Genomic DNA, 56,035 nt, shown 5'->3' with positions numbered 1-56,035 from the left:
TGACGAAAGTAATTTCATGGGTCCGGTGATTAGCGAGGCGCAAGCTAGTAAATTACTTCAAGCGCAAAGATCTTTAGCGACCAAGGGTGCAAAGGTTTTGCTAGAAATGAAACATATTGGCGGAGCTTTTGTTAGTCCAGGGATCGTTGATTGTACAGGGCTAATAGTGGCAGATGAAGAAAATTTTGGACCGCTGTTGAAAGTCTACAGAGTCAAAACCTGGGATGAAGCCATTGAGAAAGCCAATGACACAGAATATGGACTTAGCTCTGGTTTAATTAGCGACAGCCAAGAGCTCTATGATGACTTCCGTCATCGAATCAGAGCGGGACTTTGTAATTGGAATACGCAAATCACAGGAGCCACTAGTGCTGCGCCTTTTGGGGGTATAGGTTTAAGTGGAAACCATAGACCGAGCGCTTACTATGCTGCTGATTATTGCGCTTATCCAGTTTCTTCAATGGAGGTAGGTGAGCTTACATTGCCAGAGAAATTGAGTCCTGGAATTGTTTTGTGAAGCTATTTGTTCAGGATGACAGTTTTTTGAGTATTGCAAGACTCAAACTAACTCTCTCCTCAATAGAATCTAAACAAACAAACTCCTCTGCTGAGTGGATCTTGCCGCCTCGCACTCCAAGAGTGTCGATATTGACTAATCCATGTTCAAAGAGATTATTACCGTCACAGCAGCCGCCAGTGTCTTTTTTAGAAATGGAGATATTAAGTTCTTTGGCACAACTGGCTATTAAATCATAAAGCGCTTCGAGCTTGGCGTTGGGGATTTTGGGTTTGCGGTTGAATTTACCGTGCAGTTCTAGTTTGATATTTTCTGTTTGGTTGATTTTGTCGATGATTTTATTTAACTGATTCTCAACTATGATCATGTCTTCGTTGTTTTCGATTCTAATATTGATGCCAAGGCTCGCCAGCTCAGGGACTACGTTTAGAGGTCCTCCACCCTCTATTTTGCCAAAGTTGATGATGATGGATTCAGAGTTGAGCTTATTGGCTGCTTGAATAAAATCAGAAATTGCAAGAATAGCACTTGCTCCCTCGTTGAAGGCTCTGCCGACATGAGCTGCTTTACCATGAGCAATGAGAGTGAAGTTGCCCGCGCCTTTGCGGCGATAGGCTATAGATCCGTCTTCAAGTCCTGGTTCATAAATCAAACCAAGCTCATTGTTTTTTGCCAGCTCGGGAAATAGAGTTTGCGAACCTGGTGAACCAATCTCTTCGTCTGAGTTCAAGAATACTTGCCAAGCTATTTTGCCAGCATCTGCGCTTGCTTCAAACAACTCAAGTGCTTGCATCATTACTACCAAACCGCCTTTTAAGTCAGCCACCCCAGGCCCGTTTAAAATAGAGCCTGTCCGCAAAGTCCCACCTGCTGCGTTACGCTCGTGCTCGTCTCCGGGGGCATCAGTTCCAACTTGTTCACTTTTGCGTATGTAGTTACCCCTAAACAATTCCGGCTCAGTCAACTCAGCCTCCCCACTCTTCGCAAGCCTTGCATCTGGAAGCTTTTCGGATAGGCTCTGGATTTCAGTACAAGTCTGGAACTTGGAATCAACAGGATAGACCGTGTCCATATGCCCCATCAGCAAAATTGGTTTTGCGCCGGCATTGGCATTAATTCGTTTGATACTGAGAGCTTTGCCAAGTGGGATTTTGAGTTCTTGACCTTTGTTATCGACACTGATTTGATTAGGAAGCTCGATCTCCTCGATTTTTATATTTTTAAATCGTTTTTGATACTCAGCTTGGATTCTATTGGAGACCTGGGCGATGCCGTCTAAGTTATAAGAATGCGAGTTGATATTGGCTAGAGCCTTAATTAACTCAATTGCTTCTTGATAATGATTGCTCTTGTCTTGTTTATTGCTCAATCCTTATATTGTACGGTATTTTTGCTAGAATATTGCCAATGAAACTTTCTTACAACTGGTTAAACGATTTTGTTGATTTGAGCGATATTAGCTTAGAGAAATTAGCCGAGGAGCTTACCATGTCAGCTTTTGAGGTTGAAGGAATTGAGACTACTGGTAATGCACTTGCTGATGATGTGGTTCTTGGGCAAATCAAGGAAATTATTAAGCATCCAGAAGCGGATAAATTACAAATTACTCAAACACATGTTGGTTTTAATGAAGACGGAACAGAAAATATCCTGCAAATAGTTTGCGGCGCGTCTAATATTGCTGTTGGGCAATTGGTGCCAGTAGCTACGGTTGGCTCCAAGGTCATCAATAGACATGACGGGACTGAGTTTCAAATTAAAAAATCCAAGATCAGAGGAGTTGAGAGTCTGGGTATGCTTTGCTCGCCTGATGAGCTAGGACTTTCTGAGGCTACTGTTACCAAGATCAAAAAAAAACAAGGCGATGGAATTTATATCCTAGATACTAGCGAGAAGATAGCTACGCCGATCGCCAAAGTATTAAACCAAAAACAAGACTATGTGCTTGATGTTGGCGCAAGAAGCAATCGCGGTGATGCTCTCTCTGTCTACGGACAGGCGCGTGAGATAGCAGCCATCTTTAAAAAAGACTTGAAAACTACTAGGCTTGGTAAAAATCAATTTGACACTTCAGTAAAATCAATCAAGCCAGAAATCACCGACACCAAGGATTGTCAGCTTTTTTATACTATCGCTATTGAAGGTATCGAGATCAAAGAATCGCCACAATGGTTGCAAGATCGTATTAATGCAATGGGCATCAACTCAATTAATAATGTAGTTGATATTAGTAACTATGTTTTGCTTGAGCTCGGTCAACCAATGCATTTCTATGATAGAGCCAAGATCGTTGGAGATAGTTTGACAGTAAGGCGCGCTCAAGCAGGCGAGAAGATATTGACTCTCGATGAGAACGAAGAGGAGCTAAGTGAAATTAATTTAGTGATCGCAGATGCCAAGGGACCAAGTTCTCTTGCTGGTGTCATGGGTGGTATGGACTCTTCTATTAGTGATACGACTAGAGATATTGTGATTGAAGTTGCTGTCTTTGATCCAGCGACAGTGCGCAAAAGCTCAAGAGCTGCTGGTATTGAATCAGAGTCTAAGCGCAGGTTTGAGCGTGGTGTTGATAAAGAGATGAGCAAGACGGCTTTGCTTAGAGCCGTAGATCTATTGAAAGAATTAGCATCTCCAGCGGGAGCCAAGTTGAAGATCGGAGAGATTTTAGTTGCTGGTTCTGAGAAGATATTGGAGCAGTCAGTGACTTTGAGAATTACAGAAATTAAGCGACATCTTGGAATTGAGATTGAATCTAAACAGGTAATTGATTTACTTGCTAGGCTCGGTCTTAAATTTCAAGGTGGTTCAGACTCCAAACTCAAATTTGCTATTCCTAGTTTTAGGCAAATGGATATAACAAGAGAAGCAGACCTGATTGAAGAATTGGGTAGACTCTACGGCTTTAGTAATATTCCGGCTCAAAAACCTGCATCAAGTGTTTCTGCGCTGCAAGAGCAAGATCAAAAACAAAAAATAATGGCGAGATTACGCCAGGCTTTTGTCGCTTCTGGTTTTGCTGAAGCCTGCTTGAGTAGCTTGATTGGTGATAGTTTGACGGATTTGGATGCAATCCCTGCCAAACTCACTCAAGTCAATCGTGGTAACTCAATAGCGATGGATAATCCATTGTCGCGTGAGCATCGTGTTTTGAGACAATCGATGTTGCCTGCTTTGATTCAAGCAGCAAGTCGCAATTATGCTTATGACAAAACCATAGATATTAAATTATTCGAGCTTGGCAAGATCTACCATTTTGTCGGTGATGCCGCTACGACAAGTGACTGTGATGCTCGGGAAGAAAATAAAGTCGGAGCCATTATGGTTAAGACTGAAGCCGATTGGACTCAAAGCAAGTCTAAGACTTTGGCTGAGAACTTCTTTTATTTCAAGACTATAATTGAGAATCTTTATCCAAGAGCGAAGTTTCAAGCGATTGGTCCGGTTGAAGATTTAGAGCTAGGATCATTTGTACACCCGGGAATATCTGCAACAGTGTTTCAGGATAATCGTTGTATCGGACTGATTGCAAAATTGCATCCGAGTCTTGCTGCTGAGTGGGATTTGCCTGATGAGACTTATGTCTTAGAAATGGATCACCCCAAATTGGTACAAGTTAAGTTTAAGCCTATTGCTTCAACTCCAATTACAGAAAGAGATATAACTGTTGACAGTGATGATGAGACTAATTGCGAAGTGATTTTGTCCATGATTGAACGATCTAAATTAACTAACCTTAAAGCTATTAAATTATTGAGTCTTTATCGAAGAACAGACGAAGATGTAATTTCGAAGAGTTCTACTTTTAGACTGAAGTTTCAGTCAGAGACTGAAACATTGAGTGGCGAAGTGATTGATCAGGAGATTGCAAAATTGAAGAACAAGCTTGAAGCTGAATTGGGTGTTGCTTTTAGGGCTTAGTTGTTAATACATCATTGTGAGTATTGTGCCAAAATCAGGCTTCGGTGTTAAGATATGAACATGCTGCGTAATAAAGAAGTAAGGTTTGGTTTCTTAGCTCAGGCTCTTTTGCTCACGGTTTTGTTTACAGCACCAATGCCATTTTTGTTGCAATGGACGAAAGCCATTCCACTAATTAGTTTAGTACTTGGTGAAGTTAGTTTAATATTTTTGTTTCTTCTTGCAACCATGCCTAAGTCAAGTATGCGCAAGATTACCAAGGTTGGAGTTTACTATCTATCTTTTATTGGTACAAGTTTTGCAGTTTTGAGTTTTGTACCTTTTGATATTAATCACAAACTTTTTGCTTTTAATGAAGCTAGTCTGGGACTACCTAGTTCTGTCTCTGTGAATATACTTGGGATTATTGTTTTGAATCTCGTTGCCTCACTGGCTTTTGGCTTGGAGCTTAATCGCCATGGACCAGAGGCTCAAGTTGAAGTAGCATCCAGTACGGGCTCGCTTTACGAACTCTATCTAGAGGATTATGAACAAAGCAATAATAAAGAAGAAACCAAACTTGGTAGTATTGAAAGAGCTTTATTAGAGAATTTGCATCCTGATATTACTAGTGCAATTTGTGTTGACAAAGATGGTAATAGTTTGACTAGTACTTTTTTTCAGTGGAATGGAATGCCGCAAGAAACTCTAATTTCTGCTTTTGCGGATCATAATACGATCGGTAGAGATATTAATGGTTCTTCTTTATGTCAGTTGCTACTGAAGGATAATCAACATTGGTATATGGTTTCAAAATATCGTGGTAAGTATTTACTCCTACAAGCTGCTAATAAAAATACTGCGCCTTTGATGGATACAGGTTATAAGGTGTTCAAAAGTTGTGAAGCGGGTATAAAATAGATATATGATCAAGAAATTTCTACAGTTAGTTTTAGATACAGGGGCTAGTGATTTACATATTTCTGCTGGTGAACCGCCGATGCTTAGAATCAATGGTGTTTTGCAGAGAACCGATTTTGCTATTTTTGATAAAGAGCAAGTCAAAAAAGTTTGCTATAGCTTTCTTACTGAAAAACAAGCCAAGACACTTGATGAAACTAATGAGCTTGATCTTTCTCATGGTATCGATGGCATGGGTAGATTCAGGATCAATGTTTATAAAGATAGGCTTGGCTATGCTGCAGCTTTCAGAATTATTACTGAGAATATTCCTTCACTTGAGCAGTTGGGTTTGCCGGCTACCACTAAGGATGTCGCCAAATTGCCAAGAGGTTTAGTTTTGGTTACTGGACCAACTGGTTCTGGTAAGTCAACTACATTAGCTGCAATTATGGATTGGATTAATACTCACAGAGCTGAGCATATACTAACTATTGAAGATCCAATTGAGTTTGTTCACAAATCCAAGAAAAGTCTGATTAACCAAAGAGAGGTTGGAGCAGATACTTATAGCTTTAGTGCTGCTCTCAAATCAGCTCTACGTGAGGATCCTGATGTGATCTTGATTGGTGAGATGCGTGACCTTGAAACTATTTCACTGGCAGTTACTGCAGCTGAAACAGGACACTTGGTTTTTGGTACTTTGCACACTAGCTCCGCTGCTACAACTATTGATAGATTGGTTGATGTTTTCCCGCATGAGCAACAAGCACAAATTAGAATTCAATTAAGTGGCTCACTCAAGGCTGTGCTGTCTCAAACTCTACTTCCAAAGAAAGATGGTAGCGGTAGATGCATGGCTATGGAGATCATGACTGTGACTCCTGCTATTTCCAACTTGATTCGTGAAGGCAAGACTTCACAAATATATTCTGCAATTCAAACTGGCCGTAAGGAAGGTATGCAAACACTAGAATCTTCACTTGCTGATCTTTATAAACAAGGACTTGTTAGAATTGAGGATATTATTGCTAAGAGCTCCAAGGCCGATGAGTTGCGCAATTTACTTGGTTCTGATGTGATTACTCAAGAGTTGCTGGCAGCTGGTTAGAGCATAACTAGATTTAAGATATTATGTGCAAGCTGAGGTTCTCCTTGTATTTACTAGTGATTCCAGGTATGGGGTTTTTGTGATACCCGGGGTGGGGTTTGATTATTGATTTTTAATAGACTGGAGGGCATTAACTCGGTAAAATAATAATCAATGGTTCTTCCTGGTTTGATTTTATTTACTCTTTATTTATTGCACATGATTTTTTATGCGCCTGGTAATTTAGTGGATTGGCAAATTCGTTTGTATATGACACTCGGTTTATTGCGCATTGATAATTATCGCAAGGAAGCTGTCCAGCCTAATAGTCTTGATGTGCATATGGCTAGAGACTTTGCTAGGCAAATGGCAGATGGAAGTTTTGAAACTTTTGAAGCGGATTTTATTATGCTTAATCCTGGTGAGTTTGTACTTGCAACTACTGAGGAGTATTTTTATTTTCCTAGTTATATTCATGGAGTGCTGCAAGGCAAAAGCTCTTGGGCAAGGCTTGGACTCTATGTTGAGTCTGCTGGTTTGTTTGATAGCGGTTTTCAGGGTGAGGCGGTTGTTGAATTAACTAATCAAGGCAAGACACCTTTGGTCTTACAATCTGGCAAAGCAATTGCACAAATGATTTTTGCTAAGAATTTGTTTGTTGCTAATCCTTACGGTAAGAAAAAACATGGTGCGAGTAATTACCAAGGACAACGAGGTGCAAGGCAAAGTGCACTTGATAGAGTTATTGCCAAGGATCGTAATAAGCAAGATGAGCTGAGTGTTGCCAGCAAGGCTGAGCTTAACTAAATGTCCATCAAACCCTTAACTGCATTTGCTTTGAGTCTTGGGCTTGGAGTAAGTCTTGCTGCAGAGGAAACGCCTAGGGCAGAGACCACTAAGCCAGCAGCTCCGATTCATGAGCTTCATCAAGCTCCGGACCTAGCTGATTTGGCTTTACTTAAAGACAAGGTTATTGGATTGAGAAAACATCTTGAGACTTTTGCTGCTAAAGATTTACGTGAGGAGCTGAGTCTTTTAGTTGACCTATTTCAAGCAGAATCTATAATTTCTGCTGATGAATCTAGAGATATTAAAACTGTTTTAATTGCGAGGACTAGTGATGGTGAATTAGTAGATCTTGCTTCTAATCTTTGTGATACCTTTGATTTTAGTTTAGGAAAGGCTATTCAAGAATACAAAGCAACTAAGACTCATGAGATCACTCTCAAAAGAGAAAGATTGGAAAAAATTAATAGCAAGTATATTTTATTAGATAGTATTGCTGCTTTGAATTTATATTTTACACTTTTTGATCCAGCTAAGTACCATCAATTCAAGTATGAAGTTGAAAATAGTTTTAGGTCTAGAGAGGATCATAGCAATGTCGATAATGACCTGAAGCGATTGGAATGGCTGCAATTCAGGATGTTTGCGGCAAAGAAAGGCGCTCAAGTTGCTCAAGGTAGTTCTGTTGAAACTCATCAGTTTGAATATCAGAGGTCCAAAGTATAAGAGCTGATTCACCATCGCTCTCGTAATAATTCTTTCTAATCCCTTGTTGCTGAAAATCATAACGAGCGTAGAGCTTTTGGGCAGCGGCGTTACTTAACCTAACCTCAAGACTAATAGATTTGATTTTGGCAGCTATGGCATCAGCAATAAGTGCGATGATAATTGATTCAGCGATTTTGTTACGGCGATAATCTGGATCAGTGCCAAGAGTCATGATGTGCATCTCGTCGAGCACGTGCCAGGCGCCGCCGTAACCTAAGACCTCACTAGTGTCTTCACCTGCTTCATCAAGTCTGGAAGCCACAAAGTAAACTGCATTAGGGTTAGCTAGCTCATTCGTAAAAATATTGCGGGTCCAATGCATCTCACCAAATACAATTGGGTCAAGTTCTGTAACTCTGTCTACGTCACTAAGATACATCTTGCGGATGCAGTAGCGAGGGTTGGCTGCAAGGCTTGCTTTAGCTTGATCTACAACTTTGTTCATCTTGCACCACCTTGCGAGGCTGACAGATCCAAAAGCTCATTCAGCGGCTTCATCACAAAATCACGCTCCTGCATTCTTGGATGCGGCAATATCAATCTCTCTTCGTCCATCTCAAGATCACCAAAGCGAAGAATATCGATATCAAGTTGGCGCGATAATTTGCGACCTCTTGAATTGCGATCTGGGTCAATATGAATTTCAAGGTCTAATACAAAATCAAGTAATTGAATTGGATTGAGACTAGTTTGGATTTCGATAACTGAATTAAGGAAGTCTTGAGGACCAGCACCCTCAATTGCGGGGTTGTCGTAATGACTGGACTGAGCAATTACTGAAATAGCAGTGTGATTATCAAGTAATTCGATTGCTCTATTAAGATGATCTGCTCTATCGCCAAGATTAGACCCTAAGCCAAGGTAGGCTGTAGTAAAATTGTTTTTGACATGATGTTGAATTTGGTCCAAAGTTTTAGCCCTGCGTTAGCAATTATAGCTTTTTTCTTTGGTAGTTTTGCCAATGTTTTGATTTATAGAGTGCCACTTGGCCATTCGATACTCACGCCACGCTCATACTGCCCAAGTTGCGGTCATCAACTTCTTTGGTATGAGAACATTCCACTAGTAAGTTATGTTTTTCTCAAGGGTGCTTGTAGCCAATGCAAAACAATCATTCCAATTACTTATCCCATTGTTGAAGCAATAGTTGGGATGCTCGGTATTTTTATGCTTGAGCATGTTGCAAGTCTGCAAGAATATTTTTTCACTTTGATTTTAATTACCATTGCTGTTGCACTTGGTTTTATTGATGTCAAGCATCATCGCTTACCCCATGCCCTTACTTATACTGGAACTATTTTTGTGGTTTTGTATATTTCACTATTCTCTAGCCCTTTTTATGATTCGGTTCCAGCCTATACCAAACTACCAGATGCATTGGGGGAATTAGCAACTGGGATTGGTTATTATGGCTTAAGTATTTTGGTGATTGATGCTTTGACTCATACTGCTAATTTATTTTATTTTAAAGAGAAAGCTCTACATATTGCAAGTTCTGGAATTTGTTTTAGGAATGAATTTTTGGCTAAGTATGTGACTTGGCTCTATTTGATTTTGACAGCGATTGAATTATTTTTGGCTTATAAATATCCACTAACTATCTTTTTCTGGTTCAATCTTGCACTCGGCTTGTCTTATTTGGTTAATGAAATTTGTATCGATTATGTTTTTGCAAATCAGGGCGCAGAAGAAACAGATGAACAGACTTTGACTGTTTTTGGTGGAGGCGATGCTAGTTTTCTTGCTTTGATGGCTTTAGCCTTGGGGCCGGTAATTGCGCTGATGGTTTTTATTGTGGCTTGCTATATTGCTTTGTTTCAAGTGATCCTCGGTAAGATAAAATCGTTTTTCTCCAAGGATTCAGTTAAGCTCACATCGAAATACACCCCATTAGGAGGTGCATTGGCTTTTGCATTTATTGCTGCTATGATGATTTTGGAAACTCGTTTCTGATATGAGCAAAGATAACCTAATACTAGACTTCAGTGAAGAATATATAACTATGCAATGTCGCGGCATTGAGTTTAGTTCTGATATCAGTTGCGAATATTTTTGGAATAATACAGACGATGCAGTTGAGCACCTTAAATCAGAAATAAGTTCTAAGGGATTTATTAGTTCTGACTTGATTATCAGTTTGCCTATTACTTGTATTAATTATCAAATAGTTACTTTGCCTGACAATGTTTCTGACAAAGAGAAGTTGGTTTTTCTTGGTCTTGAGTTGAATCATAAACTCATTGGTAAGAGATTTGGTATTCGTAGGCTAGATGTTACTGGAAGAGTAGAAGCTGATCAAGAGCTTTGCGATTATATTGTACTTGCTCCAAAGGCAGAAGCATATGCCAAAGTTGCACAACTTGCAAAAGCACTTGAGCGCAATATTGCAATGATAGTACCGAGTTTCACTTTACTTGGTGCTGAGCGCCACAATGAACTTCGTGCTACAGCTTGGCTTGGTGATGATCGAACTGAGATAGTTATTTGGGGTAAAGACAACCCATTAGCTCTTGCTTATATTCCTAATACTGGAAATCAAATCGGTGACGTCAATAGATTTATTGTTGAATATTTTGATCACGTTGATGATTTAAGTCTTTCTATGGTTTATCTCTTTGGACCGAAGATGAGAGATGAATCTCTTGGCTTTGCTTTGAGTTACCCTCATGCAATTTTTGCCGATCCAGTTAAATATTTATCACGTAATTTGCATAAAGCTCCCGAGCAACTCAATATTGCCAATATTACAAAGTTGCCGAAACCATCACTGGCATTGACTCCGCGTAATTTAACTTATCTTGGTTCTGCTCTTGCAGTTGTAATTCTGGTTTTCTTGACGGTGTTTACTCAAGCGGGCACTCTTCGCGAGAAAGGCAAACTTGCAGTACTAGAAAGAAAATCAAGTAGCTATCGTAAACAAATCACTACTTACAAAAGACTCGAACAAGAACAGGCTGAATTGAATGCTGAGCAAGATTTTTATATGGGGATCACCAAACGTAGAACTCCCTGGGCAACGATTCTTGAAGACCTTAGTGATTTAACACCAGCTGAAATGTGGTATGAGAGAGTGAACGCAAGCAAAAGCAAAATTTTGCTTCTTGGTAAAGCAAGATCAACCGAGGATGTTTCAGATTTATCAATCAACCTCAATAATAATTCGCATTACTTCCATGATGCTTTGATTATTGGTACTCGCGATTATGAAGACGAGTCGAATGCAAAATATAGCGAATTTCAACTTCAAGCTAAATTAAAATCTCCAACAGGAATGTTTACTGAAGAGAATAACTAAATTTGCCAGTTCAGGGGTTTTTACCCATAAACATTAGGTTCTGAGAATGATAGGATTTCATTGGATCCGGGAGCTTGTCGGAGAATTCAAGAGCAAGGCATGCGCATAACACTTGATTGGATTATTCTGACAACCTAATAGGTTTTACTATTCAATGATTGCCACCTCATCATCAAGTGCAGCTACTACGTACAAAGAGGCCGAGAACTTACTGGGTATTAGGGAGCTTTCTGCCAAAGACAGGATTAGTTTTACAAGTTTGGTCGGCTGTTCTCGATCTAGAGTTGCCATTGCCTCTTGTCCTCGGGATAAAGATGCAAGTGATAAAGACAATATCAAATTACATCAAATTGAACTGACTGGTGCTAATCAATGTGACACAGTCAAAATTATTTTAGATATTTTTCAGACGCTGTCAACGAAGGGACTTGAGATTGCCAACTTCAATTTCCCTGGTTTTGCTGTGCAAGAAGATCCCGAGAAAGCTGAAGCTATTATTCAAGCTAAAATCCCAAATCTTAGTCCAGGTTTGTATGCTGTTGCTAATGTTGATTTAACGGATATTGATGGCAAGACCCCGCTGCATCCAAGCTCTAATCATTTAATTGATCTGCCGCAAGAATTACACCAGAGAAGTCCAGATCGACGGCTTGTCTTTATTGATTCTTTTAACCCTCCATCAATGCCTTATACACTTGGTGCAGGTAAAGATCTGACTGTCCATATTTGCAATGATTCTGTGCGCACAATGCTAGGAGCCTTGTGCTCAGTGCACGATAAACGAATTCAGCAGATGATTCAAGAAGACAAGATTGCTAGTGTTGGTGGTTTCATTAATGGCACTGGATTTGGATTTGGTATCGGGCGCAATTATAATCCAAGAGCAGTTCGTTTTAATGAAGTCGTGAATGATGAACTTGGTTACCAATCTCTCCCTGACTTTCTTGTTGGACCACTTGATAGATTAGAAGGTGACAATAAGCCGGTTGAAGTTGAGCAGTGTTTTGCTGGTGGACAAGAAGCCGTAACGGACTTTGCAAGGCTCAAGGGAGTTCGTCGAGAGATTGCGATTTTGTATAATACGCTCTATTCAAAAATTAATCAGCCCAAAGAACGAGATGACTATTTACAAAGACTTGCGATTTACTATAATGATGCAGCTGAAAAATATAAACTAGACGCTCATATTACAGTAGAAGATATCAAGGCAAGTAAACTCTACAAGGCTTTTGAATCAGGAAAGGCAACTGCAGAATTTGTGATTCCTACTAATAAACAAGTAGTTGATTTTGCTAGTGCTGATTATGGCGGTGTCGACAAATTTACGCATATGTTGATACTGAATTTGTTTGCTAGGCAAGGTGAACTGATTGCAAGAACATACAAGAGTGAAATCCAGCAGATGAAACTATTGGCAATTGCTGGAAATCATGTTATCGATAGTTTGGATAGATTGAAATCAATGAGGGAAGCATTTATGAGGCCGTTGTTGGTTATAAATCCTGAACTTCATCTCTTCTCGCATGCTTTGCATGGCTCTGAAGGACTTGAAAATATGGCTGTTGATATGCTGAGACTGTCTGCTGGATTGGTTCCACATCAAGAACAGCCTGTGCCAATTCAAATTCGCCCGACTAGCCAGACGGGTATATTAGGACGAACTTGGGCTTGGATTAAGTCACTTTTCGGGGCTTAATTAGCTCAGCAAGTACAGATGATACTTGCTTGTCTAGAAGATCAACACGTGCAAAGACAAGTCGATACGTAGATTGAGCGACAGATACCAGGGTCTGGAGGAAGACAATCAGAATAAAACATTAATATGTATATGACTTATTGTTTCTCGCTTCCATAAAGACCTAGAATATATAGATATAGACGTCATCTAGCGCTCTGCGCGCTGGAATAAACGTTAGATCTAAAGGATAATAAAATGGCACGTAAAATTAAGTACGAAGATTATAGAAATATTGGGATTGCTGCGCACATTGATGCTGGTAAAACTACTACAACTGAGAGAGTTTTATTCTTCTCGGGCAAGATTCACAAAATTGGTGAAGTTCATGAAGGTACATCAGTTACTGACTGGATGGAACAAGAGAAAGAGCGTGGTATTACGATTACTGCAGCGGCAATTTCAACAGAATGGAAAGGCAAATTTATTAATCTAATTGATACTCCGGGTCACGTTGACTTTACGATTGAAGTTGAACGTTCTATGCGTGTGCTTGATGGTGTGATTATTTGTTTGTGTTCAGTTGGTGGTGTTCAACCCCAAACTAAAACAGTTTGGAGACAAGCTGATAGATATAAAGTTCCACGTCTCGTTTTTGTAAACAAAATGGATAGACAAGGTGCTGATTTCTTTAGAGTTGTTAAACAACTACAGAAAGAGGTTCGTGTGAATGCCAGACCACTACAGTATCCTATTGGTTCTGAAGATCAATTCAAAGGTATTGCAGATTTGCTTGAGAAAAAAACATATGTCCATAAAGATGATGTTGGATCTGATATTGAAATAACAGATGGTTTCCCTGCTGATATTGCTGATGAGTGTGCAGTATTGAGAACAGAATTAATTGAGTCAATTGCAGAAAACGATGATGCGATGATGAATAAATATCTGGAAGAAGGTGAAGAGGCGTTTACTGTTGAAGAACTTAAAACAGGACTTCATAATGCAGTTGCTAAATTGCAAGTGATTCCTGTTCTTTGTGGTTCAGCTTTTAAAAATAAAGGTGTTCAAAAATTACTTGACGCTGTTATTGATTATTTACCTAATCCTCTTGAAGTAGAAGCTATTAAAGGTTTGGATCTGAACGATAATGAAGTTACTCGTGAATGTGATGACAATAAACCAATGGCTGCTCTTGCATTTAAAGTAATGACTGACCCGTTTGTTGGACGTCTTACTTTTATTAGAATGTATTCTGGTGTAATCAATTCTGGTTCTTACGTTTATAACGCAAGCAGACGCGGCAAAGAACGTGTGTCACGTTTGATCAAGCTTCAGTCTGATGATAGACAAGAGATTGAAGATATTCGTGCTGGTGATATTTGTGCGGTTGTTGGTTTTAAAGATACAACTACTGGAGATACTATCTGTGATGAGAAGAATCAAGTTATTCTTGAGTCACTTCACATCCCTGAGCCGGTTATTTCAGTTGCTATTGAGCCAGCTACTAAAGTAGACCAAGAGAAACTATCTTCAGCGCTTCACAAGTTGGCTGAAGAGGATCCTACCTTCAGAGTGAAAGTAGATCACGAAACTGGTCAAACAATTATTTCTGGTATGGGTGAGCTTCACTTGGAAATTCTTGTAGATAGACTCAAGCGTGAATTCCAAGTAGACGCTACTGTTGGTAAGCCGCAAGTAGCTTATAGAGAGAGTATCCGCAAACCTGCTACTGTTGATATGAAATATGCTAAGCAGTCTGGTGGTCGTGGTCAATATGGTCACGTTGTTATTGATTTTGAACCAGCTCCAATTGGTAAGAAAGAAGATGGCGAAGAGCATCCTCCACTTGTATTTATCAACAAGATTGTTGGTGGTATTATTCCAAAAGAATATATTCCAGCTGTTGAGAAAGGTATCAAAGAAGCTATGGCAGGTGGGGTATTGGCTGGTTACGAAGTACTTGGTGTACAAGCAACGCTTAAGCATGGTTCTTACCATGATGTTGACTCGAACGAGATGGCATTTGGTATCGCTGGATCTATGGCGCTTAAAGAGGGTGTTGCAAAAGCAAGTCCTGCAATTCTTGAGCCTGTAATGAAAGTAGATATTGAAGTACCTGAAGAATTTATGGGTGATGTTATCGGTGATATCTCTGCAAGACGTGGACGTATTGATAAGATGGAAACAGACAAAGGACTTTCACAAGTTGCTACTGTAGTGCCTCTTGCAAATATGTTTGGTTATGCTACTGATATTCGTAACAAAACTAAAGGTCAAGGTACATTTACTATGGAGTTCTTGGCTTACGAAGAAGTTCCTGCTAATGTGGCTGAAGAGATTAAGACTGGCAAACAAAAAGCCACCGCATAATTTAGAGCTGGGTCTTTTGTGATTTAACATCGTTACGCGAGTTCTCATGTGTGTAAACACATGAGAACACGCCCCTGCGGGGCTTCGCAAGCCTTGTTAAATCAAACAAATACCGCATCTCTAAATTGTCGTTAGTCGGGCTGTCATCCTGAGAACTGAACGAAGTGAAGGACGTTAGGATCACAGTGAAGTAGAACCTGCTACAATCGTCTCATGCCAAAAGTCCTAGTGATCGACAACTACGATTCCTTCGTCTACAACCTCGTCCAGTACTTCGCTGAGCTTGGTGCTGAGACTATCGTTTGGCGTAACGATGAGTATCCTATCGATCAAGTTGTTAATGAAGTAGCAAAGGTGAAGCCAAGTCATATACTTATTTCTCCTGGTCCAGGCAAGCCTAAAGACTCAGGAATTAGTCTTGAGATTATCCGTGAGTTCAAGGGTAAGATTCCTATTTTGGGAGTTTGCCTTGGCATGCAAGCGATGGGCGAGCTGCATGGAGCTAAAGTAGTGCATGCTCCAGAATTAATGCACGGCAAGACTAGTGAAATAACTCATATGGGCACTCATGCCATTTTTAAAGATATACCAGAGACCTTTATTGCGACTCGTTATCACTCTCTTGTGGTTGATAGAGCTAGTTTAGATGCTGCTCCACAGCTTGTTTTAGAAGCAGAGGTTGATGGGATTGTTATGGCTTTAAGTCATAGAGATTATCCAAGTTTGATTGGAGTGCAATATCATCCAGAGTCTATTTTGAGTGAGTATGGACATAAATTACTAAGTAATTTCCTTGAAATTGCCTAGTAACTTATGGCAGCAAAGCTGCCTGTTTGTGGAGCCTGCAGCTCCTGCATGCGCCTACTAAAGTAGGCTGTTTGTGCTCGTTTTACTCGCTGCTAGGATTTGAAAATTTATGTAGGTTGCCCATCATGAGGCCAAAGCCTTGTGCCAAGGTCTTGTACTCTTTTTATCAAAGCTGTTATAGTTTGGATAAAAGGGTCTTCGATTTGATTATTTTCTTGAAAGAGGCTATAGTGTAATTGACTAATGAAGGCTAATACTGGACCTGATACATTTAGTAATTTTTTGAGATATGGATCTTCTGCGCTGACTTCAGCATCTATTAGTTCAGTTCTGAGGTTTAATATTTTATCTACTGCATCTAAAAAGTCAGCAACTGATTTTTCAATAGTGGCAAAAATAATAGCATAATGCCTTGTGCTGCAAGGAGCGTTAGCGACCACAAACAGGCAGCTTTGCTGCCGCAAGCAGAGAACGATAGTGAACACAAGCCGATATTATGGCTTGCTTTGCAAGCTATAATATCTTTTGCATGCTCGTTCTTGGTGTAAATACAGGTACCTCCGTCGATGGAGTGGACTTTAGCTTAGTTGATTGGGATTTGAATGATCTCAAGAACTATCGTATTGTCAAAGAACAGAGTTATCAATTTGATCCACAGGTAAAACATGATGTTGAGATCTTAATTGGTAAGCAAAGAGGCAGCCTTGAAGAGATTTCTAATCTCAATTTCCTTTATAGTCAGTTTATTGCAGCTTTGGTTCGAGAGTTTCAAAAAGATATCACTGAAAAAATAGAATTGATTGGCATGCATGGACAAACTATTTTTCATGGTGAGAAGAGCACCTTTCAATTGGGTAATCCTAGTATCGTTGCCGAACTTACTGGTATCAGTACTGCTGCTGATTTTAGGTCTGCTGATATTGCAGCTGGTGGTTGCGGCGCACCTTTAACAAGCTATCTTGATCATATTGTAATTCGCTGCCAGACTGAGTCAAGGGCGACACTCAATCTTGGTGGTATCGCCAATATTACGGTGATGCAGGTTGGACAAGATACCATTGCTTATGATACGGGTCCGGCGAATACCTTAATTGATTTACTCAGTAGAAAATTATTCCATATGGATTTTGATAAGGATGGCAAGATTGCAGCAACTGGTAAAGTTGATGTTAGTTTTGTTGATAAATTAATTTCTAAAACAGCGTACTTTGATCAGTCTGCCCCAAAATCTACGGGGCGTGAATTATTTGATGAGAAGTATGCTGATAAATTTCTTGATCTTGGTAACAAAGACAATATCTTGGCAACTGTGACTTACTTTACTGCTAAGACCATTAGTAATGAGCTGCAAAAATATAATTTAAAGAAGGTATATATTTCTGGCGGAGGGATGCGTAATAAATTCATCATGGAAAACCTTAAGCAATTGAATCCAGACGTAGAATTCTTGTCTCATCGTGAATTTAATATTAATTGTCAATACAAAGAAGCTATATTGTTCTCCTTGCTAGCATTTACCTGTTATCATAAGATACCGAATAACCTTACTAGTTCAACGGGTGCAAGACGTGCCACAATTCTAGGGGTTTTAGCGCAGAGATAAATATATGACAACATCAAAGAAGAACTCACTTACCAAAATTGTAGCGACACTGGGACCATCTAGTGACAATGAAGCTACTATTCGCAATATGATCGAAGCAGGTATGAGCGTTGCTCGAATCAATTGCTCACATGGAGATTGGCAAGATCGCAAAGACAGAATCGAACTTATTAGACGTCTTTCTATTGAATACAAAAGACCAATCGGAATTTTGGTTGACTTACAAGGTCCCAAAATTAGAACTGGAACTTTACCTGAGGGTGGAATTGAAATTTCTATTAATGAAACTATCGTATTGACTGTCGATGAGTCGGCAGCTGATTATAAGGCTAACCCTCGCAAAGTTTTTATTCGTAACTACCCAGAATTGCCTACTGAAGTGACTCCAGGACAGAGAATCCTTTTGGATGATGGTCTTTTGAGATTAGAAGTTGTTTCTATTCAAGATAGTGATGTGATCACTAGAGTGATGGTAGGCGGAATACTGAAGTCTAACAAGGGTGTTAATTTACCTGAGTCCAAACAATTGGGGCTTGTTGCCATCACTGCTAAAGATAGAGCAGATATTGTAGAAGCCGTTAAAGTAGGTGCTGATTTTATCGCATTGTCTTTTGTTAGACAAGCGGCAGATATTATTGAGCTGAAACAATTAGTTAATGCTCAGAAGCCAGCATGTCCAATCAAACTGATTGCCAAGATTGAAAAACCTCAGGCGATGGAACACCTTGATGAAATTCTTCAAGAAGTAGATGGAGTTATGGTTGCTAGAGGAGATCTAGGGGTTGAATTAGAGCCTGAGAAAGTGCCTTTGTTACAGAAAAAAATTATTCGTGATGCCAATCTTCGTGGCAAGTTTGTGATTACTGCAACTCAAATGATGGAATCGATGATCAATAGTCCGTTTCCTACTAGAGCTGAAGTGAGTGATGTTGCCAATGCCATTCTTGATGGTACAGATGCCGTGATGCTTTCTGGGGAAACTGCTGCTGGAGCTTATCCTGTTGAAGCTGTCAACTATATGCGCAAGGTCGCTCTTGAAGTTGAAACTGGCGGTGATATTCAAGTTGCTCAAAGAGATATTCACGACGGTGATTATACTGAGGATGAAGTAAACTATATTGCAATCGCTCAGTCGATTAACAATTTTGCCAAGATTGCTCATATTAAAAACATAGTGGCGTTTTCTTGTTCTGGTAGAAGTATTCAACGTATTTCAAAATTGAGACCCAAGGCTAATTTAATTGCAGCTACTACTTATGAGCATACCTATCGTTACCTTTCGATTATTTGGGGAGTGACTCCTATCTATTTTGATAGAGTTCATAGAACAACTCAAACCATTATGAATATTGAAGATAGGCTGATTGGCGATGGTTATATAGAGAAGGGTGAAACTATTGTTATTACTGGTGGTATTCCAATTGCGGCAAGAAGTACAGCGAACTTCCTTAAAGTACACAAGTGTGATGGCTCAATGAAAGAACAGATTAAAACACAAGAAGAAAGATTTAAAGACTGTCTTGTGAATAGTTAGAACATACTTATTATTCCTTGATGATCCATGCTTGTACCCCTAAGTGTTCATCAAGATTGCTTTCGATAGCAAAGTCATTCCAGTTATCTTCATTATAGATATTCACTGCTTTGCTGGGTATTGTTTTTGTGTGCTGTTTGTGAACTATGATTTCTGGAGTGAGTTTCTGGGGGTGAGTAAAAGCTTCTGTTAGCTTGGTGGTTGCAGGATAGCTTATCTGAGAACGGCGTTTTTCTGTTTGGGGGCTTGCTTTGAAAGCAGTTTGTTCTTGCATAAAAACAAATTTGTAATCAAGTAATGCTTTGTTCTTAGCTTGTTTGCGTTTGATGACGATTGTATTATTAGCCCAGACGGGGTTGATCAGGCTTGTGAGTATCAGTAGTATTGTCAACATTGTTTTCTCCTTTAGAAAATTAGATCGATGGTTTTCTTGGCGATGTTTTGAATCAAAGGTGTGGTCATACGGTAGTTCATATAGTCATAGTCGAGTTTACGAGCACTTGTGTGCTTGACTGGGAGCGGAGCCGGGGAGAAGTAGGGAGGAGGAGCAAGGGAATAGCGAGGAGATTGTTGTATGTTTGATCTATGGCTTATTGATGTCTCGCGGGAATCCCTATTCTTCACTCCCTTCTCCTCATATACATGTGCTTGCTTTTTATCCGAGTTAACAATCTCCATAGCTTGAGCGTTAGCTATTTGCCAGCTGGTGATTTCATCTTGCAAGTGGCTTAGCCTCACCGGAATTGGTCCCTTTTGTTTGTCACCAAAGATAGCAGTTTCTAGTCTCTCGAGCCGTTTACCTGGGTTCTCTAGTTTGAAATCTCTTCCTGGATAAATTAAAAATTCTAATTGGTCCAAGAAAGGATAGCCCTTGATCTTGGGAGCCAGTACTCTTGCTTGTGGGTGTTGATTATAGCTGCGACCTGTTTGTACACTGGTGTCTGTCATTGGATTGATGATGACTGGTTTTAGTTGTTGTTCAAGTAAAGATCCGCTGTCATTATAAGCGAAGGCTGCTGACTGAACTAAAATCAATAAAAGAATTATGATCATTGTTTTCTCCTGTTATTTCTATGCTGAATTTATATACTCCGGTCCTGCTTGGTACGACGATGTCGGTTGTACCTGTTTGATCTTTGCTGACTAAGGCAAAAACCTTGAGGAAGTCAGGCTCGTAGTAGTCTTTGATATTGTTATAAGTTACAAGCTCTGGGTTTGCTGCAAGTATATATTGATTGATATGAGAATTTAGTTTAACGATAGTGGATCTTGATTTGGCAAGCTTGAATTGCTTGGCTATGATCTTGCAGCGGCTTTGTTTGCCAAGCATAAGATCCTCTCCTTGATTGTCATTTAGGCTGAGCTGAATTTGGTAAATTCCTGCTTGGGTGTCTACTGTAAGATCGGTCTCTCCTGTTCTACTGAGTCCTTGAATTGCAATTATGCTTTTAGCTTCATCGTCATCAAGCCCAGAGATTGTATAAACTCTGGCTTTGGTTTTATCAACAAGCAAAGGTTCTGAGCTAATGAGTGAACCAAAATCAATGAGGCTGAATCTGCCGTAACCGACCTTAAGTGGAATACTAGTTGCTTGCACTTGATTTAGGTTGAGTATCAATAGAATTAGCAGTAGCCTCATTACCTGCCTCCTTTGATTAATAGTTCAGTTTGCGAGACTGCTTCTTGCCCGCATTCGAGCTGGAGTCTCTCTGCGGCTCTGATACTGAGTTTGCGGGTTTTGTTATCAAGTTGGTAGCGCTCTTGATAGTAGTTTGCAAATTCCAGGTAGTCAATTTTAATTTGGTTTCTACGTTCATTGAGATAGTCATTTGCTATTTCTTTGGTCCGAGAGCGAAATGAGTTTTGACTATCTTTTTGAGCTTTAACAAGCTCAGGATCTTTGCGAATAGCAGCCTCTAATAAGAGTGAGAGTGCTTTTTGATCTCTGAATTCTAATTCAGCATTAGTGAATTTTCTTGTCAATGATTTATAAGAAGGCAGTTCGACCAATATTGCTGAGCCGAGTGTGGCTTTTGCTGTGTGAATAGTTTTCTCTATTTGGCGTCTTGGTTTTGCTTTGACTTGTTTGACTGGCTTAGTAATTGGTTTTGAGAAGCTTCGTAGTGAAGCAGCTTGAACCAGGCTTGATGACAAGGCAAAGCAGCTAAGCAAGAGGCTTAGTTGGTGGGTAATGGACATTTATTGTTTATTTGATTAGACCGTCCAGGAATACAACTCTCAAGACGTATTTGAGACTATTCTTTGGTCGTGTTTGTGGGTCTTCTTCAGACAAGAAGATCATCCTGCCAAACATAAATAGCGCAATAAGTATTCCAGTGAATCCAATAATGTCATTTTGATATTCAGACATAAATCTTAGTAATATATCGCTCATCTCTTAGAAGCTTTTTTGGATTTATTTAATCAGTCCGTCTAAGAATAAAACTCGCAATGAATGTTTTATGTTATTTTTGGGACGCTTGCTAGGATCTTCTTCAAACAAGAAGATCATCCTGCCAAACATAAATAGCGCAATAAGTATTCCAGTGAATCCAAAATAGATTCATTGCTGCTTCATTAGCTAAAAAATGTAACAGGTCCCAGCAAAGGGTGTGGCTAATACCAATCCACAGTATTTAGTTAATTCAGCTTTGAATTTATCAGAATCAGCATAGTTGATTTTGTGTTTCGACCTCATGGCTTTAATGATAACTAAGCTGCTTGTCAAACGAAAGGGGTCATTTAACCTCTGGTATTAAGCCCGAATGTCTAGATATATCAATAGATTTGCTTTAATTTCTAAAAAATTAGCTAAAGAATCTGATTTAAGGGGGTCATTTAACCCCTGATCCAGTACAATACTGAGTGGACGGGTGCCAGAGCGGTTTATCGGAGCAGTCTTGAAAACTGTCGTAGTGAAAGCTACCGAGGGTTCGAATCCCTCCCCGTCCGCCATTAAAGCTGTATCCCTTCCACCGATTGGGTTTCAAGCGAATTACCCGCGTTTAGCGGGGATCTTTAAAAACAAACACACTAGAGAGCTGCAATAAAGAGAGCTTTTAAGGCTAAATTCCGCAAAGCTCTCAAATGGCAGAAAGTGCGCAGTTAATTTAGAGCTTTTCAGGTGAGAGATCGGCTCTCAATTGATTAATTGCTAAAAATATTAACGTAACGTCTGTATATAAAGGATCTGTCATAACTTACATTTTGATCTTTTATCTCCAGAATACCTAACTCTATAAATCGATCAATAACATTTTGAGCACCTTGCTTTGTAAAGCCAGTCCAAGATTGAATCGTATGGACATTAACTATTGGTAGTTTATAAAGCTCTGGTAATACTTGTAATGCACTAGCCGAGGCCGTTTTTCCTAAGCTATGGATTTTTGCCATGTCTTCATCTCGAAGTATGTTAATTTGCTTAACGGTTTCGATTGATTCCTTAGCAACATCGATTACTCCATCCAAAAAGAATTCTAACCATGCTTCGATATTACTTTCTTCTGAATGATATTGAGATAATTTATCGTAATAGAGCTGTTGATGTTTTTTGAAATAAGCAGAGAGAAACAGTATAGGTTTATCAAGTAATTTTTCAAGCCATAAAAATAAGGTAATTAAAATTCTTCCAGTTCTACCATTGCCATCAAGAAATGGGTGAATTGTTTCAAAATGAGCATGAAGAATACCAGCTTTAATCACTGGTAAAAGTTCATCTTCTGAATTTAAAAAACTTTCAAAATCATTTAAAGCATTGTGCATATCTTCTGGCGGCGGTGGCACAAAGGCAGCATTATTAGGGTTTGTACCTCCTATCCAATTTTGACTTTTCCTGAAATTTCCAGGATCGGAGAAATGAGTGGATCTTGCATCTTTCATTAACTCTTCGTGAATTTCTCTTATAAAGCGAAGACTGAGTGGAAATTCTCCTAATCTTTCTAAACCATAATTTAAGGCACTAATGTAGTGCAAAATATCATTAACATCATCAGGTAACTTTTGTGAAGTTTTAGATTCGGCTTCTATCGCATCAAGCATAGTTGCTCGAGTACCTTCGATTTGACTTGATGATGCAGCATCCTTACGAATATACATGAATAAGAAAAAATCTATATTGGGAAGTAATTGAGTAATTCCATCAAGTCTTCCTAGTAGCAAGTTTGCTTGACTTGCTTTTTTGATGATTTTGTTGTTAAATTCAAAACCTTCTTTTGGCGGAAATTTATTGAGAATAAATGCGTTATAGCCTTGAGTTTGTTTTTTTAATTTCCCTATTTCCATTTAGTGTCTTAAACCTCTGATCTGTATTTTAGCTCTTGAATTGGCAGAAGTCAACGAAATGGGTACTTTTGTTGACTTTGTGCTGCAAAAGTCAATAAATCTTATGAGCTAAAAACCATTGATATTATTAGGTTTTAAATTAGAATAGTTTATAAAGTCAACAAAAGTACCCATTTCGTTGACTTTGGTGGTGAGAAGTCAACAGTTTTGAACTATCTGGAATTTCCGGATAGTTGAGAATAAGTAAGAAACTAATTAAAACTTGACTTAGAGTGAAGATCTTCCATTAACCTAAGAATGAAGCCACAAACTGGCACGTTCTAGCCACACGATCGCTCATTGCTAGGCATATGTTTCTTTTTAAAGTAAATAAACATAGCTACGACTATCAACAGCATTAATGCAATAACAGCTGGGTATGCCCAAGGAATTGAAAGCTCTGGCATATTTACAAAATTCATTCCATAAACACCTACTATAAAAGTAATCGGAATAAAAACAGTAGATACCATAGTAAGTACTTTCATAATTTCATTCATTTTATTGCTCAAATTAGAATGTGCAATTTCGATAATACTAACTATAAATTCTCTCAGCATTTCAAAAGACTGATTAACTTGAAAAGCATGGTCATATAAATCATTTAAAAAAGGAAGTAGATCTTTGCTAATTAGAGTTGATTCAGTTTTAATTAGAGAGCTAATCAACTCTCTTGTTGGCACTATATACCTTCTATTGAACAAAATTTCTCTTTTGAGCTTTTGAATTCTTTTTAGATTTGCATTATTTAATTTATTTTCAAGCTGGTCTTCAATGGTTTCTGCCAACTCACTAAATTTATCAATAACAGTAAAGTATTGATCTACAATTGAATCGAGTAGTGAATAGAGAAGGTAATCAGCATGCATTGTTCGAATGCGACCTTTGGTATTTTCAATTCTTGAACGAACATTATTGAATACATCTCCAGGTTTTTCCTGAAAACTTATTAAATAATTATCACCTAATATAAAACTGATTTGTTCATGGTTAGTTTCTTTTTTTTCTTTGTCATAGTAAAACATCCTTATGACAACGTACAAGTAATCATCCCAATTTTCAATTTTAGGAACCTGATGGGTGTTCACTATATCTTCCTGAACCAAAGGGTGTATCTTTAATATTTCGCCTACTTTTTTTACTATGTTTGCTTTTGAGCTATCAATATTGATCCAAGTTATCTGATCGTCTTTGAAATTAGTAAATGATTGTTCAAGTTCGGGAATTTTATTTATAACTTCTTTGTCAAAGAAGGATTCGTTATAATTGATTTTAGATACTGAAAGACTTGAAAAATCAAGCTCTTTATCGTGTTCACTTATGACTATAGTACCTGGAGCTAGCCCCAAATCTGTTCTATCTTTCTTGAAAAATTGTTTGAAATCACAAAATAGCTCTTATTGCCCGCTTAATTATGTATTATAAATGATTAATGCTAGAGCTGGAGGATATAAGTTTTTTTTCAAAATTAAGTGCAAAAGAGATTAATGCGCTAAAGAACTATATTGAGATTAAAGACTATCCCAAAGAATCAATAATTATAGAAGAAGCTGAGGATTCTGCATCTCTTCTGGTTTTGGTTCAAGGTAAATTAATTGCCAAATTATCAGCTAAAGCACATGCTTCGCAATCTGAATTGATTTTTCAAGAAGGTAGTGTGTTATCAGAGCTTGCGTTGATTGCTAATATCAACATCCCTGCACAGATCAAAGCTGCTGAAGATTCGAAACTTATTTCAATCAGTCATGAAAGCTTTCGGAAAATCCTTGAAGATGAACCTGAGCTTCATGAAGCTCTAATGAGAATCCTGACGACGAGGCTCCAATACAAATCTCCGCTTGAATTAACTAAGTTCAATTCTTTTGTCTCAGTATTTGTTTTTCAAGAGAATAATGAAGAACTAAGAGCTCATGTAAAACAAATTCAAGAAGGTATCCGGCAAGCTTGTAGTAAAACCAAATTTATAAATGATCAAGATTCTGATCTTGAAAGTATTGATCAAGAAATACAAAGCTGGAAGGAATGTGGTCCTATCGGTCACCCTTTAGTCGTTTCACTGAATAGTTCTAATCTTGCAAAACTTGCAGCTTTATTCAATGAGCATGACTGTATTGTTTTTGTTGATTGTTATGAGGATTATCAAGTCTTCAAGACTAGCTATAAAAAACCGAAAACCTTTTTTCTGTCTATCAATGAGCAGTCAGGTGACGCCGAACATTGCTACAAGCTTAAATCAAATCAAGACTTTGGTCGCATGGTAAGACTTGCTATTAAAAAAGAAGTGGGGCTGGCATTGGGTTCGGGTGCGGCAAGAGGCTTTACTCACCTGGGAGTTTTACAAATACTAGAAGACGAGGATATTCCGATAGATTTTATTAGTGGTACAAGTATTGGAGGTATTGTAGCAATTGCATATTCCTTAACTCAATCAGCTTACAAAACGACTGAATTAATCAAAGAAGCGATCGGAGCCAAACGCAAAGTTCAAGACATATCCTTCTTTCCAAGACAGTCCTTGCTTAGAGGAGACAAGATTAGACGAACAGCTGAACGAGTTTTTTCTGATACAACTTTTGCAGATTTAACTATTCCAGTTGAAGTTGTAAGCTCGGATCTTGGGCAAGCCACTAGGCATATTATTAATTCAGGCTTGTTGAGAGATGCAGCCTTGGCTACTTCTGCAATTCCTGGTATCTTTCCTCCTCTGATCAAAGATGGCAAGGTCTTAGTCGATGGTGCTCTAACCAGTAAGGTGCCAGTAGGATTATTACGCAAGAGAAAATGTTCACTGCAAATTGCTGTAAATGCAACAACCGCCAAAGGTATTTTTTCGTGTGACACACAATCACAAGCATGTCTCGTTGGTGATATTGATGGTGCTCTTTATGACTTGCAAAATACTTTCGAATTAACCAAAGGTATCAATCTTGGTAGTATCATTAATCATTCTTGGGATTTATTGTCATGGTCTGAATCTAGTATGGAAGCGGCTAAAGCAGATATTGCTATTAACCCTAATACCAGTGCTTATTCCAACTTTGGATTTGATGACTTTGATAGTTTAGTTGAACTAGGGAAAGCTGCAGCTAGAAATAAAATCAAAGCTATCAAGGTAGCTACTAGAAAAATTCTTGAGCCAGATAGTTATCATTTTTGATGAGTAGTTCTTACGAGACTAGGAGTGCTAGTCGTCTAATCTCTGCAACACTCCAAGCTTGAGCAATGCAGCCTCTTGCTTGGTAAGGTAAGTCGCCATCAAAAATTTCAGAGATTGAAGTTATTCCAGATTCACTGAGATGTTGTTCAAAGTTGCTAATGATTTCTTTGATAGTTTTTTTCGCCTGAGTTTTGTTAGAGCTGGTTCGTAATAGAGCTTCACCATAAGGACCCAAAAGCCAAGGCCAAACGGTGCCGTTGTGATAGGCTCGATCTCTACTATGGGTATCTCCTTGATAGTGCCCTTGATAATTTACATCATCCGGCGCAAGAGTGCGCATCCCAAAGGGAGTGAGGAGCTTTTGGGTACAAGCTTCAACTATCTCTTGAGCAATCTTGATATCGATTGGTGAGAAGGGAAGTGAGCAGGCTAATAGCTGATTTGGTCTAAGTTGTTGGTTTAATTTTGCTTCATTGAAGAAATCACCTAGATATTTTTTCTCTGGTATATAAAAAGTCTTAGTAAAAGATTCTTCTATTTTTGTTTTGATTTCAGCTGCTTTATCAACGATGGGATCATTGAATGACTTAGCTAATTGTTCTGTGTAACAGACGGCATTATACCAAAGAGCGTTAATTTCCACTATTGCTCCGCTGCGAGGTATGACAGAGCTACCATCTAGGCAAGCATCCATCCAGGAAAGTGAGTCTTGTTTGCTGCCGGATTCAATCAAGCCATTTTCTTGGTATCTTAATTTATCAGTATTGCTTGTTGAGTAAGCAGTGAAGATGTTTTTCAGATCTTGCCAGAATTCTTGTTTGATCCATTTATTAGAGCCTGTGTTTGTCTCCAGTTGTTGAACTGCCCAAAATAACCATAGTGAAGCATCTACACTGTTGTAGGCAGGAGGACTACCAATGATATTAGGAATCAGGCCATCTTGCTGGTAATTTAAAAATCGTCTTAGGATTTTTTTGTAAATATCATCTTGATTTGTATCAAGTAACAAGCCTGGTAAAGAGATCATTGTGTCTCTACCCCACTCTCCAAACCAGTGATAGCCAGCAATAATAGAATACTCGTCAGCATCATCAGTAGAATTCCAACTTGGCTTAATGATGAATTTCTGTGCAGCGTGATTTAAAGTTGCAATAAAGTCTTGCGAGCCATTAAATAGACTTTTGATTTTGTTAGTTTGTTTAAGTTGATTTGAGAATCTTTCTCTTCTTTTGCTTTCCTCTTGCCAAGCTTGTTTAGCTTCGGTAACACTATCTTCAACAGAAATTGAGATATAAAGATCTTCTCCTGCTTTGAGTTCAAATTCAAAATTGGCAGGGCAAGCCAAATCATCATTAGCATCATAAGATCTTGCTTCTTCCTCTTTAAAGAGGAAATTCTTATACCAAAATGGATGTGGAGAAATCACAGCTTTGTTGTTGAAATTAAACTTGATCTCTGGCAAACCTTGATAGGGACTGATTGAACAGTAATTATCACCATGTGCATAATCGAGATTTATATGATCATTCTGGTAACTATTGCCGTGAAAAGTTCTATATGCAAGCAAGGGTTTGAGATTGAGCTTAATTGCAGATAGGTTTTTTTCTTTGTTTTGATACTATATTTAAGCAAGACGGTATTTTCACCATTGACCATCTGCAACTCTTTTTCAAGGTGAAAATCTTTGTGCTTGTAGATCCATTGATTCTGTTTATCAAAATCAAAACTCATAGGAAGCATCTCTTCTTCATTAAAGGGAATGAAAACACCAGGTTTGTAATAATGAAAATTGAGTAGATAGCTCTGCTCATCATAGTCAAGTCTTTCATCAAATTTGGATAAAAATACATAACGATCACTGGTATCTTTTAATGCTGCAACCAAGAGTCCGTGATATTTACGGCTATGACAATTGACGATAGTACTTGAAGCATAGCCACCTATCCCATTGGTATCAAGCCATTCATGGTCAAGTAAAGTATTTATTTTGGGAGCAGTGTGATTAATCAATTGTGTATTCTCTAATATTGTTGACATAAACTAATACTATATGCACTTAGCTCTTTTTGTGAGCTTTTCAAATCACCAATTTTGTTTTTATTTGATGATTCTTATCAGACAGTTCTTCTGGCTAGTTTGTCGGCTCATCTTTGACTTCTTTAACATTAAGTAAGATTAGATAGGTTATACTTGTTAGCGTTAAGGATAAAGTCAAATGGGTTACAAGGTACTAATGTATGGCTGGGAATTTCCTCCACATATTAGTGGAGGACTTGGTGTTGCCTGTTATGATCTAACTAAGGCATTAAATCAAGCTGGAATTGACATAACTTTTGTTTTACCTAAATTAAAATCACAACCAGCAGCAGATTTACACCTTAAGCTGGTTAGTAGTCATGATATTGAGACCAAGAGCACAATTGCTGAAACAGTAAAAGAAGAGTCTTATTCCGAACTTGCGAGAATTTATCAAATAGATAGCCCTTTGAGTCCTTACTTAAATGAACTGAGCTACGTTAAGCTTATCGAAAAATTGCTAGAGCAAAATTATCATCTGCAGGACAAAGATCATTTTTATAAGCTAGGTGTTTCTGGTGATTATGGACCAAATTTAATCAGTGAAGTATTGCGTTATGCTTACGTTGCAGGAATTATTGCCAAGGAAGTAGAACATGACTTCATCCATGTCCATGATTGGCTTACAGTGATGGCAGGAATTGAAGCTAAGGCAGTTAGTAATAAACCTCTTATCTACCATGTGCACGCATTAGAAACTGATAGAAGTGGCAAGAATGTCAACCCTGATATTTTTGGTATTGAGAAGAGAGGTTTAGAACTTGCAGACAAAATTATTGCAGTTAGTTATTTAACCAAAAAAAATATTGTTGATAATTATCATATAGATCCAGAGAAGATAGTTGTGGTACATAACGCAGTATCAAAAACAAAAGTAGTCAAAAGCAAGTTCAAATTCAAAAAAAAGCCAAATGAAAAAGTAGTCTTGTTTTTGGGTAGATTAACTTTTCAAAAAGGACCAGATTACTTTCTTGAAGCTGCTGCCAAGGTTTTAAAAATAGATCCAACTGTACGATTCATTATTGCTGGTACCGGAGATATGATTAACCGTTTGATAGAAAGAGCTGCCCAACTGAGAATATCAAGAAATGTGCATTTTACTGGATTTCTTGATAGACCTGAAGTAGAAGAATTATTCGCTTCGACTGATGTCTATGTAATGTCTAGCGTCTCAGAGCCTTTTGGTATATCTTCATTGGAGGCTGTTTTGTTTGATGTTCCAGTTATCATTTCTAAGCAATCAGGAGTGGCAGAGGTTTTGTCTCATTCACTCAAAGTTAATTTTTGGGATACTAATGAACTTGCAAATAAGATTTGCGGCGTGATTAGATATCCTGCGTTAAAGAAAGAGCTTTATATTCAGGCAGCTGAAGAGCTAAAAAATATACAGTGGGAGAATTCTGCAAAGCAAGTCATAGAGCTATACAGCTCATTATTATAAACCAAGGAGATCAATCTAATGCCAAGTATCTGTTTTTATTTTCAAGTTCATCAACCCAAGCGTTTGCGCAACTATACGATTTTTGATATTGGCAACTCTCATCTTTATGAAGATGATGAAGCTAATTCAACAATCATGAGAAAAGTGGCAGCGAAGTGCTACCTACCAACAAATGAATTAATGCTCAGCCTGATTAAGCGTCATCAAGGCAGATTCCGTATCTCTTACTCTATAACGGGTGTTGCAATTGAACAGATGAAAAAATATAGTCCTGAAACACTCGATTCTTTTAAGCGACTGGTTGATACTGGCTGTGTTGAATTAATATCAGAGACCTATTATCACAGTTTGGCTTATCTCTATTCAAAAGAGGAGTTTATAAAACAAGTTGAACAACATAGAGAATTGATTTTTCAGGAATTTGGTCAACGTCCTACGACTTTTAGAAATACCGAGTTGATCTACAACAATGATCTTGCCAAGACCGTTGAGGAACTGGGCTACAAAACAATACTTGCTGAGGGTGCTGATAAAATACTTGATTGGCGTAATGCCAATTTCGTCTATCATCCACCAAATTCTGAGATTAAAGTCTTATTAAGGAACTATAGTCTTGCAGACGATATTGCTTTTAGGTTTTCAAACAGAGCTTGGGAAGAACACCCTCTTACGGCGCCTAAATTCTCTAATTGGGTACATCAATTTGATGGTAAGGCTAATACAATTAACCTATTTATGGATTATGAGACTTTTGGTGAACATCAGTGGTCTGATACGGGCATATTTAATTTCATGGAGGTCTTGCCAGATTATATCTTTAAACATCCAGAATTCAAATTTAGCACACCTTCAGAAGTATCTAAGGAATATGCAGGTTTGGGGACTTTAGATGTTCCAGATTTTATGTCATGGGCGGATATGGAAAGAGATTTGTCGGCATGGAAAGGCAATCACTTGCAAGAGGATGCGCTTGATGCAGTTTTTGCTTTGCAAGATCAGGTATATCAAACAGGTAATAAGGATTTATTAAATACCTGGAGATCTTTACAAACATCTGACCATTTTTATTATATGTGTACTAAGTGGTTCTCTGACGGGGATGTGCACAAGTATTTTAATCCATACGAAAGCCCCTATGAGGCTTATATAAATTATCAAAATATTTTGAGAGATTTTGAGGAAACTCTAGTAGAAGAAATAACGAGGAAAAATCATGCAGTATGTATTTGAAATAAGTTGGGAAGTTTGCAATAAAGTTGGAGGCATTCATACTGTTATATCAACCAAGGTTGAAGAAGCATTAAAGGAGTATGGTGATGCTTATTTCACTCTAGGTCCAGATTTGGGACAAACTCATGAATTCCTTGAAGTTGATATGGAAGCTGATGAGCAAAAATCTCTCAAGGAGATCAAGGCTATCTTAGATGGTGCCGGGATCAAAACAAGAATAGGTAGATGGGATGTGGCTGGTAAGCCGCCACTAATTTTGCTTGGTGGTTTTATTGAGAGATTTAATATAGACAAGCTGCTTTATTCTGGTTGGCAGCATTATGGAGTAGATTCTTATGAAGGTGGTTGGGATTATATCGAACCTGTACTTTTTTCTACTGCCTGCGGTGAAGCGATTGAACTTATAGTTAAAAACAAACTTGATGAATATAAGGATCATGCAGTTGCACATTTTCATGAATGGATTTGCGGAGCAGGGATACTTTATTTAGAAACGAATCTACCGCGAGTAGGTACCGTCTTTACTACTCACGCAACAGTCTTGGGTAGAGCGATAGCGCATACTAATCCTTTTTATTACCATGAAATGGAACTCTCTCAAAATGTTAACCAGAAGGCACATGAACGTGGAGTCAAAAGTAAACACTCACTTGAAGCAGCAGCAGCCAAGGCAGCTGATTGTTTTACAACCGTTAGTGAATTCACTAGTAGAGAAGCATATTTAGTTTTGGGTCAAAAGCCAGATATGGTTGTTTATAATGGTTTGAACTTTAAGGATCTACCAAAGTACGATAAAAAAACCATTGCTGCAACTAGAGCAAAGATATTAGAGACTTGTTCTGCATTTTTGGAAGAGCAATTGCCAGGTAATACACAGATTTGGTTAAGCTCGGGACGTTATGAATATAGAAATAAAGGCTATGACCTTATTCTAGAGGCACTCGCTGACATCAAAAAAAGAAAAGGCAATGATATTCCTCCGGTATTAGTATTGTTTGCTGTTGCAGCTGATCACGGCAAAGCTAATGTCAATGAATGGAATAGACCTGAAGACTCTTCCAAAAATCCGATAGCGCTTAATTCGGTTTATCAACCAGAGCATGACGCTATCATTAATACTTGTAAGCGATTGAGTTTGGATGAAAAGGCTTCACCTGTCAAAGTTGTTTTTTCAACATTGTATTTTGATGGTGCTGATGGTATCTTGGATATTCCTTACAATGATATTTTACAATGTGTCGATCTTAGTTTATTTCCGTCATTCTATGAACCATGGGGTTATACGCCGCTTGAAAGCATTGCTATGGGGGTACCTACGGTAACTTCTGATCTGTCTGGCTTTGGTCATTGGATTGAAACCTTGGATGACGACTGGGATACACTTGTTAAAGTGGTACATCGGAGAAATAGAGCTGATGATGAAGCTATTTCTTTGTTGTCTGAGATCTTAGAAAGGGCATTATTTACAGGACTCGGTGATAAAGCTAAACTCCTGAAAATGACAGAGCAACTTGCTGAAATTATTGACTGGAGTGAGATCTATCATAATTATGTCTCAGCTTATGATATTGCACTGGCAAAAGGACATCATAGATCATTAGCTTGTAAGGATCAGCATTTGATGAATAATAATCCGCTTAGGGATGGTTACTGTACATTGGGGTCCAATAATCCTTCATTGCATTGTTTAGAACTCAAAATTGATTTGCCAGAGAAACTTACTGGTTTGAATTCAATAGTTCAGAATCTTTGGTGGTCATGGAATGACGAAGCGAAGGCAATGTTGAAATCTATTAGCCCCAATCTTTGGAAATACTTTGATCATAATCCAGTGAAGCTACTCAAAAGCGTGCCTTATGCTGAGTTGCATGAGTTACAAGCTGATGAAGAATTTATGCTTCAGTATAAGTCTGTTCACAAACAGTTCAAGGATTATATGGGCTCAGTTTTTGTTCATGAATTAGTTGATAGATCTAAACCTGTAATTAGTTATTTTTCTATGGAGTATGGTATACATGAATGTTTGCCTATTTATTCTGGTGGTTTAGGAATTTTATCAGGTGATCACATCAAAGCAGCTTCAGATATGGCTTTGAATATGGTTGGCATCGGTCTTTTTTATAATAATGGTTACTATATCCAGGAGATTAATGGTGAAGGTAAGCAAGTTGAGCACTATCCTCACTTGGATTGGAGTACTTTGCCTCTTAAATTATTGCTTAATCAATTTGGAGAACCTGTTAAAATACCGGTAGAATTTCCCGGACGTAAAGTTTGGGCAAGAGTGATAGTTGCTCATGTTGGTAGAATCCCTCTTTTCTTGTTTGATACTGATATTCATGAAAATTCAGCGAAAGATCGAGCAATATGTTCTAAGCTCTATACCAGTGACCGCGAAACTAGGATCCAACAGGAGATGCTTGTTGGAATTGCTGGAATTAGGTTACTTAAAGATGTGCTTAATATTGACTCTGCTGTATATCATTTAAATGAAGGGCATTGTGCTTTTATGTCAGTGGAACTTATCCGTAGATTAACTCAACAGGGTTATTCTTTGGATACTGCAATTGAAGCCATTAAATCTAATACGATGTTTACCACACACACGCCTGTACCAGCCGGTAATGAAGCGTTTGATTTGAGCTTGATCAGGAATGCCTTTGGTGATTTCTTTAATACCATGCACGTATCTCTTGATAAATTTATTGAGCTAGGTTTGTCAGAACCTGGCTCTCAAGAATTTTCCATGACGATATTAGCACTTAGAATTTCGATAATGGCAAATGCGGTATCTGCATTGCATGGGGAAGTTAGTCGTGATATGTGGAAACATATCGTGCCTGAAGAAAGCTTTATTCGTCACGTGACTAATGGCGTACATGTTGATACTTGGATGGGTAAGGAGATTAAGGGTTTATTTTCGGATCCCCATGTCACTGAATTACCGAATGAAGTCATATGGCAAAAACATCAAAATCAAAAACAGACCTTTATTGATGAACTTAAAATCAAGATACTTGATGAATATACTCGCAAAGGTATAGGAATGAGTGTGATCAAAACTATCACGGATAAACTGGATACAGATAGCTTACTGATTGGCTTTGCTAGAAGATTTGCCTCTTATAAAAGAGCTGATTTGCTTTTGGCAGACAAAGATCGACTCAGAAAGATATTGAACAGTGGTGACAAACCAGCTACTATCGTTTTTGCCGGCAAAGCACATCCTGCTGATGGAGTTGGTAAGGATTTGATACATAGTATCTATGAAACAATGCTTGAAGAAGAATTCTATGGTCGAATTATTCTTTTGGAAAATTATAATATGTACTGGGGAGCTCTTATGACTCAAGGTGTTGATCTTTGGCTCAATACGCCGATTCTCGGTAAAGAAGCTTGTGGTACTAGTGGAATGAAAGCTGCGATGAATGGAGTCCTAAACTTCTCATTGCCAGATGGTTGGTGGCATGAAGGGCAAGATCCCAAAGCTGGCTTCACCATTACTCCTATTGAATCAGTCAACCTTGGTGAGATGAATCAAAAAGAATCTCAGGAGATTTATGATATTTTAGAAAGTAAGATTCTTCCGCTTTATTATGGACAGGATGGAAATGGCATACCAAACGATTGGGTTAAAATGATGAAAGCCTCTATTGCTAGGTATGGTGTTGAGTTTGCTGCTAAGCGAATGCTAGAAGACTATAATGAAAAAATGTATAAGAGAATAATAGGATCTCGTAATTTGGCAGCAATTCTTAATGAGAATATTCTCAACTAGCGGACTCTTACGGATGTAGGTCTGGCCAACTATGAAGCTAGATGTGTGAATAGAGGTATGAGCCTCAAAAATTTAGTTGGATTTCAGTCTCTTTTAAACTCAGTTAAAGAAGTAATAGAACATCTTAATAGTCAGGATTCTCGAGACCAAACACGAATTGATTACAGAATCTCAGATTGCGTGATCTCAAATTTTGCAATGATGTTTTTTCAAGACGCATCAATGTTGCAGTTCCAAAGAAAAATGGAAGACGAACATCAAAGTTCCAATTTGAGAAATTTATTTGGAGTGAAAAATATTCCATCAGACTCAACCTTGAGAACAATGCTTGATAAAATTAATCCTAATACTTTTGCACCAATATTCTCAAACATAATCAGCAAGCTGAATAGCTCAGGTGAACTAAAAAAATTCTCAATCAATGGTAAGTATTTGTGTTTAATAGATGGATCTCAATATCATTGCTCTGGGAAGGTGCATTGCAAGCATTGTCTAACCAAAAATCATCGCAACAAAACAACAAGCTATTCTCATCAAGTATTAGTGCCAGCGATTGTTAATCCAAAACTCAAAGAGGTACTGCCTTTAATGCCAGAGGAAATCAGAAATGAGGACGGAAAGAAAAAATAAGATTGTGAGATCAATGCTTCTAAAAGATTGATTCCAAAACTCAAAAAATACTATCCAGATTATCGCTTGATTATTCTTGGAGATGGCTTGTACGCAAAGCAAACTCTTATTGATTTGATAACCGAGAATGAATATGATTTCATGCTGGTTGTTAGTCCAGATTACAACAAAGGATTTTTAGAAGAAGTAGAAAGACGGAGAGAAGCAGGAAGAATTCAAACAATAGAGATCAACAAGAATGGTAAACTTTATCGCTATGAATGGTCGTCAGAGATTGCTTTCAAGAAAACAGGTGAGACCACTAATGCTAATTACATTGGTCTTACTATTACAGATTTAAAGACTCGCACGATAACTTACAAGAATACCTGGGTAACGAATTTAGAGCTTGCTGAAGAAGATATCGTAAATTTAGTAGCAGTAGCTCGTAGTAGATGGAAAGTCGAGAATGAAGGATTTAATATTTTAAAGAATCATGATTATGAGCTTGAGCATAATTATGGACATGGAGAAGATAATTTAGCATTTAATTTTTTTCAGCTTACTCTACTAGCTCATTTATATCATCAAGCCCATGAACTTGGTGACGAACAATATCGACAACTTAGAGAGAAAAAAGAAACAAAGAAAAATTTCTGGGATTCAATTCGAGCTGCTATCCGTAATATTTTATTTCTTGAGCTAGAGGACTTACTGAAATACTTACTGAATCCTCCTGAGATTAGATATGATCCAGTTTCTGGAACACTCGTTGCAAACAGCTCATAAGGCTATGCGCTGATTTCTTTGCAGGGCGATTGCTCTGTTGATTTTGCACGTATTTTTTGAAAATTCTAGACTCTAACTGTTGAAAATCCTTGAGATTAGCAATAATTATTGATTAAACAAAATTAAGGAATCATTGCTGTAGCTAAATCTACATTCAAAATAGTTTAATCAAGAATTGCTGGTAATTTGGTTACCTATTAGACTCTTTGCGAAAGTAAGGCAAGCGAATCTACCCAAAAAACTAAGTCAATATCTTAAATGGGAAGCAATTATCAATGATCCCTTGGGAGTTTTGATTACAGCGATAGTCTATCAATATATAACTTATAGTGGCGTAAGATCCGCTTCTGATGTGATTTTGATAGCTTTAGCTACGATCTTGCTTATATTTATAATTTCAAAACAAGTTCAAAACGGTTTAGGACTATTGGCTGTAACCCTACTTGGTATGTATTTTGCGAATAAACAAATGTTGGTTTTAACAGATCTAAAAAAGTTTAAAGAGTCAATTAGTATTTTCTCTGTTTCACTAGTGTTTATACTGCTTTCCGCAAGTATCAATTTTGAGATTTTGCAAATGCTTAGTTGGAGACATCTAGTTTTTATTCTGAGCAAGGCGAATACCCCGAAGCTTATTCGGCTTTGAAACGAAGATCATTGAGGAAACAAGTTGCTTCGGGGATGAGCTGCGCGATGAACGACGCGTAGCCGGTGCCCGAAGGGCAGAAAATTCCGTAGATACCCCGTCTGCTTGCAGCGGGGAGTAGGAATTTTCAGGCGGAGTGTCATTTTTCTGGTTGTTTTTGTTATTAGATTGGTTTCTATTATGCTCGCTACTGTTGCAAGCGATATGAAATTTGAAGAGAGATTATTGATAGGTTGGTTTGGACCTCGTGGTATAGTCGCTGCTTCGGTTGCAGGTATTATTGGACTGAGACTTGAATTGCAATTCTTTAGCTGAAGATTTTGGACGCAATAATACTTATCAACTCTCATTAGATGAGGCTAATTACAGTAATAAGTAGAGATAATCGGCATCTCTGGCAGGATATTTATCACGCTATAGTTATATTATTCCAATTATTACAGGATCGGACAATTTTCGTTTAGATGAGACTATAATTAAATAACACTGTGCTAATGAAGTCGCTTGCAAATAACTTAACAATCTCTAGAATCATCCTTGCGCCGATTATTTTATTGCTATTGGTAAGTTCTCAATATCTATATGCATTGATACTTTTTATTCTTGCTGCATTAACGGATTATTTTGATGGTTATATAGCTAGAAAATATGAACAGGAATCACAAATGGGTGGAATTCTTGATCCAATTGCTGATAAATTAGTGATCATTCCTTGTTTGATATTTTTTTCTTGTTCTGGATTATTGAATCCACTTTTGGTGGGGATTCTTGCTAGTAGAGATATTGCTGTTACAGTAATTCGACTCAAGGATTTAAAAAAACATGAGGTATATGACAAAGCCAATATGATGGGCAAGCTCAAGACGGTGCTTAGTTTTGTGATTCTGAGTTTGGCGATGTTGATTCATATTACCGCTATTGGAGTTTCAATGACGATACTCGGTTATATTGTTAATGCTCTACTTTTACTCGCTCTAGTTTTGTCTTTAAGCGGTTCTTTGAAGTTCCTCAAGGGTTCAGTTGTATAAATTAATAAAGAGGGCTCCCAAGTCGTTCTAGGTCGACAACAAGAGGGTACAAACAAAACAATGAAATTTGATTTGAAAAAAATAGTTCTCGTTTCGTTTATCCTTGTTTTTGCAATTTTGGGTTTTGTCAATAGAGAGTCTCTTGCTAGAGAAAACTTGGATGCTTTGCTTCTGGGTCTTGGGTTGTGGGCACCATTTGTTTATATTCTAATTTATTCTATTGCACCGGTTGTGTTTTTCCCTGGCACTATTTTGACGATCTTGTCTGGTTTTCTTTTTGGACCTCTCTGGGGCACTGTCTATACTATGATAGGAGCTACAATTGGTTCGACTTTGGCTTTTCTGGTAGCTCGCTATGTTGCCCGTGATTGGGTTGAGAAGCAAAATATAACGATGCTCACTAGTATTAAGACGAAGGTAGAAGAGCAGGGTTGGCGCTTTCTAGCTTTTGCTCGCTTGCTACCTGTCTTTCCATTTACCATTCTCAATTTTGCTTTTGGTTTAACCAATATGTCAGCAATGACATTTGCTGTTACTAGTTTTATATTTATGACTCCGTTGACTTTTGTTTATGTCTATCTTGGTTATGTCGGGCAAGAAGCTTCAGAAGGTTCTCAGTATCTCATTGGTAAATTATCTGTGGCAGTGGCATTATTGATTTTGGCGAGTTTTTTGCCGAAGTTTTTTACTAGACCTCTTTCGAAACCTAAGGTTTCGTGTGATGAGGCCGCAACCAAAAACGCTAAATCTAACGGAGATTCACCGATAGAAGAACGCTAATCTCGCAAGATTGCTGCCAAAATCCTCAAGAGTAATCAAAATGCTTTAAACTATTACTATGCAAACAATTGAAGCCATAGAACAAAGAAGAGCGGTCAAGACCTATGACCCTGGTCATAAGATGACAGAGCAAGAAATTGAGCAATTGTTGTCTGCCGCGATTTTGTCACCGAGTTCTTTTAATATCCAAAATTGGCGTTTTGTTGTTGTCACGGATCAAGCACAAAAAGACAAACTCAAAGAGGCTGCTTGGAATCAAGCCCAAGTCTCTGATGCTTCTATTGTGATTGTTGTTTGTGCTGACCTGAAGGCTTGGGATAAAGAGCCTGCGCGTTATTGGCAAAATGCGCCCAAGGAAACTCAAGAGTTTTTGGTGCCGATGATTACCAAGTTCTATCAAGGTAACGAGCAATTGCAAAGAGATGAAGCCATGAGATCTACTGGAATAGTAGCTCAAACTATTATGCTAAGAGCAAAAGACATGGGCTATGATAGCTGCCCAATGATTGGTTTTGATCCAGCCGCTGTTGCAGAGATTATTAATTTACCAGAGGATCATATTATTGGCATGCTGCTTCCTGTTGGCAAATCAATCAAAGCAGCACATCCACGTGGCGGACAACTAGCACTTAAAGAACTTAGTGTAAAGGAGCAGTTCTAAATGCAAATTACTTTTTTGGGTGCAACTGGTACAGTCACCGGTTCTAAATACTTAATTGAAACGAGAGGCAAGCGTATCTTAGTTGATTGTGGTTTGTTTCAAGGGCTTAAAGAATTGCGTTTGCGCAACTGGTCTTCTTTACCGATTGATCCAAGAACGATTGATGCAGTGCTTTTAACTCATGCTCATATAGATCATTCTGGATATTTGCCGTTGTTTGTGAGAAGTGGTTTTAAGGGGCCTATTTACTGCACTGAAGCTACCGCAGACTTGTGTTCAATCCTGTTACCTGATAGTGGGCATATTCACGAGGAGGATGCCAAGCGTGCTAATCGCTATGGCTATACTAAGCACAAGCCAGCTTTGCCACTTTACACTGAGGAAGATGCATACAAAGCATTGGAATAGTTTAAGAAAAAGGAGTTTTCTAAGACTTATCATATTGACGAGAAGATCTATTTTAACTTCGAGCCAGTTGGTCATATACTTGGTGCCTCCTATTTGAGAATTAATGATGAAACTAGTTCGATAATTTTCTCTGGTGATCTTGGTAGGTATGGTGATCCGATTATGCGTGATCCTGCTCCATTGCAAGAGGCTGATTGCTTAGTTGTGGAATCTACTTATGGTGATCGTCTGCATGGTGATGTTGATATCCAAGAGCGAATCGGCGAGATCATAAACAAAACTACAGCCAAGGGAGGTTCTATAATTATTCCGGCTTTTGCTGTTGGCAGAGCTCAAAGTATTTTGTATCATTTACATCAACTCAAAACAAAAAAAATCATTGCTGATATTCCGGTTTATTTGGATAGTCCGATGTCTATACGTGCAACAGAGGTTCTTTGCAAGCATCATAAATTACACAAACTTAGTGCTGATGATTGTAAGGACATTACTGATAGTGCAAAGTATGTCCAAAGCGTGGAAGAATCCAAGGCTATAGATCATGAGCCTTATCCTTCTGTGATTGTTTCGGCTAGTGGCATGGCATCAGGCGGTAGAGTCTTGCATCATATGAAAGCGTTTTTGCGCGATCATAAAAACACAGTCTTGTTTGCTGGTTATCAGGCTGCTGGCACTAGGGGGCGCAAGCTTGTTGAGGGAGCCAAAACTGTGAGGATTCATGGTGAGGACTATGATGTTAAAGCTCGCATCGCAAATCTAGATACGGCATCAGCTCATGCCGATTATAGTGAGATTCTACAGTGGTTAGCGACCATGCGTAATAAACCCAATAAGGTCTTTATTACGCATGGTGAGGATGAAGCAAGAACCGCTCTTGGAAATAAAATCCGAGAGCGGTTCTCTTGGGATGTTTGTATCCCTGATTATTTAGATAGTTACTCTATTTAGTATCTTGGTTTGTAGCCGCCGCCGCCTCTTCTGTCGCCGCCTCTATCGCCACCTCTGTCTCTGTCGCCGCCGCCAGTACGTTCTCTTTCTTTAGCAAAATCTGCTTTAAGTTTACGTCCTTTGAATTCAGCGTCATTGAGTTCGTCTTTTGCTTGAGTTGCTGCATCAGCACTTGCAAAAGTAACGAAACCAAATCCCTTACCTTCGATAACTCTACATTCGGTTACTTCCCACTTCTCAGATAAAAAAGCCTTAAGCTCTTCACTTGTTACTGAGTAGTCAAGATTACCCATAAATAGTTTGTTGTTCATTTTTTTTCTTTCCTTATTTTCTTCACTTCTTGTAGGACTGAAAATAAAAAATTACTTCGGAACCTAAATTAGCTGTTATGTATTATAGCAGATTACAGATTTCCATGACGCTTGAATCTAAAGAAAAAAGGAAGAAAAGAAACTCCTCTTAGTAAATACCAAGAGGAGCCTCTGTTTTATTACAGTCAAATTTGGTTTGATTTACAAATTAACTTTGATTGTTCTAGCTGACAAGCTACCGATTGTTACACGACCATAGTAAGTCTTGCCACCATCTTCAAAGACAATAGTGTAAACACCATCTTCTAAGCTACTTAGCTTCTTCGATATATCGAATTGAACAATCTGTCCTGATTCACCTTCAACAAGTTTACCTTTCACTTTAATCGCTTTTTGGATTTTTAAGGTACTTGTTCCTGGTGCAAGAAGATATCCAGTAACTGAAGTGAAGTCAAAGTCTTCAAGTCCAGCATTGGCAGTCGTAATCTCAATTTTGTTACCATCAAGTTGCGTTACCAATTCTGTTGAATCTTCTTTATCAACACTAACAGTTTCTATATCAGCATTTCCATCAGTAAAAGCTACGTTGATATCAACTGAATCAGTTGCAACTGCTGGATCAACAATAATCGGAACTATTGTTTTAGTTTTGGCAGTTCTCGCTTTTCCAATTGAGTAGACACCTTTACTTGCTGTTACTTTACTTGCTTTTTTGCTCGTGCTAATAGTAAGTACGGTTTTCACACCAGCATCAGCATTTAAACTAGTTGCAGCTGAGAGTAATACTGTTTTATTACTGTTAGCTTTAACTCTTTGAGATTTATCTGGATCTTCAGCTGGCGCAGGAGCCGGTGCTGGTGCAGGATCTTGTGCTGGCGCTGGAGCCGGTGCTGGTGCCGGATCTTGTGCTGGCGCAGGAGCCGGTGCTGGTGCAGGATCTTGTGCTGGCGCTGGAGCCGGTGCTGGTGCCGGATCTTGTGCTGGCGCAGGAGCCGGTGCTGGTGCCGGATCTTGTGCTGGCGCAGGAGCCGGTGCTGGTGCCGGATCTTGTGCTGGAGCTGTTCCACCTGCTGCCGGATCTTGAGCTGGTGCAGTGCCACCATCGTCCTTGAATTCACCTTCTGCTAATGGTGCAGTGCCGCCATCGTCCTTGAATTCACCTTCTGCAGGCACTTGAGTACCGTCATCGATAAACTCCTCACCTGGTTGCAGCGGTTGGTCTCCGAAATCATCATGGAATTCACCATCTGGAGGTGGCTGAGTTCCATCAAAGCTACTAGGATCAAAGTTACCATCTACTGGTGGTGCTTCATGAGTAAACCCATCAAAGCTTCCTCCCGTTGAGTCCCAATGCGCTTTTGCTTCTTCAGGACTCATGTGAGCAAACTCTTCGCCTAACATTCCTTGTGCAATATTCGGTGGTACAAACGGATCTTCTGCATTTGGATCAAATCCATCAGCAAAGAATGTTGCAGCTGGATCAAACAGATCTGCCATTGCTTTAAATGACTCCATGTCAGCATAAGTCATGCCATGTGGATCAAACATTGGTATACCTTTTGGTCTTGAGTAACCTAGATCCTCAAATGGTACATAATCCATACCTCGCATACCGGAGAAGTCTAAGCCTCCTGCTGGCATTGGTGGAAGTTCGTAATGAGTGAACTCTTCACCTTGAGGACCTTTGCTACCTTGAGGACCATCAAAATATTCATTTGCATGTGCTGTAAACATAGCTTCCATTTCTGCAGACATTGGTCTCGGGTAAATAATGCCATGCGGTTCAAAATCAGTTCCCGGCTGAAAACTACTTGGAACCAAGCTTGTTATTCCATCTGTAGAGAAAAATGGAGTTGCGCCCACTATTTGTTGCATTGCTTCAAATCCCTCAGCATCCAATATTGGCATTCCAAGTCCTTCTGGTATGTACGGAGAATTTTCTGGAATTGCGAATAATTCTAGTTGCTCTGGAGGCATATTGCCCATCTTTTCATTCAAGAAATTAACTTCTGTTTCATCTAAATTCATAATGAATGCTGGTCCAAACGCTCCTGGAAATTCAGGAAGTTGTGACGGATCGCCTACTTCCATTCCATCAAAAAATACCATTCCATCATGGAATTTAACACCATCGCGAGGACTTATTGGTGAAGTCAAAGACACGTCATATAGACCAATATTGGATAAGTCATATTGATCAGGATGTCCTTTATCCATACCAGCCATCGCATGATAGAATTCCATTCCTTTATCACCTTGCATGAAAGGAGGTAAGTGAAGACCTGCAAATTCAGGTCCTGCAGCAAAGTCTGCTAAATTTTTATCAGTAGCCTCAATAGAACCGGCGATATCAAGTTTGCCTGCTTCGTTTAAAGCTAAGCCATCTTTTGCTGCCACTGCTGCAATTAGTGCCTTTTCAGGATCTACTACAAAACCAGCTTTTTCAATTGCTTCACCAATAACACCAGAGTTGAATGTCAAATTGGCTGCAATAATATCTAAGGCATCAGCCATAGAACTTACTGGATTCTCTTCTAAAACTTTTGTAATATGTTCATTAAGCTCGTTATAAATGACATCTTTTTGCTCATTATCGGCACCAAGTTGCCCCATATTGGCAAGAATATAGTCACATAACAATGATGCAGCTGTATTAGCCATATTTGGCTCATCAAGTATATCCTTGTCCGGATCATAATCACTTGGCACAGGCTTCATGTGTGCTTCGCCATCATCGTCCACTGTTGAAATTTCAATGTGGGCATCTAATGGAGTTCCTGCTGGAACCAGAGCGTGACCAACGCCATTTTCTACTATCACAGAACCGATAGAGTGCTTTGTGCCATCTTCATCGATAAGGAATATTGTCCCTACCGTTGCGCCTTCATCAGGGACTGCTAACACTGGCAAATAATTGCCCATAAAACTCATCAAAACTACTAAAACTGTTAATTTTTTAAACATCTAACTTAATCTCCCTAGATTAAATAGACCACTTTTAGATAAGAATCGAACACTGTTTAGCTTAAATTTCTTTAATCTAAACAAATTATCCAATAAATATTCATAAGAGCCTATTTCTGTACTAGTTTATTACCATCGGTGCTTAGCCCAACAAACATGAATTAGAATTTGTTCATCTAGTTCTAGGTCAGTTTGATGATATTGAAATCAATCCCATCTTCTCTAGTAATCAGTTGGGTTTTTAGACCTGCATCTTGAGCAGCGTCCAGTTCTTCTTGAATATCTGAGAGAAAAAGAATTTCCGCTGGTTCTAATTGAGGAGTTTTTTTGAAAATCGCTTCATATATATTAATGTAGGATTTTGCCTCACGTTTATTTCCGACACTGGTGTCAAAATTGCCAGTGAATAAATTATTGAGATCACCATGCTTAGTATGACCAAAGAGAAGTTTTTGGGCGTACACTGAACCGGATGAATAAATATATAGTTTGATACCTTGCTCGTGCCATTTGACCAAGAAACTATATGCATCATCATAGATATGACCCTGGTAATCCCCATCCTTATATCCCTTCTCCCAGATTAATCCTTGAAGGTCTTTTAATGCTTTGTTTTTTAAATCTAGTTTGATCCAGTGTTTGAGAGTTTGAATTGGGTCTTTGCCAACTTCTTTTAAAATCCTCTGCACTTCAGGATCCTCTTTATTCGCTTCAACAAAACCTTCTAATTTCTCATAAGCATAGGGAAACAAAATATCCTTTACGAAGCTAATAGAACTTGTTGTTCCTTCAATGTCGGTAAGAATGACTTTGATACTGCTCATTTATTTAGTCCGTCTTCACTAGGCGACGGGTAACAATATATCATTAAGTTTTGGAAAGTTCGTTGATATATTGTCACCCGTATAATTTGCGACCCAACCAGTCTCTTCTCCAAAAAATCTAATACATTTAAAATCAGGATTCGCTCCCATATCAAACCAGTGCTTGGTGTTGGCTGGGACACTAATGAAGTCACCAGCTTTGCAAAGTATTTGAATTACCTTGTCTGCTTCGTGCACGCAAAACAATCCTTGACCATCTATAAAGAATCTTACCTCGTCATCTGAGTGTTTGTGTTCATCAAGGAATCTATTTCTTGCTTTGTTTAAGTCTTCTTTGCTTAAATTAGAACAGCCATGCATACTGATCACATCAACGGCGCTAAATCCATGGTTGCGCATAATCCTTTGAATGTCTTGATCATAAGCTTCGAGTATGTCGTCTGACTCAGCGTTGTGAGCTAAATCGGTTCGGATTTGCCATCTCTCAATTTTGATATTGACAAAGGCTAGAGCTTTTTGGATTGAGCTAAAGTCGTCAATGGTTTCAACTTTGTTTGGATTAGTATCAGAATAAATTTTTACAAGAGTCATTAGAATTTCCTTCGATAAGTTTATATTTTAGTTCAATTTCAAACAGAGCTTCCAATGCTTCTATATGTCTTAGTGTTTCAGCTTGAGTTTGACCCCAAGTGTAGAGTCCATGCCCATTAATAATATAGGCATGAATATGAGGATTATTGGACATATATGCATCAACTGCTCTTGCAAGTGATTCTATGTTTTGAGTATTGGCAAAGACAGGAATAATTTCAACGCATTGATGAGTAGTATTGCCTGCAAAAGCTTTGAGAAGCTCATAATTCTCCAGGCGAATTTCTTGCGGGTAGAGCTTGGACATCACGACACTATTGACTGAATGAGTATGAAAGACGGCGTTGATTTTATTTGCAAACCTATAGAGTTGGCGGTGCAGCTCCATTTCAGCAGAAGCGAGTTTAAGCACCTGATCATTAGTTTCATCAAGGTTTAAATCAATAAAATCAGCTTCCGTTAGCTTTGCTTTGGACTTGCCAGATAGTGTAATGGTGAATTCACTTGTGCCAGCTTCGCGCATCGATAAGTTGCCACTAGTAGCAGGAAGCATTCCTTGAGCTGCCAAAAGACCAGCTGCTTCAATGATTTCTTGCCTTAAATTAGTGGTTTTTAGCATGATTTGCAAAATTGTAGCATATTTGTCATAACAAGTCAGCAAATCTTGCTATTATATTTCTTGATGCAGGTCGCAGAGGCACTCGATTTTTCACCAATTTTGGACTATGGTCAAGCCAGTTCCAAAAGAGCAAGACCTGCTGGTGAATTTGAGCTTTCAGATTTTAATGATCCTACTGAGCTACATGCCATGCAACCTATTTCCAAGATTCAAGTTAAGTCTGAAAAACAAGACGATATTCATTTATATAATATTTTAAAGAAAAGCACAGACTTTGCTAATGTGATTAATATTATTACCAATAGTCTTTCTGCCTTGGTCAATTCTTCTAGAGCTTCTAAAAACAATAAGTTGGTTAACATGACTGCTGATATTGGTGCCAAGTTATCCATGGGTATTAATTCGATTTTCAATATTTATAATGGACATAAACAAAAAGAAGTATTCAATGTTGCAGGCTATCTTTCTGAACTTGTGATTGCTATGTTTGCTCCTCGTAAAATCATGGGGCTCTTGCGTGGACTGGCGTTTACGCTTTATCAAATCCCCAACTTCGTTACCAGTATGGCACAGACATCGGAGTCCAAGAGCTATGGAGACAATTTTAAGATGGTCAGCAGCAGAATGTCTCTTGCTTTGAAAAAAATATTAACACTTGATACTTATAAAAATCTCTCCGACAACTTTGGATTACTTTCTGGAACTTGGGGTGGTATTTTTTCTGGTGCCGGTGTGCTTACTTGGCTCTTGACTGGTAGCACCAAAGCAGGTGGTTGGATCAAAGGTATTGGTGAAATCCTTGTTGATTCTTTCCAATTAGGTAAAGATCACTGGGCTTGCAAACGTACTAATTATATAAATTCAGGACTCTCATTTATTATGGGTTCACTTTGTGAAATGGCCTCCAAACAAAAAAACAACGAACCAGTGACTATGGCACTTTATTTTGTGGGTAGTGGTATCGGTCGTATGTTTATGACTTGGTCTAATACCAATGGTGAGCGTAATTATCCTGTTGGTGGACCAAGGGTCGTATCCTGACATTGGACATAATCTTGTATCACAATTAATCTCAGTACTAATCGGGTATAAAGATTAGAGGACGATGAGACAATAATACAAGATTATGTCCGATGTCAGGATACCACCCTATGATGAAATATTTTAGTCGTAACAAAACAAGTCTCAAGCATGAAGGCTTAGCGGCTCTTGTGGTTTTTTTAGTTGCATTACCTTTATCAATTGGTGTTGCAGTTGCAACTGGAGCTTCACCAACATCTGGGATTATTTCAGCAGCAGTTGGTGGTATTGTAGTTGGTTTACTCTCTGGCTGTCCTTTATCAGTTAGTGGTCCAACTGCTAGTTTAATGATTATCGTGGCAGAGATAATTACCAACTTCGGTCTTAAGCAACTTGGATTAATTGCTTTTCTTGCTGGAATTATTCAATTGATTTTTGCGATCTTGAAACTTGGACCAGTATTCAGAACCGTAGCACCATCAGTTATTCAAGGTATGCTCAGCGCGATTGGTGTCTCTATCTTTGCTTCTCAGTTCCATGTCATGGTTGGAGATAGCCCAAATCATAATCCAATTGCAAATTTAGCATTAATTCCCGGTTCTTTATTACATGGCTTATTTCCAATGGATGGCTCTGTTTACCATATGTCTGCATTGATTGGTGTCATCACAATTGGAACAATAATGCTCTGGAATCTTGTTCCCAAGCGTATCAAAGCTATTCCGCCAGCCTTGGTTGGTGTAGTTGTTTCAATTCTTGTCACTCAAATTTTTCATTTCCCTATCAAACACTTAAATCTACCCGATGGACTCATGCAGGATATAAATATAATTGACTTCAATGCAGTTATACCAGCTCTAACTAATTCAAGTTATATGCTCGCTGCTTTTACTGTGGCTTTCATTGCAACTGCCGAGACTTTGCTTACTGCAACAGCTGTCGATCAATTACATACAGGCGCTCGTGCTAATTACAATCAAGAGGTCTTTGCTCAAGCTACTGGTAATTTGGTGGCAGGATTTCTGGGAGTTTTACCAATTGCTGGAGTTATAATTCGTAGTGCTGCCAATGTTACAGCTGGTGCTAAAACAAGAATCTCAACAATTCTTCATGGAATATTCTTGTTAGTATTTATCATTATTTTCCCTCATGTTTTGGAGATAATCCCAACTTCTTGCTTTGCAGCAATCCTCGTCTATACCGGTGTTAGGCTAGTTAACTACAAAGCTCTGATTAAGATCTACAGTTATAGCCGGGCTGAATTTATAATCTATCTAATAACAGTTACTGCAGTACTCCTAACTAACTTACTTCAAGGAATCATCATTGGCTTACTTGTTTCATTTATTAGACTCTTACACCAAATTAATCATCTTGAAATCTCAACTCAAGCAATTGAAGGAACCGATGTAATAGAAGTTGATCTTGAAGGTGCTGCCAATTTTGTGACATTGCCGCAAATTGCTGATCTACTAGGGGCTCTTGAGCAGAAGAAAAAAGTTTATATATTCTTTGACAAGTGCCAGTACATTGACCATTCTTGTATTGATTTTTTGGTTAATTGGGAAACTCAATATATGGCTAGTGGTGGGAAGGTAGTACTTGAGCTTCATACGCTTACAGATCGTTTTTCTAAGTATGCGAGTACTGCCGAAAAAGACCGAACCAAATAGGGATTGGTCACCAAATCGCCCAGAACTGCGTTACCCTCACCCTCATTTGCGACAGCAAACTTCGGGAACGCCCTTCGGGCTTTCGCAAGCCTTGTTCTGAACAATTTTGTAACCAATCCTACATCATTACACGAAACCTTCGGTTTCGAAAGAGGTCTAATGACTATAATCTCGTGTGCTAATCTGAGTATGTGAGCACAAAAACCCTCAAAAAAATAAAGCTCGATGATTGCATTGAAGTACGCGGGGCTAAGCAACACAATCTCAAAAATATAGATGTAACTATTCCTAAGAATCAACTCGTTGTGATTACAGGTGTGAGTGGTTCTGGTAAAAGCTCGCTTGCTTTTGATACGATTTTTGCAGAAGGACAGAGACGTTATGTCGAGAGTCTCTCGGCTTATGCTAGGCAGTTTCTTGGACAGTTGGATAAGCCTGATGTTGAAGAGATCAAGGGCTTGAGTCCAGCAATTTCAATTGATCAAAAACAATCCTCGTATAATCCTCGCTCTACAGTTGGTACTGTCACTGAGATCTATGATCATTTGCGTTTATTATACGCGCGAATTGGTACGCAGTATTGTCCTGAATGTGACGCTAAGGTGGAAGCGCAAACTATCGATCAAATTATTGATCAAGTGCTTGAGTTGCAGCAAGGTAGTAAAGCCATGATTTTGGCTCCTTTAGTTAAAGACAAAAAAGGAGAGCACCAAAACTTGTTCTCAGCACTTAAATCAGAGGGCTTTGTCAGAGTGCGAGTAGATGGAGTTGTTTATACACTTGAAGAAACAATCAAGCTTGCCAAAACTAAAAAGCATGACATTGAATTAGTTGTCGACAGGATAGTAATTAAAGACTCTGCTAGAAGTCGTATTGCTGATAGTCTCGCTTTGGCTTTGAGTCGCGGTGAGGGAGTTGTCATTGTCCATGATTTAAGTACAGAGAAAGATCACCTATTCTCTGAGTTGATGGCTTGTCCCAATGGTCATGGTAGTTTGCCAGAGCTTGAACCCAAAAACTTTAGTTTTAATAGCCCGCACGGTGCTTGCAGCGCTTGTGATGGCTTGGGTATGGAGCAAGAATTGTCAGAAGATCTTTTGGTACCCGTGCCAAGCCTGACTCTTGCTGAAGGTGCTATCAAGCCTTGGGCAAAAACCAATAACCCTTTTTATAAAGCATTGCTAGATGCTTTGATGACGACACTCGGGTTGTCGATGAAAACTCCTTTTGGAGAGTTTTCTGACAAAACCAAAGATATAATTTTTAATGGTTATGATGAAAAGCGAGTCAAGATTGATACCAAAAAATATCCCAATCTTGGTTACGGTAATTACAATGTCTATTATGAAGGTGTGGTTGGGCAACTGCAGCGTCGCTACAAAGAATCTGGTTCAGAGAGCTGGAAAGCTGAGCTTGAGCAATATATGATCGAAACAGATTGCCCCAAGTGCAATGGTGCAAGACTCAAGCCTTCTGTCTTAGCTGTCAAAATTGCTGGACAAAGCATAGCTGATATCTCCAGGCTCTCTGTTGAGAAAGCAGATGATTTCTTTTCTAAGCTTGAACTGTTTTTGAATCCACAACATGCACAGATAGCCCATCAGGTTTTGATTGAAATTAGAGCGAGGCTCAAGTTTTTGAAAGATGTGGGCTTGTCATATTTGACTTTGTCACGTTCAGCTAAGACTCTTTCTGGTGGTGAGTTTCAACGTATTCGCTTGGCTTCGCAGATTGGCTCTTCCTTGACTGGTGTTTTGTATGTTTTAGATGAACCGTCTATTGGTTTACATCAAAAAGACAATGATAAATTACTTGCTACCCTTAATCATTTGCGTGATATTGGTAATACTGTCTTGGTAGTGGAGCATGATCAAGAGACAATTATCAAGGCAGATCATGTTTTAGATATTGGCCCCAAAGCTGGTGTTCATGGTGGTTACGTGGTGGCTCAAGGTAGCGTACAGGATATTATGGATGCTCCAGATTCTATTACTGGCGCTTATTTGTCTGGTAGGCTTAAGATAGAGGTACCTTCAACTAGACGTGAAGGTAATGGAAATTATTTGAGTATTAATGGTGCCACAAAAAATAATCTCAAAGACATCAGTGTTGATTTCCCGCTTGGCAAATTCATTTCAGTAACAGGAGTGAGCGGCTCTGGCAAAAGCTCTTTGATAAATGATTTATTAAGGCCAGCTTTGATGCACAAGCTTGGTTACAAGGTGCCAATGCCGCGGGAATTGAAATCAATCAATGGACACAAAGAACTTGATAAAGTAATTGTAATTGACCAAAGCCCGATTGGTCGAACTCCTCGCTCTAATCCAGCGACCTATGTCGGAGTTTTTGATCCTATACGTCAAGTCTTCTCGCAAACTATAGAAGCCAAGGCAAGAGGCTATAATCCAGGACGTTTTAGTTTCAATGTCAAAGGCGGTCGTTGTGAGGCTTGTGGCGGGGCTGGCTTGGTTGAGATTGAGATGAATTTCTTACCTTCTGTCTATGTCAAGTGTGATATTTGCAAAGGACGCCGTTATAATCAAGAAACGCTTGAAGTTAAATTCAAAAACAAATCCATTTTTGATATTTTAGAAATGACAGTTGAAGAAGCACTTAGCTTCTTTGATGCTATCCCTCAAGTCAAAAAGAAACTCCAAGCTCTGCAGGATGTAGGTTTGGATTATATTCGTCTTGGGCAAGCTGCCACGACTCTCTCTGGCGGTGAGGCTCAAAGAATCAAGCTAGCCTCTGAATTATCCAAGCGCCCTACTGGCAAAACAATGTATCTACTCGATGAACCGACAACAGGCTTGCATTGGTTTGATATTCAACATCTTTTGAATGTGCTTAATCGTTTGGTAGATACTGGTAATACCGTCTTGGTAATCGAGCACAATCTGGATGTAATTAAACACTCTGATCATATTGTTGATCTTGGTCCCGAGGGCGGTGATGCTGGCGGTGAGCTGCTTGCTCAAGGAAGCCCAGAAGAAGTTGCATTGAGCACTAAATCCTATACTGCTCAGTATTTGTAATCCGAGTCATTGTCGGTTGCGATTATAGTAAACCAATAAAGTCTTCGAAATTTTTGCAAAGTCTTTGAGCCATTCGGATTGAGGTTGCCTATTCGTTTTTGCATAGCAAAAACAACAAAAACCCCTTCTTAGCCACGGTCTGAGGGCGAAAAGAGCTTTGTCAAGAATTAAGAAGATTTTATTGGTTTACTATATAATTGAATAGTGGTTTATACAGTCCTGGAAATTGGTAGCGGCAGCTACAAACTACATAAGGAAGGTGCTTTTAGTTTGCGCTTTCAAAGCTCTCTTGGTAAGGGACTTAGAAAATCACATCTTGCACAAGAGTCTGTCAAGATCGCACTTACTAGTCTTCGCGAAGAAATTATTCCTTTCTTAGCCAAGAACAATATTGAGCCAGCTGAGCTATTGGTTTTTGCAACTGCTGCAATTCGAGAAGCGATGAAAGATCCGCGCGGTAGTGGTGAGAGTTTCTTAAAGAAGCTTCGTGGTTTTGGTTTCAAAGACATTAGGGTTTTTTCTGAAGACCAAGAATGTTGTTATGCTGCCATGGCTGTCTATGAAGATCTCAAAGACAAGTATCAGGATTTTCTATTACTAGATACTGGTGGAGCTAGTCACCAATTGGTGGAAATCAGTGCTGGTGAGATAGTGAGACAGAAGTCCTTCCCGATAGGTTCACACGTTGATCTTAATACAACCAGATTGCCAAATTACCTTGCCTCTAATTATTCATTTGATAAACCACTTGCTTTGATCGGTACTAGTGCATTAATTCTAAGAGCAATCACAAATATCAGCAGAAGTACATTAAGCCAAATCGTTGCTGAGCTTGAACCAATGGATGTCGCTGCTCGAAGAGACTTTCTCAAGTTGCTTATTCCAGATGTGTCTGTCCATAAACTCTTGGTTGATTTTAGACTAGCAATAATTAATAACGCCTTCAAGATTATTCTTAACTGCGCTATAGAATTGCGTTGTCCTGAATTTATTTATACGCCAGGACAATCGATGAATTATATTTCAGAGAATGGATTTTCGCTTGATTAATAAACATCATTCGGCGCACTAAACCTTTCTCTATAGCTTCTTTGTTTAGGGAAGACATAGTCAGGTATATTGCGGATACCAACTTTGGTTTTACTGGATTTGAATTGTTTTTCGTTTGCATTTCTGACTTTATGAAAGTTGGCTTGATTGAGATCAGCGTCATTGAATTTAGTGTCTTGAAGATTGGCTCCTTCAAAATTGGCGGCTTCAAGTCCAGTATTGCTCAGGTCAGCGCCTTCTAGATTGGCATTAACAAAATTAACACTACGCAAGTTAGAGCCTTTGAAATTAACATTTTTGAGATTAGCTCCGCGGAAACTGGCAGCTTCCAAGTTGGATGATCTGAAATTGCAGTTTTCAAGATTGGATCCAGAAAAGTCTGCTAGTTTGAATAAGGTCTCGTCGAACTTCGAATTATGAAAATCACTTTCTGACATTAAAGCTCTTGGACCTATAGCACCTGTGAATAAAGAATTATACACTGTTGAATTATAGAAATTCGCACTGTCTATTCTCGCTCTAATGAAGTTGGCTTCTGGTAGTTTGGCATCTACAAATTGGGCATACTCAGCAGAAGCCCCTCTGAAGCTCATATTGGCTTGGTTGACTCCTTCAAAACTTGTGTAACGCAAGTCACTTTGTAAGAAATTATTCATTTCATCAAAACTCAATTTACTCAAGTCTAAGCCTGATAAATTCATTAGTTCAGTTTTGACAGCACCGCTTCTTGTTACCATCCCAATGTCTTGTCCTTGTAGTATGAGAATGACATCTTCATTTGATAATGCTTCCGGATAAAAGTCCCCCATTACAGGATCATTAATTCGAGGATCATCTTTGACTAGTTTCCTCGCTTCTTCTACTTGAGCTTGTTTGAGATGATGGTGATGCATCAATTCCTGTGCGAGTTCTGGTATTTCACCTTGGTAGTTTTCTGGCATATGATGATTGACGGCAACGTATGCAATTAGATCGTTGTATTTAGTTTCTTCTAAGTAATCAGCAAATAGCAACAAAAAGAATACTAAAAAGAGAATCAAAAGAAAGTTCACCAAAACCCAAAATGGTTTATTGATCAAATTCTTTATATCTCTACCAAAGTCTATTGTTTTAAAATTGAGCCAAGGATCTTTTGATGAGGAAGTGACTTTGGGTTTTTCATCATCATCATCAATTTCTAGAAGTAGAGTACCATCTTCCGATTGTTCAAACTTCTCTAGTTGAGCCTCTTCTTCAATTTGCTCAAAACTTAGTTCTTCGTTATTTTCCGGCTCTTCTTCCATCCGCTTTTAGTATTAATCCCGCTGGCTCTAGGAAAGTATCTCTTCACGTATAGAATTGGTGAGCTTGATCAGATAACTGAGGTTGTGGATACTAAGTAGTGTTGCAGCTAGCATTTCTTGGGCTCGAAATAAGTGTCGAATATAAGCTCTGCTGTGATTTGTGCAAGCATAGCAAGCGCAATTTGAATCAAGTGGTTTAAAGTCGGCTGTATACTGACTATTTTTAATTAGTTGTCTTACTCCATTTTTATCAAAGAATGCTCCATGCCTGGCAATTCGAGTTGGCATGACGCAATCAAACATATCGATGCCGGCTTCAATTGCTTTGACTATATCTTCTTTGGTTCCTATGCCCATTAAATATCTTGGTTTGTTTTCTGGCAACAGCGGCGTGGTGTATTTAACTATCTCGTCAATATCCTCTCGACTTTCTCCCACTGAAACTCCGCCGATTGCAAAACCAGGTGCGTCATGTTGAGTGAGCGCTTCAACGCTTTGGGCACGCAGATCTTTGAAAATACCACCTTGCACTATTAAAAACAAAGCTTGGTCTTCAGGTCTTAGTTTTTGTTCAAGTGAGTTTTGATGTTGAATCATACAGCGCTCCGCCCATCTATGAGTGCGTTCCATGGCTTCTTTGGTTTCCTCATAACTTGCTCCACCATCAGGACAATGATCAAAAGCCATGATGATATCAGCTCCCATTTTGTTTTGCATTGTGATTGAATCTTCTGGACTAATAAAATGTTTGTTGCCAGCTAGGTTGTCAATAAATTCTGCACCTTGATCATTGATTTTGCATTTGCCTAATCTTGATTGAGAGAAGATTTGAAAACCTCCAGAGTCTGTCAAAAATGGTTTTTGGTATGAGGTCCAATCATGTAAACCTCCGGCTTGATGAATCAAGTCTTCTCCAGGTCTTAGATGAAGATGATAAGTATTTGATAGGACGATTTCAGTGCCGCAAGCATCAAGTTGATCAAAACTCATTGCTTTAATTGCTGATTGTGTTGCCACTGGCATGAAGACAGGTGTTTCAATAACTCCGTGTGGAGTAGTGATTTTGCCAGCTCTGGCCTCGCCTTTTTTCTTGATTAATTCAAATTGAAAACTCATGCTATTAGCTCGGATTATAACAAGTCTTTGTCTTTAGGGGTTTACCCCTGGGCGGGGCTCAATATTTACCCAAATTAACTGAGCAAAGGGCTTTCAATGAGTGATACGATTTGTGCCAGTTATGATTAGAAAGAACATAGTCCGTATATTATCCATCTTGCTAGTGAGTTTTTTGCTTACTGATGCTGCTGTTGCACGCATTCCTTTACCGATATCGCGCAATCGATTTGTAAGTAGAACTAGTTCAAGGCGGATTATTAGTGCTACCGGTACTACTTTAAGAAGAAGTGGTGGTGCTCCGTCAAGTGCATCGATAATCTCAAACAATAATCAAGGACGCTTGGCAAGTGCTGATCCAACAGGTCTTGCAAGAGCAGTAGATACAAGCGGCGATGCAGATTCAAACGCAACAATAATTTCAAACAATAATCAA

49 protein-coding genes, 1 tRNA gene and 1 pseudogene are annotated in these 56,035 nt (G+C 38.8%); 31 read left to right on the top strand and 20 right to left on the bottom strand.

Annotation, left to right across the window (positions count from 1 at the left end; translation table 11 throughout):
- On the top strand, positions 1-517 hold a 517-nt coding region (locus O3C63_01165), incomplete at its 5' end, for an aldehyde dehydrogenase family protein (protein MDA0771531.1).
- Between the two features lie 10 nt (positions 518-527).
- Here O3C63_01165 and O3C63_01160 read toward each other — a convergent pair.
- On the bottom strand, positions 528-1,886 hold the full coding sequence (locus O3C63_01160) for a hydrolase (GenBank protein MDA0771530.1): 1,359 nt from the start codon (positions 1,884-1,886) through the stop codon (positions 528-530).
- 38 nt (positions 1,887-1,924) lie between these two features.
- On the opposite strand from O3C63_01160, the gene pheT reads away from it, so the two are divergent.
- The 5 genes from pheT to O3C63_01135 all read left to right on the top strand — a co-directional run bounded on the left by pheT (position 1,925) and on the right by O3C63_01135 (position 7,916).
- A complete protein-coding gene (gene pheT, locus O3C63_01155) occupies positions 1,925-4,435 on the top strand; it encodes a phenylalanine--tRNA ligase subunit beta (protein MDA0771529.1) in 2,511 nt (836 codons plus the stop codon).
- A 60-nt stretch (positions 4,436-4,495) separates the two neighbouring features.
- Positions 4,496-5,335: a hypothetical protein gene (locus tag O3C63_01150; GenBank protein MDA0771528.1), complete on the top strand. Its 840-nt coding sequence runs from the start codon at positions 4,496-4,498 to the stop codon at positions 5,333-5,335.
- Between the two features lie 4 nt (positions 5,336-5,339).
- Complete coding sequence (locus O3C63_01145) at positions 5,340-6,425, top strand: type IV pilus twitching motility protein PilT (protein MDA0771527.1); 1,086 nt, start codon at positions 5,340-5,342, stop codon at positions 6,423-6,425.
- 153 nt (positions 6,426-6,578) lie between these two features.
- Entirely contained in the window at positions 6,579-7,211 is a 633-nt protein-coding gene (gene dcd / locus O3C63_01140) for a dCTP deaminase (GenBank protein ID MDA0771526.1), read from the top strand.
- Positions 7,212-7,916: a hypothetical protein gene (locus tag O3C63_01135; GenBank protein ID MDA0771525.1), complete on the top strand. Its 705-nt coding sequence runs from the start codon at positions 7,212-7,214 to the stop codon at positions 7,914-7,916.
- Here O3C63_01135 and rimI read toward each other — a convergent pair.
- Together rimI and folK are read right to left on the bottom strand one after the other, a co-directional pair.
- Complete coding sequence (gene rimI, locus O3C63_01130; protein ID MDA0771524.1) at positions 7,825-8,403, bottom strand: ribosomal protein S18-alanine N-acetyltransferase; 579 nt, start codon at positions 8,401-8,403, stop codon at positions 7,825-7,827. The two genes, O3C63_01135 and rimI, sit on opposite strands and share 92 nt — an antisense overlap.
- Positions 8,400-8,867: a 2-amino-4-hydroxy-6-hydroxymethyldihydropteridine diphosphokinase gene (folK, locus tag O3C63_01125; protein ID MDA0771523.1), complete on the bottom strand. Its 468-nt coding sequence runs from the start codon at positions 8,865-8,867 to the stop codon at positions 8,400-8,402. The genes rimI and folK overlap by 4 nt, the downstream gene beginning before the upstream one ends.
- Between folK and O3C63_01120 the strand changes: the two genes are divergently transcribed.
- The 5 genes from O3C63_01120 (at position 8,847) to O3C63_01100 (ending at position 16,108) form a co-directional block, all read left to right on the top strand.
- Positions 8,847-9,911: a prepilin peptidase gene (locus O3C63_01120; protein ID MDA0771522.1), complete on the top strand. Its 1,065-nt coding sequence runs from the start codon at positions 8,847-8,849 to the stop codon at positions 9,909-9,911. The genes folK and O3C63_01120 overlap by 21 nt on opposite strands.
- A gap of 1 nt (position 9,912) precedes the next feature.
- Entirely contained in the window at positions 9,913-11,253 is a 1,341-nt protein-coding gene (locus O3C63_01115) for a PilN domain-containing protein (protein ID MDA0771521.1), read from the top strand.
- A 154-nt stretch (positions 11,254-11,407) separates the two neighbouring features.
- Complete coding sequence (locus tag O3C63_01110) at positions 11,408-12,949, top strand: hypothetical protein (GenBank protein ID MDA0771520.1); 1,542 nt, start codon at positions 11,408-11,410, stop codon at positions 12,947-12,949.
- A 237-nt stretch (positions 12,950-13,186) separates the two neighbouring features.
- Complete coding sequence (gene fusA / locus O3C63_01105) at positions 13,187-15,301, top strand: elongation factor G (protein MDA0771519.1); 2,115 nt, start codon at positions 13,187-13,189, stop codon at positions 15,299-15,301.
- Positions 15,302-15,514: 213 nt separating this feature from the next.
- Positions 15,515-16,108: an aminodeoxychorismate/anthranilate synthase component II gene (locus O3C63_01100; protein ID MDA0771518.1), complete on the top strand. Its 594-nt coding sequence runs from the start codon at positions 15,515-15,517 to the stop codon at positions 16,106-16,108.
- 107 nt (positions 16,109-16,215) lie between these two features.
- Here O3C63_01100 and O3C63_01095 read toward each other — a convergent pair whose 3' ends face one another.
- The gene (locus tag O3C63_01095) at positions 16,216-16,548 is read right to left on the bottom strand and encodes a hypothetical protein (GenBank protein MDA0771517.1); all 333 of its coding nucleotides are present in this window, start codon (positions 16,546-16,548) and stop codon (positions 16,216-16,218) included.
- An 89-nt stretch (positions 16,549-16,637) separates the two neighbouring features.
- Between O3C63_01095 and O3C63_01090 the strand changes: the two genes are divergently transcribed.
- Both O3C63_01090 and pyk read left to right on the top strand, forming a co-directional pair.
- Positions 16,638-17,711, top strand: a complete 1,074-nt coding sequence (locus O3C63_01090) for an anhydro-N-acetylmuramic acid kinase (protein MDA0771516.1) — start codon at positions 16,638-16,640, stop codon at positions 17,709-17,711.
- Positions 17,712-17,715: 4 nt separating this feature from the next.
- Positions 17,716-19,245, top strand: a complete 1,530-nt coding sequence (gene pyk, locus O3C63_01085; protein MDA0771515.1) for a pyruvate kinase — start codon at positions 17,716-17,718, stop codon at positions 19,243-19,245.
- Positions 19,246-19,255: 10 nt separating this feature from the next.
- Here the strand turns inward: pyk and O3C63_01080 are convergent, their stop codons facing one another.
- Genes O3C63_01080 through O3C63_01060 form a run of 5 tightly spaced genes read right to left on the bottom strand, consistent with a single transcriptional unit; the run spans position 19,256 to position 21,616 of the window.
- Positions 19,256-19,639, bottom strand: coding sequence for a hypothetical protein (locus O3C63_01080; GenBank protein MDA0771514.1), 384 nt, complete (start codon positions 19,637-19,639; stop codon positions 19,256-19,258).
- An 11-nt stretch (positions 19,640-19,650) separates the two neighbouring features.
- On the bottom strand, positions 19,651-20,298 hold the full coding sequence (locus O3C63_01075) for a hypothetical protein (protein MDA0771513.1): 648 nt from the start codon (positions 20,296-20,298) through the stop codon (positions 19,651-19,653).
- Positions 20,246-20,863, bottom strand: a complete 618-nt coding sequence (locus O3C63_01070; protein MDA0771512.1) for a hypothetical protein — start codon at positions 20,861-20,863, stop codon at positions 20,246-20,248. The genes O3C63_01075 and O3C63_01070 overlap by 53 nt, the downstream gene beginning before the upstream one ends.
- 20 nt (positions 20,864-20,883) lie before the next feature.
- Positions 20,884-21,444 (bottom strand): hypothetical protein, encoded by a 561-nt coding sequence (locus O3C63_01065; protein MDA0771511.1) that lies wholly within the window; start codon positions 21,442-21,444, stop codon positions 20,884-20,886.
- A gap of 7 nt (positions 21,445-21,451) precedes the next feature.
- A complete protein-coding gene (locus tag O3C63_01060; GenBank protein ID MDA0771510.1) occupies positions 21,452-21,616 on the bottom strand; it encodes a hypothetical protein in 165 nt (54 codons plus the stop codon).
- Positions 21,617-22,112: 496 nt separating this feature from the next.
- Between O3C63_01060 and O3C63_01055 the strand changes: the two genes are divergently transcribed.
- Positions 22,113-22,200: transfer RNA gene (locus O3C63_01055), tRNA-Ser, on the top strand.
- Between the two features lie 192 nt (positions 22,201-22,392).
- On the opposite strand, the gene O3C63_01050 is transcribed toward O3C63_01055, so the two are convergent.
- Together O3C63_01050 and corA are read right to left on the bottom strand one after the other, a co-directional pair.
- Entirely contained in the window at positions 22,393-23,526 is a 1,134-nt protein-coding gene (locus O3C63_01050) for a Fic family protein (GenBank protein ID MDA0771509.1), read from the bottom strand.
- A gap of 320 nt (positions 23,527-23,846) precedes the next feature.
- A complete protein-coding gene (gene corA / locus O3C63_01045; GenBank protein ID MDA0771508.1) occupies positions 23,847-24,914 on the bottom strand; it encodes a magnesium/cobalt transporter CorA in 1,068 nt (355 codons plus the stop codon).
- Positions 24,915-24,997: 83 nt separating this feature from the next.
- Between corA and O3C63_01040 the strand changes: the two genes are divergently transcribed.
- Positions 24,998-26,722, top strand: coding sequence for a cyclic nucleotide-binding and patatin-like phospholipase domain-containing protein (locus O3C63_01040; protein MDA0771507.1), 1,725 nt, complete (start codon positions 24,998-25,000; stop codon positions 26,720-26,722).
- 10 nt (positions 26,723-26,732) lie between these two features.
- Here O3C63_01040 and O3C63_01035 read toward each other — a convergent pair whose 3' ends face one another.
- Together O3C63_01035 and O3C63_01030 are read right to left on the bottom strand one after the other, a co-directional pair.
- Entirely contained in the window at positions 26,733-28,289 is a 1,557-nt protein-coding gene (locus O3C63_01035) for a glycogen debranching enzyme N-terminal domain-containing protein (protein MDA0771506.1), read from the bottom strand.
- Complete coding sequence (locus O3C63_01030) at positions 28,238-28,759, bottom strand: glycogen debranching enzyme N-terminal domain-containing protein (GenBank protein ID MDA0771505.1); 522 nt, start codon at positions 28,757-28,759, stop codon at positions 28,238-28,240. The genes O3C63_01035 and O3C63_01030 overlap by 52 nt, the downstream gene beginning before the upstream one ends.
- Before the next feature lie 178 nt (positions 28,760-28,937).
- Between O3C63_01030 and O3C63_01025 the strand changes: the two genes are divergently transcribed.
- The 11 genes and pseudogenes from O3C63_01025 (at position 28,938) to O3C63_00975 (ending at position 41,116) form a co-directional block, all read left to right on the top strand.
- A complete protein-coding gene (locus O3C63_01025; GenBank protein MDA0771504.1) occupies positions 28,938-30,239 on the top strand; it encodes a glycosyltransferase family 4 protein in 1,302 nt (433 codons plus the stop codon).
- A gap of 18 nt (positions 30,240-30,257) precedes the next feature.
- Positions 30,258-31,469, top strand: a complete 1,212-nt coding sequence (locus O3C63_01020) for a glycoside hydrolase family 57 protein (protein MDA0771503.1) — start codon at positions 30,258-30,260, stop codon at positions 31,467-31,469.
- Positions 31,453-35,247, top strand: coding sequence for an alpha-glucan family phosphorylase (gene glgP / locus O3C63_01015; GenBank protein MDA0771502.1), 3,795 nt, complete (start codon positions 31,453-31,455; stop codon positions 35,245-35,247). Before O3C63_01020 ends, glgP begins: the two co-directional genes overlap by 17 nt.
- 57 nt (positions 35,248-35,304) lie before the next feature.
- Positions 35,305-35,877: a hypothetical protein gene (locus tag O3C63_01010; protein ID MDA0771501.1), complete on the top strand. Its 573-nt coding sequence runs from the start codon at positions 35,305-35,307 to the stop codon at positions 35,875-35,877.
- Between the two features lie 27 nt (positions 35,878-35,904).
- Positions 35,905-36,645 carry a hypothetical protein gene (locus O3C63_01005; GenBank protein MDA0771500.1) on the top strand — a complete coding sequence of 247 codons (741 nt, stop codon included), beginning with the start codon at positions 35,905-35,907 and terminating at the stop codon, positions 36,643-36,645.
- Between the two features lie 175 nt (positions 36,646-36,820).
- The gene (locus tag O3C63_01000; GenBank protein MDA0771499.1) at positions 36,821-37,291 is read left to right on the top strand and encodes a hypothetical protein; all 471 of its coding nucleotides are present in this window, start codon (positions 36,821-36,823) and stop codon (positions 37,289-37,291) included.
- A 180-nt stretch (positions 37,292-37,471) separates the two neighbouring features.
- A complete protein-coding gene (locus tag O3C63_00995; GenBank protein MDA0771498.1) occupies positions 37,472-37,606 on the top strand; it encodes a hypothetical protein in 135 nt (44 codons plus the stop codon).
- Between the two features lie 179 nt (positions 37,607-37,785).
- Positions 37,786-38,319: a CDP-diacylglycerol--glycerol-3-phosphate 3-phosphatidyltransferase gene (gene pgsA, locus O3C63_00990; GenBank protein ID MDA0771497.1), complete on the top strand. Its 534-nt coding sequence runs from the start codon at positions 37,786-37,788 to the stop codon at positions 38,317-38,319.
- A gap of 60 nt (positions 38,320-38,379) precedes the next feature.
- Positions 38,380-39,099 carry a TVP38/TMEM64 family protein gene (locus O3C63_00985; GenBank protein ID MDA0771496.1) on the top strand — a complete coding sequence of 240 codons (720 nt, stop codon included), beginning with the start codon at positions 38,380-38,382 and terminating at the stop codon, positions 39,097-39,099.
- 58 nt (positions 39,100-39,157) lie between these two features.
- Positions 39,158-39,760, top strand: a complete 603-nt coding sequence (locus O3C63_00980; protein ID MDA0771495.1) for a nitroreductase family protein — start codon at positions 39,158-39,160, stop codon at positions 39,758-39,760.
- Positions 39,761-41,116: pseudogene (locus tag O3C63_00975) on the top strand (MBL fold metallo-hydrolase).
- On the opposite strand, the gene O3C63_00970 reads toward O3C63_00975, so the two are convergent.
- The 5 genes from O3C63_00970 to mtnB form a co-directional block, all read right to left on the bottom strand.
- Entirely contained in the window at positions 41,113-41,427 is a 315-nt protein-coding gene (locus O3C63_00970) for an RNA-binding protein (protein MDA0771494.1), read from the bottom strand. The pseudogene O3C63_00975 and the gene O3C63_00970 sit on opposite strands and share 4 nt — an antisense overlap.
- Positions 41,428-41,628: 201 nt before the next feature.
- Positions 41,629-44,391: a hypothetical protein gene (locus tag O3C63_00965; protein ID MDA0771493.1), complete on the bottom strand. Its 2,763-nt coding sequence runs from the start codon at positions 44,389-44,391 to the stop codon at positions 41,629-41,631.
- A gap of 182 nt (positions 44,392-44,573) precedes the next feature.
- Positions 44,574-45,215, bottom strand: coding sequence for an acireductone synthase (mtnC, locus tag O3C63_00960; protein ID MDA0771492.1), 642 nt, complete (start codon positions 45,213-45,215; stop codon positions 44,574-44,576).
- Between the two features lie 18 nt (positions 45,216-45,233).
- Entirely contained in the window at positions 45,234-45,806 is a 573-nt protein-coding gene (locus O3C63_00955) for a cupin domain-containing protein (GenBank protein MDA0771491.1), read from the bottom strand.
- A complete protein-coding gene (gene mtnB / locus O3C63_00950) occupies positions 45,781-46,425 on the bottom strand; it encodes a methylthioribulose 1-phosphate dehydratase (protein MDA0771490.1) in 645 nt (214 codons plus the stop codon). The genes O3C63_00955 and mtnB overlap by 26 nt, the downstream gene beginning before the upstream one ends.
- A gap of 63 nt (positions 46,426-46,488) precedes the next feature.
- Between mtnB and O3C63_00945 the strand changes: the two genes are divergently transcribed.
- From O3C63_00945 to O3C63_00930, 4 genes are all read left to right on the top strand, one after another.
- Positions 46,489-47,466, top strand: a complete 978-nt coding sequence (locus O3C63_00945) for a hypothetical protein (protein ID MDA0771489.1) — start codon at positions 46,489-46,491, stop codon at positions 47,464-47,466.
- 92 nt (positions 47,467-47,558) lie between these two features.
- Positions 47,559-49,118 carry a SulP family inorganic anion transporter gene (locus O3C63_00940; GenBank protein ID MDA0771488.1) on the top strand — a complete coding sequence of 520 codons (1,560 nt, stop codon included), beginning with the start codon at positions 47,559-47,561 and terminating at the stop codon, positions 49,116-49,118.
- Positions 49,119-49,309: 191 nt separating this feature from the next.
- On the top strand, positions 49,310-52,153 hold the full coding sequence (gene uvrA / locus O3C63_00935) for an excinuclease ABC subunit UvrA (protein MDA0771487.1): 2,844 nt from the start codon (positions 49,310-49,312) through the stop codon (positions 52,151-52,153).
- A gap of 204 nt (positions 52,154-52,357) precedes the next feature.
- Positions 52,358-53,203 carry a hypothetical protein gene (locus tag O3C63_00930; protein ID MDA0771486.1) on the top strand — a complete coding sequence of 282 codons (846 nt, stop codon included), beginning with the start codon at positions 52,358-52,360 and terminating at the stop codon, positions 53,201-53,203.
- Here O3C63_00930 and O3C63_00925 read toward each other — a convergent pair.
- Together O3C63_00925 and tgt are read right to left on the bottom strand one after the other, a co-directional pair.
- Complete coding sequence (locus O3C63_00925) at positions 53,200-54,486, bottom strand: pentapeptide repeat-containing protein (GenBank protein ID MDA0771485.1); 1,287 nt, start codon at positions 54,484-54,486, stop codon at positions 53,200-53,202. The two genes, O3C63_00930 and O3C63_00925, sit on opposite strands and share 4 nt — an antisense overlap.
- Before the next feature lie 27 nt (positions 54,487-54,513).
- Complete coding sequence (tgt, locus tag O3C63_00920) at positions 54,514-55,602, bottom strand: tRNA guanosine(34) transglycosylase Tgt (GenBank protein MDA0771484.1); 1,089 nt, start codon at positions 55,600-55,602, stop codon at positions 54,514-54,516.
- Positions 55,603-55,723: 121 nt separating this feature from the next.
- Here tgt and O3C63_00915 point away from each other — a divergent pair.
- The coding region (locus tag O3C63_00915) for a hypothetical protein (GenBank protein ID MDA0771483.1) at positions 55,724-56,035 on the top strand (312 nt) is incomplete at its 3' end.

The sequence above is a fragment of the Cyanobacteriota bacterium genome (assembly GCA_027618255.1).
Lineage (GTDB): Bacteria > Cyanobacteriota > Vampirovibrionia > LMEP-6097 > LMEP-6097 > JABHOV01.
The sequence above is the reverse complement of the archived record's forward strand: the minus strand, read 5'-3'. Positions and strand labels throughout refer to the sequence as shown.

Bases quoted from the DNA above. Each gene is read 5' to 3' on its own strand.
- O3C63_00940 (MDA0771488.1), top strand. From the start codon at position 47,559: ATGTCAGGATACCACCCTATGATGAAATATTTTAGTCGTAACAAAACA.
- O3C63_01060 (MDA0771510.1), bottom strand. From the start codon at position 21,616: ATGTCTGAATATCAAAATGACATTATTGGATTCACTGGAATACTTATT.
- pgsA (MDA0771497.1), top strand. From the start codon at position 37,786: ATGAAGTCGCTTGCAAATAACTTAACAATCTCTAGAATCATCCTTGCG.
- O3C63_01100 (MDA0771518.1), top strand. From the start codon at position 15,515: ATGCCAAAAGTCCTAGTGATCGACAACTACGATTCCTTCGTCTACAAC.
- fusA (MDA0771519.1), top strand. From the start codon at position 13,187: ATGGCACGTAAAATTAAGTACGAAGATTATAGAAATATTGGGATTGCT.
- O3C63_01025 (MDA0771504.1), top strand. From the start codon at position 28,938: ATGGGTTACAAGGTACTAATGTATGGCTGGGAATTTCCTCCACATATT.
- O3C63_00925 (MDA0771485.1), bottom strand. From the start codon at position 54,486: ATGGAAGAAGAGCCGGAAAATAACGAAGAACTAAGTTTTGAGCAAATT.
- O3C63_00970 (MDA0771494.1), bottom strand. From the start codon at position 41,427: ATGAACAACAAACTATTTATGGGTAATCTTGACTACTCAGTAACAAGT.
- O3C63_01135 (MDA0771525.1), top strand. From the start codon at position 7,212: ATGTCCATCAAACCCTTAACTGCATTTGCTTTGAGTCTTGGGCTTGGA.
- mtnC (MDA0771492.1), bottom strand. From the start codon at position 45,215: ATGAGCAGTATCAAAGTCATTCTTACCGACATTGAAGGAACAACAAGT.
- dcd (MDA0771526.1), top strand. From the start codon at position 6,579: ATGGTTCTTCCTGGTTTGATTTTATTTACTCTTTATTTATTGCACATG.
- O3C63_00980 (MDA0771495.1), top strand. From the start codon at position 39,158: ATGCAAACAATTGAAGCCATAGAACAAAGAAGAGCGGTCAAGACCTAT.
- pyk (MDA0771515.1), top strand. From the start codon at position 17,716: ATGACAACATCAAAGAAGAACTCACTTACCAAAATTGTAGCGACACTG.
- mtnB (MDA0771490.1), bottom strand. From the start codon at position 46,425: ATGCTAAAAACCACTAATTTAAGGCAAGAAATCATTGAAGCAGCTGGT.
- O3C63_01090 (MDA0771516.1), top strand. From the start codon at position 16,638: ATGCTCGTTCTTGGTGTAAATACAGGTACCTCCGTCGATGGAGTGGAC.
- O3C63_01115 (MDA0771521.1), top strand. From the start codon at position 9,913: ATGAGCAAAGATAACCTAATACTAGACTTCAGTGAAGAATATATAACT.
- O3C63_00945 (MDA0771489.1), top strand. From the start codon at position 46,489: ATGCAGGTCGCAGAGGCACTCGATTTTTCACCAATTTTGGACTATGGT.
- O3C63_01040 (MDA0771507.1), top strand. From the start codon at position 24,998: ATGCTAGAGCTGGAGGATATAAGTTTTTTTTCAAAATTAAGTGCAAAA.
- O3C63_01120 (MDA0771522.1), top strand. From the start codon at position 8,847: ATGATGTTGAATTTGGTCCAAAGTTTTAGCCCTGCGTTAGCAATTATA.
- O3C63_01010 (MDA0771501.1), top strand. From the start codon at position 35,305: ATGAGCCTCAAAAATTTAGTTGGATTTCAGTCTCTTTTAAACTCAGTT.
- O3C63_01075 (MDA0771513.1), bottom strand. From the start codon at position 20,298: ATGATCATAATTCTTTTATTGATTTTAGTTCAGTCAGCAGCCTTCGCT.
- O3C63_01080 (MDA0771514.1), bottom strand. From the start codon at position 19,639: ATGTTGACAATACTACTGATACTCACAAGCCTGATCAACCCCGTCTGG.
- O3C63_01145 (MDA0771527.1), top strand. From the start codon at position 5,340: ATGATCAAGAAATTTCTACAGTTAGTTTTAGATACAGGGGCTAGTGAT.
- O3C63_00965 (MDA0771493.1), bottom strand. From the start codon at position 44,391: ATGTTTAAAAAATTAACAGTTTTAGTAGTTTTGATGAGTTTTATGGGC.
- O3C63_01150 (MDA0771528.1), top strand. From the start codon at position 4,496: ATGCTGCGTAATAAAGAAGTAAGGTTTGGTTTCTTAGCTCAGGCTCTT.
- O3C63_01065 (MDA0771511.1), bottom strand. From the start codon at position 21,444: ATGTCCATTACCCACCAACTAAGCCTCTTGCTTAGCTGCTTTGCCTTG.
- tgt (MDA0771484.1), bottom strand. From the start codon at position 55,602: ATGAGTTTTCAATTTGAATTAATCAAGAAAAAAGGCGAGGCCAGAGCT.
- rimI (MDA0771524.1), bottom strand. From the start codon at position 8,403: ATGAACAAAGTTGTAGATCAAGCTAAAGCAAGCCTTGCAGCCAACCCT.
- O3C63_00995 (MDA0771498.1), top strand. From the start codon at position 37,472: ATGCTCGCTACTGTTGCAAGCGATATGAAATTTGAAGAGAGATTATTG.
- O3C63_01050 (MDA0771509.1), bottom strand. From the start codon at position 23,526: ATGGAAATAGGGAAATTAAAAAAACAAACTCAAGGCTATAACGCATTT.
- O3C63_00955 (MDA0771491.1), bottom strand. From the start codon at position 45,806: ATGACTCTTGTAAAAATTTATTCTGATACTAATCCAAACAAAGTTGAA.
- pheT (MDA0771529.1), top strand. From the start codon at position 1,925: ATGAAACTTTCTTACAACTGGTTAAACGATTTTGTTGATTTGAGCGAT.
- glgP (MDA0771502.1), top strand. From the start codon at position 31,453: ATGCAGTATGTATTTGAAATAAGTTGGGAAGTTTGCAATAAAGTTGGA.
- O3C63_01030 (MDA0771505.1), bottom strand. From the start codon at position 28,759: ATGTCAACAATATTAGAGAATACACAATTGATTAATCACACTGCTCCC.
- O3C63_01020 (MDA0771503.1), top strand. From the start codon at position 30,258: ATGCCAAGTATCTGTTTTTATTTTCAAGTTCATCAACCCAAGCGTTTG.
- O3C63_00985 (MDA0771496.1), top strand. From the start codon at position 38,380: ATGAAATTTGATTTGAAAAAAATAGTTCTCGTTTCGTTTATCCTTGTT.
- O3C63_01110 (MDA0771520.1), top strand. From the start codon at position 11,408: ATGATTGCCACCTCATCATCAAGTGCAGCTACTACGTACAAAGAGGCC.